40 protein-coding genes and 1 pseudogene are annotated in these 42,843 nt (G+C 40.2%); 14 read left to right on the top strand and 27 right to left on the bottom strand.

All coding sequences use genetic code 11. The features are described 5' to 3' along the window. From ATS71_RS18645 to galU, 5 genes are all read right to left on the bottom strand, one after another. The coding region (locus ATS71_RS18645) for a hypothetical protein (RefSeq protein WP_201020883.1) at positions 1–244 on the bottom strand (244 nt) is incomplete at its 3' end. Continuing rightward, positions 241–1,326 (bottom strand): hypothetical protein, encoded by a 1,086-nt coding sequence (locus ATS71_RS18260; protein ID WP_058406064.1) that lies wholly within the window; start codon positions 1,324–1,326, stop codon positions 241–243. The genes ATS71_RS18260 and ATS71_RS18645, both read right to left, overlap by 4 nt. A 65-nt stretch (positions 1,327–1,391) precedes the next feature. Beyond that, positions 1,392–2,804 (bottom strand): sulfate adenylyltransferase subunit CysN, encoded by a 1,413-nt coding sequence (gene cysN, locus ATS71_RS18255; protein ID WP_058406063.1) that lies wholly within the window; start codon positions 2,802–2,804, stop codon positions 1,392–1,394. Between the two features lie 50 nt (positions 2,805–2,854). Continuing rightward, positions 2,855–3,769 carry a sulfate adenylyltransferase subunit CysD gene (gene cysD, locus ATS71_RS18250; protein WP_010557325.1) on the bottom strand — a complete coding sequence of 305 codons (915 nt, stop codon included), beginning with the start codon at positions 3,767–3,769 and terminating at the stop codon, positions 2,855–2,857. A gap of 113 nt (positions 3,770–3,882) precedes the next feature. Further along, on the bottom strand, positions 3,883–4,770 hold the full coding sequence (gene galU, locus ATS71_RS18245; protein WP_058406062.1) for a UTP--glucose-1-phosphate uridylyltransferase GalU: 888 nt from the start codon (positions 4,768–4,770) through the stop codon (positions 3,883–3,885). Between the two features lie 299 nt (positions 4,771–5,069). On the opposite strand from galU, the gene ATS71_RS18240 reads away from it, so the two are divergent. The 4 genes from ATS71_RS18240 (at position 5,070) to ATS71_RS18225 (ending at position 9,847) form a co-directional block, all read left to right on the top strand. Then, on the top strand, positions 5,070–5,768 hold the full coding sequence (locus tag ATS71_RS18240; RefSeq protein ID WP_058406061.1) for a transglutaminase-like cysteine peptidase: 699 nt from the start codon (positions 5,070–5,072) through the stop codon (positions 5,766–5,768). After that, positions 5,752–7,758 (top strand): bifunctional diguanylate cyclase/phosphodiesterase, encoded by a 2,007-nt coding sequence (locus tag ATS71_RS18235; RefSeq protein WP_058406060.1) that lies wholly within the window; start codon positions 5,752–5,754, stop codon positions 7,756–7,758. Before ATS71_RS18240 ends, ATS71_RS18235 begins: the two co-directional genes overlap by 17 nt. Positions 7,759–7,780: 22 nt before the next feature. After that, on the top strand, positions 7,781–8,308 hold the full coding sequence (locus ATS71_RS18230) for a hypothetical protein (RefSeq protein WP_058406059.1): 528 nt from the start codon (positions 7,781–7,783) through the stop codon (positions 8,306–8,308). A gap of 228 nt (positions 8,309–8,536) precedes the next feature. Then, complete coding sequence (locus tag ATS71_RS18225; protein WP_058406058.1) at positions 8,537–9,847, top strand: O-antigen ligase family protein; 1,311 nt, start codon at positions 8,537–8,539, stop codon at positions 9,845–9,847. Between the two features lie 772 nt (positions 9,848–10,619). Here the strand turns inward: ATS71_RS18225 and ATS71_RS18220 are convergent. The 14 genes from ATS71_RS18220 to yceD all read right to left on the bottom strand — a co-directional run bounded on the left by ATS71_RS18220 (position 10,620) and on the right by yceD (position 22,529). Beyond that, positions 10,620–12,479: an alkaline phosphatase D family protein gene (locus ATS71_RS18220; protein ID WP_058406057.1), complete on the bottom strand. Its 1,860-nt coding sequence runs from the start codon at positions 12,477–12,479 to the stop codon at positions 10,620–10,622. A gap of 4 nt (positions 12,480–12,483) precedes the next feature. Beyond that, positions 12,484–13,263 carry a TatD family hydrolase gene (locus ATS71_RS18215; RefSeq protein WP_058406056.1) on the bottom strand — a complete coding sequence of 260 codons (780 nt, stop codon included), beginning with the start codon at positions 13,261–13,263 and terminating at the stop codon, positions 12,484–12,486. A gap of 18 nt (positions 13,264–13,281) precedes the next feature. Beyond that, positions 13,282–13,608 (bottom strand): PilZ domain-containing protein, encoded by a 327-nt coding sequence (locus ATS71_RS18210; protein WP_006792298.1) that lies wholly within the window; start codon positions 13,606–13,608, stop codon positions 13,282–13,284. Between the two features lie 11 nt (positions 13,609–13,619). Continuing rightward, the gene (locus tag ATS71_RS18205) at positions 13,620–14,534 is read right to left on the bottom strand and encodes a DNA polymerase III subunit (protein ID WP_058406055.1); all 915 of its coding nucleotides are present in this window, start codon (positions 14,532–14,534) and stop codon (positions 13,620–13,622) included. Between the two features lies 1 nt (position 14,535). Further along, positions 14,536–15,162, bottom strand: coding sequence for a dTMP kinase (gene tmk, locus ATS71_RS18200; RefSeq protein ID WP_058406054.1), 627 nt, complete (start codon positions 15,160–15,162; stop codon positions 14,536–14,538). 7 nt (positions 15,163–15,169) lie between these two features. Then, a complete protein-coding gene (gene mltG, locus ATS71_RS18195; protein ID WP_058406053.1) occupies positions 15,170–16,156 on the bottom strand; it encodes an endolytic transglycosylase MltG in 987 nt (328 codons plus the stop codon). Next, positions 16,150–16,974, bottom strand: a complete 825-nt coding sequence (pabC, locus tag ATS71_RS18190) for an aminodeoxychorismate lyase (RefSeq protein ID WP_058406052.1) — start codon at positions 16,972–16,974, stop codon at positions 16,150–16,152. Before pabC ends, mltG begins: the two co-directional genes overlap by 7 nt. A 59-nt stretch (positions 16,975–17,033) precedes the next feature. After that, positions 17,034–18,272, bottom strand: a complete 1,239-nt coding sequence (gene fabF / locus ATS71_RS18185) for a beta-ketoacyl-ACP synthase II (protein WP_006792303.1) — start codon at positions 18,270–18,272, stop codon at positions 17,034–17,036. A 272-nt stretch (positions 18,273–18,544) separates the two neighbouring features. After that, the gene (gene acpP, locus ATS71_RS18180) at positions 18,545–18,781 is read right to left on the bottom strand and encodes an acyl carrier protein (RefSeq protein ID WP_006792304.1); all 237 of its coding nucleotides are present in this window, start codon (positions 18,779–18,781) and stop codon (positions 18,545–18,547) included. A gap of 250 nt (positions 18,782–19,031) precedes the next feature. Continuing rightward, positions 19,032–19,778, bottom strand: coding sequence for a 3-oxoacyl-ACP reductase FabG (gene fabG, locus ATS71_RS18175; protein ID WP_058406051.1), 747 nt, complete (start codon positions 19,776–19,778; stop codon positions 19,032–19,034). A gap of 12 nt (positions 19,779–19,790) precedes the next feature. Next, a complete protein-coding gene (gene fabD / locus ATS71_RS18170) occupies positions 19,791–20,717 on the bottom strand; it encodes an ACP S-malonyltransferase (RefSeq protein ID WP_058406050.1) in 927 nt (308 codons plus the stop codon). Positions 20,718–20,770: 53 nt separating this feature from the next. Next, on the bottom strand, positions 20,771–21,811 hold the full coding sequence (gene plsX, locus ATS71_RS18165; protein WP_006792307.1) for a phosphate acyltransferase PlsX: 1,041 nt from the start codon (positions 21,809–21,811) through the stop codon (positions 20,771–20,773). Positions 21,812–21,823: 12 nt separating this feature from the next. Beyond that, positions 21,824–21,994 carry a 50S ribosomal protein L32 gene (gene rpmF / locus ATS71_RS18160; RefSeq protein ID WP_004587686.1) on the bottom strand — a complete coding sequence of 57 codons (171 nt, stop codon included), beginning with the start codon at positions 21,992–21,994 and terminating at the stop codon, positions 21,824–21,826. A 10-nt stretch (positions 21,995–22,004) separates the two neighbouring features. After that, complete coding sequence (gene yceD / locus ATS71_RS18155; protein WP_006792308.1) at positions 22,005–22,529, bottom strand: 23S rRNA accumulation protein YceD; 525 nt, start codon at positions 22,527–22,529, stop codon at positions 22,005–22,007. Positions 22,530–22,660: 131 nt separating this feature from the next. Here yceD and ATS71_RS18150 point away from each other — a divergent pair, with 131 nt between their 5' ends. After that, on the top strand, positions 22,661–23,257 hold the full coding sequence (locus ATS71_RS18150; RefSeq protein WP_058406049.1) for a Maf family protein: 597 nt from the start codon (positions 22,661–22,663) through the stop codon (positions 23,255–23,257). Between the two features lie 15 nt (positions 23,258–23,272). On the opposite strand, the gene ATS71_RS18145 is transcribed toward ATS71_RS18150, so the two are convergent. Together ATS71_RS18145 and rluC are read right to left on the bottom strand one after the other, a co-directional pair. After that, on the bottom strand, positions 23,273–23,923 hold the full coding sequence (locus ATS71_RS18145; protein ID WP_058406048.1) for an HAD-IA family hydrolase: 651 nt from the start codon (positions 23,921–23,923) through the stop codon (positions 23,273–23,275). Positions 23,924–23,926: 3 nt separating this feature from the next. Next, complete coding sequence (gene rluC, locus ATS71_RS18140; RefSeq protein WP_058406047.1) at positions 23,927–24,889, bottom strand: 23S rRNA pseudouridine(955/2504/2580) synthase RluC; 963 nt, start codon at positions 24,887–24,889, stop codon at positions 23,927–23,929. Between the two features lie 778 nt (positions 24,890–25,667). On the opposite strand from rluC, the gene rne reads away from it, so the two are divergent. Beyond that, entirely contained in the window at positions 25,668–28,754 is a 3,087-nt protein-coding gene (rne, locus tag ATS71_RS18135) for a ribonuclease E (protein ID WP_058406046.1), read from the top strand. Positions 28,755–29,466: 712 nt separating this feature from the next. Here the strand turns inward: rne and yejK are convergent. After that, on the bottom strand, positions 29,467–30,483 hold the full coding sequence (gene yejK / locus ATS71_RS18130; protein ID WP_006794655.1) for a nucleoid-associated protein YejK: 1,017 nt from the start codon (positions 30,481–30,483) through the stop codon (positions 29,467–29,469). A 62-nt stretch (positions 30,484–30,545) separates the two neighbouring features. Here yejK and ATS71_RS18125 point away from each other — a divergent pair, with 62 nt between their 5' ends. The 7 genes from ATS71_RS18125 (at position 30,546) to ATS71_RS18095 (ending at position 36,922) form a co-directional block, all read left to right on the top strand. Continuing rightward, positions 30,546–30,758, top strand: a complete 213-nt coding sequence (locus ATS71_RS18125; protein WP_006794656.1) for a DUF1414 domain-containing protein — start codon at positions 30,546–30,548, stop codon at positions 30,756–30,758. A gap of 4 nt (positions 30,759–30,762) precedes the next feature. Next, a complete protein-coding gene (locus tag ATS71_RS18120; RefSeq protein ID WP_058406045.1) occupies positions 30,763–32,256 on the top strand; it encodes a DUF3413 domain-containing protein in 1,494 nt (497 codons plus the stop codon). 97 nt (positions 32,257–32,353) lie between these two features. After that, a complete protein-coding gene (locus ATS71_RS18115) occupies positions 32,354–32,839 on the top strand; it encodes a DUF4124 domain-containing protein (RefSeq protein WP_058406084.1) in 486 nt (161 codons plus the stop codon). 142 nt (positions 32,840–32,981) lie between these two features. Continuing rightward, complete coding sequence (gene aceK, locus ATS71_RS18110) at positions 32,982–34,700, top strand: bifunctional isocitrate dehydrogenase kinase/phosphatase (RefSeq protein WP_058406044.1); 1,719 nt, start codon at positions 32,982–32,984, stop codon at positions 34,698–34,700. Positions 34,701–34,716: 16 nt separating this feature from the next. Beyond that, positions 34,717–35,655 (top strand): LysR family transcriptional regulator, encoded by a 939-nt coding sequence (locus ATS71_RS18105; RefSeq protein ID WP_006794660.1) that lies wholly within the window; start codon positions 34,717–34,719, stop codon positions 35,653–35,655. A 175-nt stretch (positions 35,656–35,830) separates the two neighbouring features. After that, positions 35,831–36,274, top strand: coding sequence for a ferritin-like domain-containing protein (locus ATS71_RS18100; RefSeq protein ID WP_006794661.1), 444 nt, complete (start codon positions 35,831–35,833; stop codon positions 36,272–36,274). 252 nt (positions 36,275–36,526) lie between these two features. Continuing rightward, positions 36,527–36,922 carry an ExbD/TolR family protein gene (locus tag ATS71_RS18095; RefSeq protein ID WP_058406043.1) on the top strand — a complete coding sequence of 132 codons (396 nt, stop codon included), beginning with the start codon at positions 36,527–36,529 and terminating at the stop codon, positions 36,920–36,922. Positions 36,923–37,010: 88 nt separating this feature from the next. Here ATS71_RS18095 and ATS71_RS18090 read toward each other — a convergent pair whose 3' ends face one another. The 4 genes and pseudogenes from ATS71_RS18090 to ATS71_RS18080 all read right to left on the bottom strand — a co-directional run bounded on the left by ATS71_RS18090 (position 37,011) and on the right by ATS71_RS18080 (position 41,701). Continuing rightward, the gene (locus ATS71_RS18090) at positions 37,011–40,046 is read right to left on the bottom strand and encodes a TonB-dependent receptor plug domain-containing protein (protein ID WP_058406042.1); all 3,036 of its coding nucleotides are present in this window, start codon (positions 40,044–40,046) and stop codon (positions 37,011–37,013) included. Positions 40,047–40,055: 9 nt separating this feature from the next. Continuing rightward, positions 40,056–40,476 (bottom strand): annotated as a pseudogene (locus ATS71_RS19315) (FecR family protein); the annotation flags it as partial. A gap of 1 nt (position 40,477) precedes the next feature. Then, positions 40,478–41,132 (bottom strand): FecR family protein (locus ATS71_RS19310; RefSeq protein WP_235591533.1); only part of this gene is annotated, 655 nt, incomplete at its 3' end. Continuing rightward, positions 41,129–41,701 (bottom strand): RNA polymerase sigma factor, encoded by a 573-nt coding sequence (locus ATS71_RS18080; RefSeq protein ID WP_058406040.1) that lies wholly within the window; start codon positions 41,699–41,701, stop codon positions 41,129–41,131. The genes ATS71_RS18080 and ATS71_RS19310, both read right to left, overlap by 4 nt. A gap of 120 nt (positions 41,702–41,821) precedes the next feature. On the opposite strand from ATS71_RS18080, the gene ATS71_RS18075 reads away from it, so the two are divergent. Continuing rightward, entirely contained in the window at positions 41,822–42,337 is a 516-nt protein-coding gene (locus tag ATS71_RS18075) for a DUF2937 family protein (protein ID WP_058406039.1), read from the top strand. Here the strand turns inward: ATS71_RS18075 and ATS71_RS19305 are convergent. After that, the coding region (locus ATS71_RS19305) for a substrate binding domain-containing protein (protein ID WP_235591532.1) at positions 42,317–42,843 on the bottom strand (527 nt) is incomplete at its 5' end. The two genes, ATS71_RS18075 and ATS71_RS19305, sit on opposite strands and share 21 nt — an antisense overlap.

Genomic DNA, 42,843 nt, shown 5'->3' with positions numbered 1-42,843 from the left:
GTAATATATCACCATCAAAGTTTGTAAATAAGTCAGCTGTGATTGACTGTTTTTTAAATAAAGATTGTTCCATAGTTGAAGCGTTATACAAAACGCTTTCTAATGCTTTATTGTCAAATTTAAATTTTTCACTTTCATTTTTACCGATGTAATTTAAACCTTGAAGCTCAGGAAAAACATGTTTTTGCAATGCACTAGTTGCTGTCTTGGGATAACCAACGTGTAGGTATATCTTCTTATTCATTTTCTTCTCTTTGTAACTAGGGATAAAACTAAAAAATAAGTAAATGGTAAACCATAGATTGAAACTGCACCTATTTTTATCGTTTCCATAAATGCTAAAACTGAAATTGAAAAAAATGGGATAATATATCTTGATTTGGTATAAAAAACAGTGAACATCATAAATAGTAATAAACACAAGCCAACTATACCCGATTCATAAAAGTACAATACATACATTGACTGTGTTCCGTATGCTGTGCCAACTCCTCGCCCAATCATTGATTGATAATGTGCAGCAGCACCCTCGGCAATATATGTCAGTATGGGCCCACCACCAATCCAAAGGTTTTCAAAACCTTCGTAGATATAATAATTCCATATAGTTGGTCTATAACTTAATATTTCATCAGCGATTACACTTGGTTTTAATAGTAATAAAACTTGGCCTGTGAGAATAAGAACTATACCTAACACCATAACTGGTGGCGGTATTTTAATAAGACGGTTACAGTAATATACCATTAAAAATAAAATAACACCCATGTAAGCACCTCTGGCTTCAAGCGCAATACCCAAAAATAATGTTAGTAATAATATAAAACTAAAATATTTATATTTTTTTTCCGTTAATAAGTACATTGCAGGTAATAAGAGCATAGAAGCATAAAAGTTGGTGCTATCTAAATAGAAGCCAAGGTAATAAAAGAATAAAGATAAAACACTTAGTAAACTAATGATTATAACTAATCTATCTGTGTACCACTTTACACCCCAAATGTTTATGGATATTACCAAACCAACAATGACTAATATGACATAAATAACTCGAAAAATATCAAACCATTCCATATAGTCATTTATTTGATAGCTACTGTAAATATTAATAGCACAAAGGAAAGAAACTACCGACAACAACAATTTAATATCGTAATTAAAATCAACAAGCCTAAAGTTCTTTTTAAAGGATAAAACACCTAAAAATGATGCAAGTACAAATAAGAATAAAAATAAATATGCGTAAACTCTATACTCACTCTCAAAAGCCATAAAAAAAAAGGCTATCGATAAGCTAAAAACAGAGATAAAACCAATATACTTCATGTTAACCAGCCTATAACATGGGGTTGAAATTGAAGATCTTTAGCTTAGTATTATATGGGTTTCAATCATATTAGTTTACAACCCCAATCTGGATAGTTTTTACATATATAGTGATTTAACTCAACCTCTGCTTTTGTGTATTTTCTATCATTTAGGTTAATATTTGGTATCAAATCTGATTTTGTATTAGTAATCATCCCCGCACCAACCGTTACATTAGTGAGCCTATCGATTACAATAAATGACCCTGTGCCATTCACTGTGTTGTATTCGTCGATAACCACAGGGCTTGATGTGCTTATGTTACATGAACCAATTTCGTTAAGTTGTAGCTCGTTTACGTCTACATTTTGTAAGGTGTTTACATCGATTTTATGGTTGATGTTTTCTATTCGGCCGAAGGTGTTTTTTGTACCTACTTTAAATTCGTACTCTTTTCCTGGCTGTAATGCTGTTTCGTCCATCCACACAAGTGTTGCTTCAAACTGTTCTGACGTGGTAGCTAGGTTATTTGATTTAACGATTAGATCTCCACGAGAAATATCAATTTCGTCAGTGGTTGTTAATGTAACCGCTTGGCCTGCAAATGCGCTTGGTAAGTCGCCGTCGGCTGTTACTATACTTTTTACTGTTGAAGACTTACCAGAGGGCATAACGGTAATTAAGTCGCCTACGTTAATTACACCACTAGCAACGGTGCCACAAAAGCCTCTAAAGTTTAAGTTTGGGCGCGTTACAAATTGCACAGGAAAACGAAAATCTTGCAGGTTTTTGTCTTCATTAACGGTTACTGAGTTAAGTAATTCCATTAAGGTTGCGCCTGGGTACCAATTCATCGACTCAGATTTATTAACCACATTGTCGCCACGCAATGCCGATATTGGTACAAAGCGAATATCGGGTATGTTTAGGTCGGCAGCGAAGGCTTTATAATCGGCTTTTATTTTACGATATTGTTCTTGGCTAAAGTCGATTAAATCCATTTTGTTAACAGCAACAATAATGTGTTTTAACCCGAGCAATGAGGCAATGTATGAATGGCGCTTAGTTTGCGTTTGCACACCGTAACGCGCGTCAACCATTACAATAGCTAGGTCGCAATTTGAAGCGCCTGTTGCCATGTTTCGGGTGTATTGTTCGTGACCTGGGCAGTCGGCAATAATAAATTTTCGGCTTTCGGTTGCAAAATAACGATACGCTACATCGATAGTAATACCTTGTTCGCGCTCTGACTGAAGGCCGTCGACCAGTAGCGCTAGGTCAAACTCACCATCGGTTGTGTTAAACTTTTTAGAGTCGTTTTTTATAGCTGACATGTGATCTTCAAAAATTAATTTTGAATCGTGCAGTAGTCGGCCTATTAATGTTGATTTGCCATCGTCTACATTGCCACACGTTAAAAAGCGCAGCATGTCTTTGTCTTCGTGTTTTTGAAGGTAGGTTTCTATGTCTGTTTCTAGTAGTGTTTGTTCGTTCACGGGTATTCCTTTAACTATATTCTTTAAAATTAATGATGCTTGAAATTGGCTTAAAAGTAACCTTCCATTTTTTTCTTTTCCATTGAGCCTGATGAGTCGTGATCGATTACTCGTCCTTGGCGTTCAGATGTTTTAGTTAGCAACATTTCTTGAATAATTTCTGGTAAGGTGGTGGCTTCAGACTCTACCGCTCCCGTTAGCGGGTAACACCCTAATGTACGAAAACGTACTTTTTTCATCATAGGGACTTCACCTTCTTTTAATGGTAAGCGTTCGTCGTCTACCATTATTAAAGACCCATCACGTTCTACTACTGGGCGTGTATCTGCCAGGTACAGTGGAACAATTTCAATGTTTTCTAGGTAAATATATTGCCAAATATCAAGTTCGGTCCAGTTTGATAATGGGAAAACACGAATGCTCTCTCCTTTATTAACTTTGCCGTTGTAGGTATTCCATAGTTCTGGACGTTGACTTTTTGGATCCCAACGATGGTTTTTATCGCGAAATGAATAAACTCGCTCTTTGGCTCTTGATTTTTCTTCATCGCGGCGTGCACCACCAAATGCGGCGTCGAACTTATGCTTATTTAAGGCTTGCTTTAGGCCTTGTGTTTTCATTATGTCAGTGTATTTAGCACTGCCATGATCAAATGGGTTTATATTTGCGGCAATGGCTTCTTCGTTTTTGTGGACGATTAAATCCATATCGTATTTTTTTGCCATACGGTCACGAAACGCAATCATTTCTTTAAATTTAAAGGTGGTATCTACATGCATTAATGGGAATGGTGGCTTTGCAGGGTAAAAAGCCTTCATGCATAAGTGCAGCATTACCGCTGAGTCTTTACCCACAGAATACATCATTACTGGGTTATCAAACTCTGCTGCTACTTCTCTCATTATATGAATAGACTCAGCCTCTAGCTGCTTTAAATGAGTCATTCTTGCTTGTGATATTTCCATTTTATCTCTCGCGATGCGTTAACGTATTTAAGTAGGTATTACAGTTTATTGTGACCTACTATAAATTTTATATTTATATGATTTACCAACGTTTGAAGTTTAAACGCTAGTTATTAAAACAACTGTTTTATTTGCTTAGTAAACTCTTCACCCATATGGCTTGATTGCATTGCGTATTCTACATTTGCCAGCATATAACCGAGCTTTGAACCACAGTCGTGCGATTTACCTGTTAGGTGGTAGGCTTCAAGCGTTTCGAGGTGGCGTAATTGTAGTAAGGCATCGGTAAGTTGTATTTCGCCGCCGGCACCCGGTGGTGTGTATTCAAGCAAATCCCAAATGGTGGGCGATACAACATAGCGGCCTGTTATGGCTAGGTTGCTTGGGGCTTCGTCGTTATTTGGTTTTTCGACCATATTTTTAATAGTTGCGTTTTGGCCCGCGCTTATGTTTTTACCGGCTAGGTCTACCACGCCGTATTGGTGTACTTGCGCTTGCGGTACGGGCTCTACCATTACTTGGTTGTGGCCTGTTTGGTCAAACCGGTCGATCATTTGGCTTAGGTTGTCGGTTTTTGGGTTTGACTTGTACTTGTCGATTATTACGTCGGGTAGCATTACGGCAAAGGGGTTGTTGCCTACTATAGGTTTAGCAGCCAGTACTGCGTGGCCAAGGCCTAATGGGGCCGATTGGCGAACCGAAATTACCGTTACGTCTTTTGGTACTATTGAGCGAACCTCGTCTAGTAGGCTGCGTTTTACGCGTGCCTCTAGTGTGGCTTCTAGCTCAAAGCTGGTGTCAAAATGGTTTTCGATCGAATTTTTAGACGCGTGCGTAACCAGTACTATTTCTTTTATGCCTGCGGCTACGGCTTCGTTAACTACGTATTGAATTAAAGGTTTGTCGACCAGGGGGAGCATTTCTTTTGGTATTGCTTTGGTGGCTGGCAACATGCGCGTGCCTAAACCTGCAACTGGGAGTACGGCTTTTAATACTTTCACTTTAATTCCTTTTTTTATTTTGTTTTTAAAATCACAAAAAGGCCAAGCAAAAGCTTAAATCCTTTTAACGTACATCACATACCGTGTGAGCTTATTATTATACACAACACAATAATGTACTCAACTATAAAAACATCCTTTAATACTGTTTTTTTGTTAATTTTTTGTTGCACCAAAATAACAAGCAAGCGCCCTATTTTAGTGCTTTGTAGCACTTTTTACTTATCTACCTTTTTTGTTGTAATAATACTATACTTAGCCGTGCTGTTTATTAGGGATTTTTAACTAAAGGAACGTATGTGCGCTTAGGTGTTTGCATTTTAATTGTTATGTCGTTTTTTGTGTATGCGCAAGATGCACTTATGCATTTGCGTAACAGCGATATACTTGCCCGTGCACAACAGCAATACGGCGCTGCTGGCTACACACGCATAAAAAACTGGCTTAGCTTTATTGATAGCAGCCAAAGTAAAAGCGAGTGGCAAAAAATACACCTTGTTAACGACTTTTTTAATAAACACATACAATACAAAAACGACGATGAGTTGTGGCAACAAACAGATTACTGGGCAACCCCGCTTGAAAGCTTAGGCGTAGGTATGGGCGACTGCGAAGACTACGTAATAGCCAAATACTTTACACTAATTGCACTGGGCATACCCGAGCATAAAATACGCTTTATGTACGTGCGCCAAAAAACAGTAAACCAGCCACACATGGTATTAATTTATATTGAAGAGCCCAACCAAATACCCCTTGTGTTAGGTAATTTTAATACTAAACTTTTACCGGCTAATAAGCGCCCCGATTTAAAACCTATTTATAGCTTTAACGGCCAAGGTTTATGGCTTGCTAAAGCAAAAGGGTTAGGTAATAAAGTAAAAAATAGCCGTGGTGTGTCGGCCTGGAACACCATGCTACAACGAATAGAACACGGTGAGCTTGCGCCCATCGCACGTAACAATAAAGGAACTACTAGTTATGTCGCCAATTTTTAAACACGGTTTAAGCTTAAAAACACAAGTTTATGGCCTTATTATTTTAATATCGGTTATTTCGTTTTTTGTACGCGTAGCAACCGACGTGCAAACAACCCGCCAATACTTACAAACCCAAATGGGTAGCCACGCGCAAGACACCGCAACAAGCTTGGGGCTTTCTATTTCGCCCTACCTTGACGACGAAAGCTTAATGATTGCCCAAACTATGGCTACCGCTATTTTTGATAGTGGCTACTACAAGCAAATAAAATATACCGATACACAACAAAATGTGGTGTTTGAGCTTACTAACCCTAAACGGGTTGAGTCGGTGCCTAATTGGTTTATAAACGCAGTACAGCTTAGTGCCCCTACCATGAGCAGCGAACTTAATAATGGCTGGGTAATGGCCGGCACGCTTGAAGTAACCAGCCATGCGGGGCAGTCGTACTTAACGCTTTGGGAGCATACTAAACGCAGCTTTTACGGATCGTTTTTATTATTAGCAGGCTCGCTTGCGGTGGCGTTTTTAATTTTAGGCACGGTGTTTAAGCCACTAAAAGCGGTAGAACACCAAGCACAATTAGTTACCCGTAAACGCTTTACGTTAAACCAACAAATACCGGTAGCCCGCGAGCTGCGTACGGTAACTAAAGCGATAAATAATATGGTTGTTAACTTACAAAGCACGTTTGACTCGTTAACTAAACAAACACAATCCCTTACCGAAGAAGTATACATAGATCCCCTTACTGGGCTTGGGAACCGTCGTTCGTTTGAAAACCATTTTAGCTCGGTGGTAGACACAATAACCCCCGATGCGCCAATAACCGCAATGATGATCACCCTGCCTTCGCTTGCTAACATTAACCAAACTGTAAGCTACCAAGATGGCGACCAACACGTTTACGATGTAAGCACTACGCTGCAGCACATTTTAAGTGAGCTAACTAATACCAAGTTATTTAAATTAAATGGCAGTACTTTTATAGCGCTTGCCCCGTTTGACGTGCCTTTTTTAAATAAAACGCGGTTAGATATTAACGATGCCTTTAGCCAAAAGAAAAACAGCCTGCATGTAAACGGCTTTGCTAACTTGTCGTTAGTTAATGTAGAAAAAGGCTCTAGCTTAGGGAGTGTGCTTTCGGCGCTCGATACCGGTTGCACCATTGGCGAAACCGCCGCAAACAATAAAGTAGACAAAGACACCCTGTTTAGTGTTAAGCAGTGGCGTACGCTTATTAAGTCGATTATTGATGCTGGCGAGGTGAGCTTTTCGGTGCAGGCAGTTAAGCAGGCTCGCTCTGAAAATACACAGTGTTACTTTGAGGTGTTTGCGCACTTTATTCACGAAGGTGAAAAAGTAAATAACGGCCATTTATTTGCAATGGCCGAAAAACTAAACCTAACCGAAGAGCTCGACAAAAAAATAATACGCAACTTTGTAAATGTTAAAGAGCAATACCCAAAAGATGTGTTTGCGCTAAATTTAAGTAAAGCGTCGTTATATTCTACCGATTTTATAGAGTGGCTTACGCTTTACGCCACTACCAAACCTATTTTAAAAAATAACTTACTTTTTGAACTGCACGAAATAAGCTTGCTTTATAATGTGCATGTTGCCAGTTTGCATATAGATGCCATTAAAGATATTGGTATTAATGTATGTGTAGAACACTTTGGTACGAGTTTAACATCGTTTAGGTACTTACAAGGGTTGGACATTGAATTTGTAAAAATTGATGGTAGCTACATACAAGACCTGCTAGATAACACCCAAAGCCAATTTTTTATTCAAACCGTTAATAATATTTGCCACGGTTTTGGTATTAAAGTATTAGCCTGTTTAATAGAAAAACCTGAGACTTTAAAGGTACTTGAAAAACTAGGGTGCGATGGTGTGCAAGGTAATTTAATAATGGCACCCTCGCAAATAGTAAAAACTAATAATAATGGCGTAAATAAAGAGTTTACTTTTTGCCCTAATACGCTAAAATTTTGTAATTAGACACTCAACCATGGGACGAGATATGAAAAAACTACTTTTAGCTGGCTTAATTGCGAGTGCAAGTGCGGTGGTAACATTACCTGCAAATGCTCAAGCAGATAGCTCAGGACTTGTAAGCGTATTAAATAACGCGTCGGCAGATGCTTCGCCGGAGCAACTTCAAGCTGATTTACTTGCTGCTATTCAAGCTGCATGTAGCGATTGTTCTGCTGAAGACGTAGACGCACTAATTAACGATGCTATTGCTGCAGTAGGTGCAGACAGCCCGTTAGTTGCTGATGTACTAAGTGCAATGAGTGCTGCTGGTATTGATAGCGATACGCTAACACTTGCTGCTGTTACTGCTGGTGTAGATGCAACTACAGCGTCTGAAGCAACGGCTGCTGGTAATCCAAATGCACCAGGCCAAAACCCAGGTAATAACGCTGCTCCAAACAGCAATGCTAACCCTAATGCACGTTCACGCGTACCAGCATTTGTTAGCTTACCAACACCTCCGGGTGCTGGCGGTAATGGCGGCGACGACGGCATTTCTGAAGTTGGTAACTAATACCATCTATTTAGTTTAAAAACGCAGCCAATTGGCTGCGTTTTTTTATGTGTAAGTGTTTGGGCATTGTGTAATAATGTTTAAGTAAAAGTGATTAGATATTAGTTTTCAGAAGTCAGTTTAAAGAAATAGATTTTAGAAGTCAGAAGTCAGTTTAAAAACAGATTTAAGAAAACAGACGTTAAAAATCAGTTTAAAATTTAGTATTAACTATTTATAGGGATATAAGTGAATCGTTTTATTTTTGCTTTGTTGTGCGGCATTTTATTTTTGCTCCCTTTGCCGTTAGGCAGTTACCGCCCTTGGGCTATATTAGCAATGGGGGTGTTAATTAGCGCTACGTTTTTAACGCATTTAGTTTATAGCGCTGTAAATACTAAACACCCGTTGTACCCTCCTTTATATTCTTGGCCTGTGTTTGCTACTTTAGGCGTTGTTGCGGCTGTATGTGCTGTGCAAATGTTTACGGTAAGCGTTGACCCTTTTCAAACAAAACACATGCTGTTAAAAACCATTTTTATAATTATATTTTGCTGGCTTATTTTTATTTACTGTAATACTGCACAGCGTATTAAACAGCTTATTTATGCCATTATTTGTGCTGGGGTTTTTCAGGCGTTGTATGCAAGTTACTTAAATTTATCGCCCGATGTAATAAGCCCTATTTTTGGTTATAAACACACCGACCGCGCTATTGGTACATTTACGTATTCTAACTTTTTGGCTAACTTTTTAGCGCTGTGTTTATGTTTAGGTATTGGTGTGTTGGTAAGCGAGCTAAAGCGCACTAGCGGTAGGCATAAACAAACGCTTAAGCAAACTTTGCGTGCTTGGGCCGAAATACTTTTAAGCTCTAAAATTGTGTTACGTATTTCGCTTATTATAATTATTGTGGCGCTTATTTTAACGCGCAGCCGTATGGGTAACTCGGCCTTTTTTATTGCATTAATGGTGGTGAGCTTTTTGGCGCTGTTTGTTTATAACAATAAGCCTAAGGCGTTTAAGCTATTAATAGTGAGCTTTTTTATTATTGATTTAATCATTATTGGCGCTATTTTTGATGTTGAAAAAGTTAAGCAGCGTATTAGCGAAACCAGTATTGCGTCTGAAACGCGCGATGAGGTGGTACGCGATTCTATTCCGCTTATTTTAGATAAGCCTTTATTGGGCTCGGGCGGCGGTACGTTTTATACGGCGTTTCCTGCGTATCAGTCGGAGCCGTATTCGGGTTATTACGATAATGCCCATAACGATTATATTCAATTTGCTGTAGAGCTGGGTATACCTGCTACAGCTACTTTGGGTGCGCTTATTTTGTATTGTTTGTGGTTGTGTGTGGCTACTATGCGTAAGCGCAAAACGGCGTTGTTTCAGGGTGTGGCTTTTGGTTGTGCTATTGCGATTATTGATATGTTGTTGCATTCTTCGGTCGATTATTCGCTCCAAGCTGGTGCAAACTCTTTGCTGTTTATGGTTATTTTATGTTTGGCGATTTTGAGTAATAAAATAGTTGTTAAACGTGTACGTAGTTTTAAATAGGTAGTTTTTAGTTTTTAGTTTTTAGTTTTTAGTTTTTAAAAATATTTTGTTCTGGTAAGTAGCCATATCTACGCAATTAAATAAACACCCTGCATTGCTAAGTGATTATGTCACCACCGAGCAGTGAAGAAGAAGACCAGGAGAAGCAACAAAACCAATCTTTTTAACTCTGTGTAGCGCGAAGCGCCTCGGTGTGCTCTGTGGTGATATTTATAAATAACAAGAAGCTACGCTTCTAACGTGAGCAAGCTCAACGTCTACAAAACCAACTCAAACTTTACACCGTACATTGCTAAGTGATTTAATGCTGGTAAATATTTTTTGGGTTTAACTTTGTTTATCTCTGTGTAGCGCCAGCGACTCTGTGTTCTCGGTGGTCATATTTTTTATAAGTAACAAGAAGCTGCGCTTCTAACGTGAGCAAGCTCTACGTCTACAAAATAAAGTCAAACTTTACACCGTAGACGTGCAGCTTGCTGGCGTATAAAAGCAACGCTTTTACATATTCATAATTAAAGCGCCAGCAAGCAAGGCGCCTACAGTAAATTTATACCGTACATTGCTAAGTAATTTTTTCACCACCGAGAAGTGAAGGAGAAGACAAGGAAAAATGATTTAAGGGCTGATAAATAATTTGGATTTAACTTTGTTTATCTCTGTGTAGCGCGAAGCGCTTCGGTGTGCTCTGTGGTGATATTTATTACTAAAAATCAAGAAGCTGCGCTTCTAACGTGAGCAAGCTCTACGTCTACAATTAGGGCAATGACGGGCTTTATTTATGTTCAAGGTCGAATTCGGTGGTGTGGCCGTCGCCGTGGATGAGTTGGTATTGTGATAAATCGCCTTGCTGTAAGGTGATTAAACTTATTGCGGAGTCGCTTACTAAATACTTTTGGCCTTCGCCTACGGTTTGGTGTTTATCTACTTCCATGTGCCAGCGTTTGGTGAAAAAGTTAAGCGGGCTTTTAGGGCCGTATAAAATAGAGTCGAGTTTATCTAATACATTTATTAACTTACGAGGGAATTCGTTTTTAATCCCGCTTGCGGTGAGTTGCCATATACGGTTTGGGTGATCGCCAAAACGCTTTTGCACCGAAAAACAAAACGAGTAATGTACATCGCCCGATAAAATAAGGGTTTCGTTTGGTGTGTCGGTGCGCCTAAATGTGTCGAGTAGTTTTTTAGCCGAGCCTTCGTGGGCCATCCAGTTTTCTACGTCAACCATAAGTGGTTGGCCGCATATATTAAAAGCCGCTTGAATGGCTTCTATTGATTTAACTCCAAATACCGGCGCTGGCGACACAATAATTACTTTATCGTGGCTTAGTAGGCTTTCTTCCAGCTCGGTAAGGCGCTCCCAATCAAGCAGGCCTGATGGCTCGTTAAAATTGCTTTCGTTACGCCAGCGATGTGTGCGGGTGTCGAGCACCACAACTTTTGGTATTGTGGTTAGCTCGTAATGCCAATGGTTAAATTCGTTTAAGGGTTTATCAAACGCTTTAAATTGCCATACGTTATTAGCGCTTAAGCTTTGTTTAAATGGCGGTATTAGCGCCCCTGTTTTAGCCAGCGCGTCGTTACCCATGCCTTGAAACAGCCAATAACTTATAAGGCCGTTATTAACAATGCGTTTACTGCTTGGGTTTTGGTTTATGGCTTGCTCCCACCCTGCGGTGAGATTCCAATCGTCGGTGACGTCGTGATCGTCAAAAATCATTAACGTCGACACATTAGCAAATAATTTTTCTACTTCATTCAGCCCTTTTGAATAACCAAGCAGTGCTGACTTTTCGGTATTAAAAATACGTTGGTGCTCTTGGTTTTGCCCTGTGTATTGTGCGTTTTGTAAGTCAACACACTGCCACGCAGCGGCACTTAAATTAAGCAGGTATAAAGCAACGTATTCTTCAAAATGAATAAGGTGATTAAAGGCTTTAACGCTTGAAAAATGCGGCTCATCTTTTTTAAGCCAATAACCCACACCGAGCTTTGAACGTTTTTGCCACGGCGTTTTAGGTAAAAAATGATGCCGATTATAAAGTTGTTCGTTTAATTGTTCTGGTAGCGGCAGCGCCATGGGTTGTTCTTTATAAATACCTAACTTTTCAATAAGCTGATGAATCACCAATAACATGGGCCCTGCTACATCGTCGGCGTAAACTTGGTCGCCGCTTAAAAGCAGTAATTGGGCACCGGGCGTATTTTGGCGGCGCTGAGTGTTTTGCCATTGGCTTGCGGTGACTAGGCTGTCTTTTGCGGGGTGATGCGCGTTACGGCACGAGCCATGTAGTATGCTGTTTAGCGTATTAGGTATTACAAATGCAGGGGTTGATTGATTGTTGTAAGCCCATGCTGATAAATCAATCTCATTGCCATCAATTAGTAATTGATACGCTAGTAAGGTGTCGAGCACAAAAGGCGCGTTGGTAGGCTTAATTACCACATACTGCAAAAACAAGCGCTCACCCAATGCAATAGTTTGTTGTTCGCTAACACTTTGGGTGTTAAGTATGTTTATTTGGCACTGTGCGGGTTTTGACGTTGCAAACACTATGCACACGCCTGTTTGATCAGCACGGCGCACCATTGGCCCCATAAGTAAAATAGGAAGTTGCGCTGCGTGAGTGCTCATAAGGTTAGCCTTTAGCTGCTAATTTAAATAGCGAGTAAAAGTTATCGGTGGTGGCTTTTGCCAGCTCGTTAAAACTAATGCCTTTGAGTTCGCTAATGTAATAGGCTACGTCTTGCACGTAAGCGGGTTGGTTAGTTTGCCCACGGTGTGGCACCGGTGCTAAATACGGCGAATCGGTTTCTATTAGTAGTCGGTCGAGTGGAATTTGTTTTACCACGTCTTTAAGCTCTACCGCATTTTTAAACGTTACAATGCCTGAAATAGAAATATAAAAGCCCATATCGATGGCTTTTTTAGCCATGTCCCAGTCTTCTGTAAAACAGTGCAGTACGCCGCCGCAGTTTTCGGCTTTGTGCTCGCGCATTAGGTTTATGGTGTCGGCGCGGGCATCGCGAGTATGAATAATTAGCGGCTTTTGTAGCTCGTTAGCCACGTCAATATGGCCTACAAAACTGGCTTGCTGCACGGCATGGGTGTCTTTTGCGTAGTAGTAATCAAGCCCCGTTTCGCCTATGGCGACTACTTTTTTGTGCGATGCTAAATCAATTAATTGCTGTTTGTTAAGCGCGTCTTTTTGATCGAGCGGATGTACGCCACACGAGGCCGATACATCGTCGTAATGCTTAATTTTATCAAGCATACTTGGAAACTGGTCAAGCGTTACGCTTACACACAAAAAATGTTCAACCTGTTTGGCGCGTGCTTGGTCTAGCACTTGGTCTAGGTTTAAATCGAGTTTATCAAAATCAAGACGGTCTAAATGGCAATGCGAATCTACAATCAAAATTGGGCCTGTTTTTTACTACATGGTGTAAGTTGGATTACCGGAGTTTAACATAGTCCCCAGTAGTTTTTCGATCTTGGCGTTTAGGTTTGTTTTGTCGTCTAAAAAGCTAATACCTATACCTGGTGGATTTGAGCTTTGCGCACCTTGTGGAGTGATCCACGCCACTTTGCCGGTTACTATGTCGTCTTCGAGTGCGTCGGGAAGGGTTACACGTAACGCCAGCGAGTGCCCTACTTCGTAACGCATGTTAGTGCGTACAAATAAGCCGCCTTTTTTTAAGTAAGGCATGTAACAGCGATATAATTCGTCTAGGTCGTCTATATCTACTAATAGCTCTTGCATGGTTAATCCTTTTATTTATTACGTAAAATGTACGCTAATCGCGATACGGCGAGCGGTAAATTAAGGCCAAGAATTTTTGTGTTATTTTGCAAAAATTCGCTGAGTGCTTGCTGCGCTTCTTGATACGCTTCAAAGCTCATACCTTGTAATAATTGCTGTTTTAATTGCTCGCTTAAAAATAAGGTAAATATACGAACCAGCTCCGGTTGTTTATTTATTATATCTACTAACGCTTTGAAATTATGGCTTTGTTTAAACTCAGTTGCAAACTTATAGAGGGTATCTATATTTTGTAGCTGGTTTTGCTCTTGCCATTGTTTTACTTGCAATGGCTGGCTGTAAAAAAGCGGTAGCCACGTGTAATTTTGTATTTGTAACGACTCAAGCCATTGCTGCGCTAATTGCGTACTGGTTACTTTTACGTCGGTTTTAGCACATCGGCTCAAAATTGTGGCTGGCAATTGTGCAGGTTGGCTTGTGGTTAATATTAAAAACCGGCTATTGCTTGGTTCTTCTAGTGTTTTTAATAAGGCGTTAGCTGCTGCCATGGTCATTTTTTCGCAGTTTTCTATTACCACTACTTTGTTGCCATTTTGCGCCGCAGAGTGGTTCATAAAGTCGCTTATGGCGCGTATGTCGTCTACGCCAATACTTTGGCCTTCTACCTGAGTTATGCGCTTGTCGGGGTGTGTGCCAGCAAGGTTAAGTGAGCAACTTTTACATTGCCCACATGGCGCTAAAATACTGTTTGGTGCGGCTGTTTGCTGTGTAATATTTTGGCATAACAAGGCATTGGCTAGCTCGTCACTTAAGGCAAACTTACCTACCCCCACAGGCCCACAAAACAATTGGGCATGATGAAAACGCTGACCACGAAAGCTTTGTGCTAAGTGTTGCTGTGTTTCATATAGCCATGGCAAAGACATGTTATTTTAGCTCTTCAAAAAAAGTGCGTAATACGTTTGTGATATCGCGATGTACTTTATCAATTTCTTGATTGGCATCTACGGTTTTAATTGAGTTGTCGTCGCTTGCAAGCTCTAGGTAACGCATGCGTGTGCGCTGAAAAAACTCAATGGCTTCTTGCTCAATTCGGTCAAGCTCGCCACGCCCTTTAGCGCGCTCTAGGCCTATTACTGGGTCTATGTCGAGGTAAATGGTTAAATCGGGCTTTAAGCCTTTTAATACCATAGACGATAACGACGCCAGTGTATTTGAGCTAATGCCGCGCCCGCCTCCTTGGTATGCCTGAGACGATAAATCGTGGCGATCGGCTAAAATCCATTTACCTTGCTCAAGCGCTGGGTTTATTACGTTATGCATTAACTGCGAGCGTGCGGCGTACATAATTAGCAGTTCAGTTTCGAACGCTATTTCTTCTTTGTGCTCGGCTTTTACCAAGATGCGTAACGACTCGGCCAATGGCGTGCCGCCAGGTTCGCGTACGTTAATGTACTCAATTTGCTTTTTGTTTAAAAAGTCTTGGCAAAGCGAAATAGCGGTTGATTTACCTGCGCCTTCTAGGCCTTCTACTACTATAAATTTTGGTTTCATAAACAAGTTAATTCTTTTTATTTAAAATATAGGTTTTAACTGCCGCGTTATGTTGTTTTAACGTGGTTGAAAATTGGTGGCTGCCATCGCCTTTTGCTACAAAGTAAACATAGTCACTTTGTGGCGGGTTTACCGCTGCTAAAATAGCGTCTTTAGATGGCATGGCTATGGGTGTTGGCGGTAATCCATCAATACGGTAGGTATTGTATGGCGTGTGATTTCGTAAATCTTTGTATTTAATATCGCCGTCAAAGCTTTCTCCTAGGCCGTATATTACGGTTGGATCGGTTTGTAGGCGCATTTTTGTGTTTAATCTATTCACAAAAGCAGACGCTATTAACGGGCGCTCGCTGGCTAAGGCGGTTTCTTTTTCAATAATTGAAGCCATTATGAGTGCCTCGTACGCGGTATTGTACGGTAAATCGTCAGCGCGTTGCTGCCATGCTTCGTTTAATGTTTGTTGCATAGTGTGTGCTGCACGTTTTAATACACTGCTTGCGGTATCGTTATGCTGGTAGTGGTAGGTATCTGGAAACAACCACCCTTCTAAAAATGTGTTGTTGCCCAAAATTTGTTGGCTTAACTCATCTAATTTTAAATCGTTTTTTAAGTTAGGTGCATTTTTAATATTAGCAATAACATCGCGTAGCGCTTGGCCTTCAATAATGGTAAAGCTAAAGCTGATTTGTTGGCCTTGGTTTATTTTTTTTATGTTGTTAATAACACTGGTATTTGAAAGCGCGTAAAGCCCTGCTTTTAAATCGGTTAGCGTGGGATCAAGCTTTGCAATAACTTGGTAACGCCAGCAGCTTTCAAGCCAGTTATTTGCTTGCCACTGTTGGCATAGTTTATTAAAGCCCGTGCCTTTTTTAACCTCAAATTGGGTGTTTTCGCTTACTTTTAGTGGGCTTTGCAAAGTTGCCTGCAATTGCTGATAGCCAATAGCGGTGCTAATAATCGCTAAAAGTACAACTGATAAAATAACTTTTAACACTCAGCCTCCTTGGCTATTAATTGGGTTAATAATGTATTGCTATGCGCTACATTAAAACTTTGCTGTTGTATACGTTTAACAGGTACGGCATGCATTAAACTATTACATATAAATACCGCATTGGCTTCTGTTAAATCGTTTACGGTAATGTGTTTAAACTCAACCGTTAATTTATCACATAACGCTTGCAGATAAACGCCCTTTATACCGCATTCATTCAGCTTTGGCGTAAATAATTTACCGTTTTTAATGGCAACTATATTGGCTGCTGACGCTTCAATAACATGGTTGTTGTAGTCGAGCACCAGTACGTCGTCGCAATTTTGCGTTTGCATGGCGTTTTTAATGAGTACTTGTTCTAGCCTGTTTAGGGTTTTTAGCCCTGCGAGCAATGGCTGCGCTGCTAATTTTATTGGGCTTATTTCAAGGCTAATGCCGTGCTCTGCAAGCGAGTGATAATGTGCAGGGTATTCAAGTACGCTTACTATAATGGTTAAATTACACTCACTTGGTAGGCCATACCCTCGCCCGCCTTCACCGCGTGTTACGAGTATTTTTAATACACCTGTTTGTTTTTGGTTTACTTGGTTATGTAGGTGTTGTTCTAGTGAAATAAAGTCGAGCTCAGGAAAGGCTAAGCGCTTTGCGCATTCAGCTAAGCGTGCTTTATGGTGGTGCCAATATTCAACTTGGCCATTAGCTATTTTTGCCGTTGTAAAAAAGCCATCACCATAGTTTAAGCCTCTGTCGCTTGTGCTAACGGCGTTTGATTTACTGGCGTTGATGATTGTTTGCGTATTATTTATTATTTTTTGCATATAAAAAAAGCCCAGTTAAACAACTGAGCTCTTATAAAGTGGTTCGTTGTTAAAGAAGATTATACCTTTTTAAATAGCAACGAGCCATTAGTACCACCAAAGCCAAATGAGTTACACAGTGAGTAATCTAGTTTTGCATCGCGTGCTGTATGTGCAATGTAATCTAGGTCACAGCCTTCATCTGGGTTATCAAGGTTAATAGTAGGCGACACTTTTTGATCTTTTAACGACAATATCGACACAATTGATTCAACCGAGCCGGCTGCACCTAGTAAATGACCCATCATCGATTTAGACGAGCCCACCATTACGTCTTTTGCTGCATTACCAAAAATAGACTTAACGGCGGCTGTTTCGGCTTTGTCGCCTGCGTTGGTCGATGTACCGTGGGCGTTTATGTAACCTACTTGCTCTGCATTTACTTGCGCATCTTTTAATGCGTTTTCCATTGCAAGGGCTGCACCGGCACCGTCTTCTGGAGGGGATGTCATGTGAAATGCATCGCCACTCATACCAAAACCAACTAGCTCGGCATAAATGTTTGCGCCACGTGCTTTTGCGTGTTCGTATTCTTCAACCACAACAACACCTGCACCGTCAGAAAGTACAAAACCGTCACGGTCTTTATCCCACGGGCGTGATGCGGCTTGTGGGTCGTCGTTACGAGTTGATAATGCTCTGGCTGCGTTAAAGCCACCCATGCCAATAGGTGTACAGGCTTTTTCTGCTCCACCGGCTACCATTGCGTCGGCATCGCCGTAGGCAATCATACGCGCTGCATGGCCAATGTTATGTAAACCTGTAGTACACGCAGTTACAATTGAAATGTTAGGGCCACGCAGTCCGTACATTATTGATAAATGACCCGAGATCATATTAATAATGGTAGAAGGCACATAAAATGGAGATAACTTACGTGGGCCACTGTTAAGTAACTTAACGTGGTTTTCTTCAATTAGCGTTAGGCCGCCAATACCAGAACCAACAGCAACACCAATGCGCGTTGCGTTTTCTTCTGTGATTTCTAGGCCCGAATCTTTAAAGGCTTGAACACCTGCTGCTAAACCGTATTGGATAAATAAATCCATTTTTTTTGCATCTTTGGGTGGCATATAAGCCGATGCGTCAAAGTCGTTGATTAAACCAGCGAACTTTGTTCCAAATTTTGATGTGTCAAAGTGTGTTATTGTTTGTATTCCACTTTTAGCATCTAATAAGCCTTGCCAGGTTGATTGAACATCATTGCCTAGCGGCGTCAACATTCCTAAGCCAGTTACGACGACACGACGTTTAGCCACGGTTTGCCTCCAATAAGGGATATTTATAATTTTATTAAAATTTATACCATTTTAGTTTTTAAATGGTTTTTTAATCCAATTAGATTCACAAGGGGGTAATACCCAAGCAACCTCAAAGTGCGAGTCTCAAACTTGTTTGACAACACATAACATAAACAAAATTAATGTTAGTTAAATTTGGGGAGTTAAGGTTTGCTATTTGAATCATGAACTTTGAGGTGGTTTGAATACATAGATTAAAGGCAGCGAATGCTGCCTTTAATATACAATGATTACTCAGCGTGAGCTGTTACGTAATCGATTGCGCTTTGAACTGTAGTGATCTTTTCAGCTTCTTCATCTGGGATCTCAGTGTCAAACTCTTCTTCTAGAGCCATTACTAGTTCTACAGTATCAAGAGAATCTGCACCTAGGTCATCTACGAAAGAAGATTCGTTTTTAACTTCTTCTTCTTTAACACCTAGTTGTTCAATGATAATTTTTTTTACGCGTTCTTGGATATCGCTCATTCTTCTTTCCTTTATTAAAAACGCCAATGCGTTATTTTCAGATTGCGGGGTAGTTTACGCCGCATAATTCTCTGATTCAATGATTTGACCGTAAATAATTGTCTGGTCAAACCTCTGAGTGTGTGTTTTCCCTGTTATCGCTTATTTTAATAGCAATTTCAAGTATGTTTAAAGCAAGTTCACAAATAATTCAATGTTTTTTAGTGAATTAAGCCAACTTAATTTTAATCTTATAAAGGCTATATGGTTATTAAACCATATACATCGCGCCATTTACATGCAAAGTTTCGCCTGATACATACGCAGCCGCGTCAGATGCTAAATAACACACTGCCGCTGCAATTTCGTCAGGTTGACCTAAACGACCCGCCGGTACATTTGCTAATGTGGCTGCTTTTTGGTCATCGGTTAGCTCGTTGGTCATATCTGTTTGAATAAAACCCGGTGCAATTACGTTTACTGTAATACCACGCGAGGCCACTTCACGTGCAAGCGACTTAGAAAAACCAATTACACCCGCTTTAGCCGCAGCGTAGTTGGCTTGACCTGCGTTACCCATAGTGCCCACAACCGAGCCAATATTAATAATACGGCCGTTCTTTTTCTTCATCATTGGGCGTAAAACAGCCTTTGATAAACGGAAAATAGAGCTTAGGTTGGTATCGATAATATCGTCCCACTCGGCTTCTTTCATACGCATAAGTAAGTTGTCGCGCGTGATACCTGCGTTATTTACAAGTACGTCAATATCGCCTAAGTCAGCTTTTATTGCCGCCAAAGTTGCCTCAATTGAAGCAGGATCGGTGACGTTTAATGCATAACCTTTACCGTTATCACCTAAATACTCACTAATGTTAGCCGCACCCGACTCGCTTGTTGCTGTACCGGCTACTTTTGCGCCTTGTGCAACCAGCATAGTTGCAATTGCTTTACCAATACCACGGCTTGCGCCTGTAATTAGGACAACTTTGCCCTCTAAAGAAAATAAGTTAGACATTGTTATATACTCTTATTTAGCTGTATCAATTGAAGCGGCGTCGTTTACTGAGCCACATACCATTGCTTTATCAATTCGTTTTGCCAGGCCTGTTAAAACTTTACCTGGGCCAAATTCGTAGCTTTGCGTTATACCTTGGGCGACTAGCGCTTGCACTGTTTCTGTCCAGCGTACTGGGCTGTATAATTGGCGAACGAGTGCATCTTTAATTGCGTCTGCTGCACTTTCTGCTTTTACATCTACATTATTAATTACATCACACTTAGGTTCATTAAATGTTAATGCGGCTAAATCTGCTGCCAATTTATCTGCCGCAGGCTTCATTAGTTCACAATGCGAAGGCACACTTACCGATAGCGGTAATGCGCGTTTTGCGCCGGCTTCTTTACAGGCTACTGATGCTCGATCTACAGCCGCTTTATGCCCCGCTATTACAACTTGACCGGGTGAATTGTAGTTAACTGGCGATACAACCTCGCCTTGCGCAGATGCTGCACACGCTGCTTTAATTTCGTCGTCGCCCAAGCCAATAATAGCGGCCATAGAACCTACACCTGCTGGTACGGCTTCTTGCATGTACAAGCCACGGTTTTCAACCAATTTAACGGCTTCGCTTAAGCTAATTACGTTACTACATACCAGTGCTGAATATTCACCTAAGCTGTGCCCTGCCATTACGACATCGGCGTCTGGGTTTTTAGCTAACCAGTCGCGATAAATCGCAACGCTTGCGGTTAATAATGCAGGTTGAGTTCGGTGGGTTTCGTTTAGTTTTTCTTCTGGACCGTTAAGAACTAACGCTGCTAAGTCGTATCCCAATGCGGTTGACGCTTCTGCAAACGTTGATTTTACAATGTCGGAGGTTTCTAGGAGCGCTTGTAACATACCTACGCTTTGCGAACCTTGACCTGGGAATAGAAGTGCAATTTTTTGTGCCATACTTTGCTCTTTTTAATTAAACAAATAAATAATGAAATACACGGCACATCAATTTACTGATTGGCCACCGTGTCTTTAGAATGTGTTTTTTCGAAAATAGCGGCTATTTTAGTAGGAAGTTGGCGTTCAACTTCTTTTACCGCTTCATCGATTGCTGCTTGAAATGCTTTAGCTGAGGCATTTCCATGGCTTTTAACGACAATACCGCGCAATCCTACCAGAGAAGCACCGTTATACTGGTCGGGGTTCACCCTTTTATAGAGTTTTTTTATGATTGGGCTAAGCATAAACGCCATACATTTATATAAAAGGTGTTTTTCGAGGGCTTTTGAGAACTTATTCATGATAAGTTTGGCAATGCCTTCACAGGTTTTAAGGGCAACGTTGCCAACAAACCCTTCACATACAATAACGTCGGCCTTGCCTGTAAAAATATCGCTGCCTTCACTATAGCCAATATAATTTATATGCGGACTTTGCTGCATTAATTGTGCAGCGTGTTTTATGTCGTCGTGGCCTTTTATGTCTTCGGCACCAATGTTTAACAAACTTACCCGAGGGTTATCACAGCCAAGCGCTTGGCCAGCAACCACTGAGCCCATTAAACCAAATTGGTAGAGTATTTCGCTATCGCAATGTACGTTGGCGCCTAGGTCGAGCAAATAAACTGGATTTTTACGCTCTGTAGGTACAGATGAAATAAGTGCGGGACGTTTTACACCGGGCAACATTTTTAATACGTAATGCGCCATAAAAAATAATGCGCCAGTATTACCTGAACTTACACATGCTTGAGCCTCGCCTGATTTAACTAAATCAAGGGCAACACGCATTGAAGAATCTTTTTTTGAACGCACGGCAACAGCAGGTTCGCAGGCATTAGTGACTATTTCACTACAATGACGAATTATGAGTCTTGGGTGAGATAAAGAATCGAGGGATTCGAGTTCTTTAGATATAACTTGCTCGTTACCACACAGAATAAGTGTAAGGTTGGCGTGAGCGTTTACTGCACTAACAGCAGCAGGAATAGATGAACGGGGGCCGTAATCGCCCCCCATCATATCTAACGCTATGGTTAGATTATTCAGCATCAAAGCAATCTCTTAGTTAGAAATTACTTGAACGCCTTTGTAGTAACCGTCAGCAGTTACATGGTGACGACGATGAGTCTCACCTGAAGTTTGGTCAACTGTTAAAGTTGGACCGTTGATCGCATCGTGTGAACGGCGCATGCCGCGTCTTGCACGAGACTTTTTGCTTTTTTGTACAGCCATTAGTCTTCTCCTAAGAATCTTTCTTAAGTTGTTTCAAAATATCAAATGGATTTGGTTTATCATCTTCCGCTTTTAATACACCAAAGCTGGCAGGCTTTGACGAGTAATTGCACGAAGCTTCGTTGTGTGTAGGCACTAATGGCACCGCTAAAATTAATTCGTCTTCGATTAACTCAAACACGTTAATTTCACCGTTTTCATCAAGCGCTACTTCATCGTAGTCTTCTGGAAGATCATCCGACTCAGCATCCAAACCAACAGGCGAATACATAAAGTCTTGATCCAAATCCAACCCTAAATCATCATTACAACGTTGACAAGTTACAGTAACGTGTGTGGACAAATTGCCGCTAATCACAACTAAACCTTGCTCATCGTTTTTGCACTGAATTTTTACCGCTATTTCACCTACTTCTTCCTGTACAACACCTCGTAAACGAGTCAGTTTTTCAAGCGGTACAATACCATCGTATGATAAACGGTGTTGCGCTGCTTTCCCAGGATGAAGAGTGAAGGGAATTTTTACCTTTTGCATAGGGGCTGCATCATATAGATAGTTAGTTTGTTAGTCAAAGTAAAAAACCATTTTTACTAGGTTTTTCACGTGTTTTACTCACGGATCTGATTTATCCTAACTCAATCTGATTTATCTTAGGAAAACCATTCATGAAGCACTCGCTTATTTTAGCCTCAAGCTCGCCTTTTAGGCAGTCTTTATTACAAAAATTTAATTTACCGTTTAAAGCCTTTTCACCCGATGTTGACGAATCAGCACTTGAAAACGAAACACCCAATGAGTTAGTTGAGCGTTTAAGTGAACTTAAAGCTGCTGAATCTATTAAACATTTTAACGAAGGTTTAGTTATTGGCTCTGATCAAGTAGCTGTGTTTAATGACCAAATTTTAGGTAAACCGCACACTAAAGAAAACGCCGTAAAACAATTGAGCCTGTTTAGTGGGCAAACAGTTACTTTTTTAACCGGATTATGTGTTTTTGATATTCAAAGTGGGCAAAGTAAAAGCCTTGTTGAACCATTTAATGTGACTTTTAAAACACTCACTACAGCACAAATTAGCGCTTACTGCGATGCAGAACAGCCTTATAATTGTGCTGGTAGCTTTAAAAGTGAAGGACTCGGCATTTGTTTATTTGAAAAACTAAGCGGTGACGATCCCAATAGTTTAATTGGATTGCCACTCATTAAACTCAGCCAATTATTAGCTGAGTTTAATGTTGATGTGTTGAGCCTTCAAACCAAATAACGCTTGCTTTAAGTGTTAGCCTATTAAAACCTGTTGCAACTGTTGGTAGCTATCGACTGTTGCAATTGGGTCATACTCACTTAATTGCTGTGCATTGTGTACACCCATAGTAACGCCTATTCGGTCCATATTTGCTGCCCTACCCATTGCCATATCAATTTGTGTATCACCTATCATTACAGCTTCGTTGGCAGTTACGCCAAGCTCCGCTAATAATTGATAAAGCATATCGGGTGAGGGTTTAGACTGTGCGTCGTCACTTGTGCGGGTTGCACTAAAAAAATGCCTCAGCTGGCTTTGATCTAATAAGCGTTCTAAGCCGTCTCTTCCTTTACCTGTTGCAATAGCAAGTACTGCCCCGTTTTGTTTAAGGGCATTGAGTACGTTTGCTACATCATCAAATACAGGTGTAGGTGTTGGGTCAACTTTATAATGTGCCTTGTATGCATTAATTAGTGCGGTTTGCTTTGTTGGGTGACTGGGGAATAACACCGCCATTGCCTTTTCAAGCGACAGCCCAATAATATTTTTTATTGCGGTGTCGCTTGGCGGTGCAATATTTAAAGATTGTGCACTGCATTTAATACAGTTAACTATTTTGCCAATTGAGTCTATGATAGTGCCGTCCCAATCAAAAATAACTAATTTGTATTGATTATTAGCCATACATTAAGACTCTTTAGCTGCGCGTAACTTTAATAGGCAATTGCTTAGGGCTTTATCAAGGGGTGCTTCTACACGCATAGTGGTTTCGTTTTTAGGGTGATAAAAACTTAAATCGTGCGCGTGTAAAAATAAGCGATTTAAACCTACTTTGCGCATTCCTGCGTCAAACGCTTGGTCACCGTATTTGTCGTCGCATGCAATTGGATGCCCTTTGCATTGGGTGTGTACACGAATTTGGTGTGTTCGCCCTGTCACTGGCGACGCTTGTACAAGTGAACATTCGTTAAAACGCTCTAGTACTTTAAAACGAGTATGCGACGGTTTGCCTTCAACATTATCTACACGTACAACGCGCTCGCCCGATTTAAGCGTGTTTTTGCGCAGGCCTTCGGTTACGTTTTTAGTTTTACCATCCCACTGGCCGTCAACTAACGCCCAATAGTTTTTTTCCATGGTTTTTTCACGAAGTTGCTCGTGTAACGATGTTAAAACTGAGCGGCGTTTTGAAATTAGTAGACACCCCGATGTATCGCGGTCAAGCCTGTGTACTAGCTCAAGGTTACGCTCTTCTGGGCGAAGTACGCGCAGCGCTTCTATTAAGCCATAACTTAAACCACTGCCGCCATGAACAGCCATGCCTGATGGTTTATTTATAACAATGAGGTATTTGTCTTCAAATAAAATATCGTCTTCAAGGCGCGTTACTTTATCTAGTTTTGAAGGCACAAACTCTTCGCGCTCTGCCACTTTTATAGGTGGGATACGAATAACGTCGTCTAACTGTAATTTATATACTGGCTTAATACGTTTTTTATTTACACGCACCTCGCCTTTACGAAGAATTTTGTAGATTGCGCTTTTAGGCACCCCTTTTAAATGGGTAATAAGAAAGTTATCAATTCGCTGACCTAAATGGTCTTCGTTGATTGTGACAAAAGATACTTGTAAGCCGGTTTTTTCTGACATTGCCTAATCACTGATTTAAGTAAAATAATTTAGTTGCTAACACAGTTATAATAGTGGGATAATCAGCAGCGCAAATATTTAGTATTTGCAAATAACAACGGTGCTTTTTAACTTAACACATTAAAACATTCGTGATGCACATTCTGGGTAGCCGATCATACAGATCCGAGTTAAGTTTTCCAAAGCTTTTATACATACCTAGTAAACACGTGCGGTCAACTAACAGCAATGCGCGTAATATATTGCAGGTTAAGTTTGAACATGAAGTGGTTTTTAATGCGATTGAAAAAGCAATGAACAGATAATTTGTCTGATAGTGACGGCGTAAAAAGCGCCGTTCAGCAACTGCTCAATTATTGTAGTACCGTAAAGCAGCTTATTTAGAACTAAAAAAATCTAATAAATAAGTATTCATTAACATCGGCAGCGAATTTTGCTCTTAAACCAGGGTTTAGCGATACATCACACTGTATTGCTCACCCACTTAATGAGCCCTACGCGCCTAATATGAATGACATTTAATAAGATTGATATGACAGGCCGACTTCTGGGTAAAACTTGTAGACGTAGCTGAAAAGCCGACAGTTTTAACACCATTAAGAATTTAATAGCGTTTAGTACGCTATTGTTTGCCAGCATTTAAAAAATACTGCTTACGAAAATACAGAGCCGTTCCGTTAAAGACCCAGTCGTGAGGCTGCACATTCTAAAAATAGGAACAACTGAACAGGCGAGAAAACATCGTCATGTCAGCGACATAATTTAATAGAGTAACAATATGAAACGTATGCTAATCAATGCAACGCAGCAAGAAGAAATGCGCGTAGCACTGGTTGATGGCCAGCGCCTATATGATTTAGATATAGAAAGCCCAGGTCACGAACAGAAAAAAGCCAATATTTATAAAGGCAAAATCACACGCATTGAACCATCTTTAGAAGCAGCATTTGTTGATTACGGTGCTGATCGTCATGGTTTCCTTCCTTTAAAAGAAATTGCCCGCACTTACTTCCCTGCTGGTTACACCTTTAATGGTCGTCCGAATATTCGTGACGTGATCAAAGAAGGCCAAGAAGTAATAATTCAGGTTGATAAAGAAGAACGTGGCCAAAAAGGCGCAGCGTTAACAACTTTTATTAGTGTTGCTGGTAGTTACTTGGTACTTATGCCTAACAACCCTCGTGCTGGCGGTATTTCTCGCCGTATTGAAGGTGATGAGCGTACCGAACTTAAAGAAGCACTCAGCCGTTTAGAACTACCTAAAGGTATGGGCTTAATTGTGCGTACTGCGGGTGTTGGTAAATCGTTTGAAGAATTAAATTACGATTTAAAAGCGTTATTAGTTCACTGGGAAGCTATTAGACAAGCTGCCGACAGTGCTAAAGCGCCGTTTTTAATTCACCAAGAAAGCAACGTAATTTTCCGTGCGATTCGTGATTACTTACGTCGTGATATTGGCGAAATTTTAATTGATAAGCCACGTGTTTTTGAAGAAGCTAAAGCGCACATTGAGCGTTTTCGTCCTGACTTTATGAGCCGCGTTAAACTTTACCAAGGCGACACACCGTTATTTACGCATTACCAAATTGAAAGCCAAATTGAGTCTGCGTTCCAACGTGAAGTGCGTTTACCATCAGGCGGCTCAATTGTTATTGATCCTACTGAAGCACTTACGTCTATCGATATCAACTCGTCTAAAGCTACAAAAGGCGGCGATATTGAAGAAACAGCACTTAATACTAACCTTGAAGCAGCTGACGAAATTGCACGCCAATTACGTTTACGCGACTTAGGTGGTTTGATTGTTATAGATTTCATCGATATGACACCGCCACGTCACCAGCGTGAAGTAGAAAACCGCTTAAAAGACGCTGCGCGCCCAGATCGTGCTCGTGTACAAATTGGTAAAATTTCTCGCTTTGGTTTACTTGAAATGTCGCGTCAGCGCCTACGCCCTTCATTAGGTGAAGCAAGCCAAGGTGTGTGTCCTCGTTGTAGTGGCCAAGGTACGGTTCGTTCTAACGAGTCTATTGCTCTGTCTATCCTTCGTTTAATTGAAGAAGAAGCGATTAAAGACAACACTTCTCAAGTAAATGCACAAGTACCTGTTGCTGTTGCCGCCTACTTGTTAAACGAACAACGTCGTAGTGTTCACCGTATTGAAAAGCATCACAAGTGTGACGTAGTGATTATTCCTAATCAACACATGGAAACACCACACTACGAAGTAATGCGCTTACGTAAAGACGAAACACTTGAAACAGTAAGTTACGAGCAAGTTGTTGCGCCTGAACCAGAAGCGTTTGAAATGTCAAAATCGCCTGCAGCACCTGTTCGTGAAGAGCCTATGCTAAAAGGTGTTGTTATGCCTTCAAGCCCCGCTCCACAAGCAGCGCCGGCTCCAGCGGCTAAGCCTGCAGCGGTAGCCGCTAAAGAAGAAGCGGGTTTATTTACTGCACTTGCTAACTGGTTTAAATCTATTTTTGCTAGCGAAACACCTGAGCAGAAAAAAGAAGCCGTTGAAAAGCAGCAAGAAGAAGCACGTAATAATAAACGTCGTGGAAACGATAACCGCCGTCGTAATAACAATCAACGTCGTCGTAATAACCCTCGCTCTAAACAGCGCACAGAACGCAATACTGATGAAGTAGAAACAAAAACTAATTCACCGGTAGCAAACGAGAACCAAGAGAAAAACGAAAACCGCAACAAGCGTCGTCGTAATTCTAACTCTCGTAAGCGCCCTGAGCACAAAGCAGATAAAGATCAAACTAAAGCGGCAGATGCGCCTGCAAAAGCAAATACTGACACGAATGCTGCAGAAGCACCTAAAGAGCACAAGCCTAAGGTTCGTCGTCAACGTCGTAACGTTCGTAAGAAAGTACGTATTCAGGACGAAAATGCTGAGCAACTACAAGCAACTGAACAAACTTCTGTTGAAACAGCTGCAGTAGAAGAAAAGCCGCAAGTTCAAGCAAAGCCTGAAGCTCAAGAAAAGCCAGTAGCCGCTGAAAAGCCAGCACCTGTAAAAGAAGAAAAAGTAGAGACTGTTGAGTCGAAAGATGAAACTGTAGCAACTGAAGAAGAGCAAACGCGTACACGTTCGCGTCGTTCTCCTCGCCATCTTCGTGCATCAGGTCAGCGTCGTCGCCGCCCTGAAGGTGAAAGTGCTGAAGCTAAATCTGATGAAGCCCCTGCTTTTGTACCGGTTGCTGACCAAGCTGCTGCAGAGTACGAAGCAGAACTTAAGGCAAAATCTGAAGAAACGGCTGTTGACGCTTCTGAACAGGTTGAACAAGCAGTTGCTGTTGAAGATTTAGCTAAAGTTGAAGTTGCTCAAGAGCAAGTAAAAGCTGAAGAACCAGTTAAAACTGAAGAACCAGTTAAAGCTGAAGAGCCAGTGCAAACTGAAGAACCAGTTAAAGCTGAAGAGCCAGTGCAAGCTGAAGAACCAGTTAAAGCTGAAGAACCAGTGCAAGCTGAAGAACCAGTGCAAGCTGAAGAGCCAGTGCAAACTGAAGAACCAGTTAAAGCTGAAGAGCCAGTTAAAGTTGAAAAGCCGTCTTTAGAAGCTGAGGCTGTGCCTGTTACAGCTGCTGAAACACCTGTAGAAGCCAAAGAAGCACCAGTGGTTGAAAAAGCGACTGAAGCAACTTTAAATTCTAAAACAGTGATCACTAAAGGACACGCAAGTGCACCAATGGCACAACCTGCTCCAGCAGCAGACAGTGAAGTAAAACATGTACCAGCGGCTATGGCTCACGATAAACGTGAACTTATCCCTGATAGTGGTTTACGCGCAGGCTCAATTAAACCTGCTGGTCGTGCAAGTTCTGCAATGACAAAAACATTAAGCGCTGATTAGTAAACAGCACTTAATTTAAAAGCCCCGCTATTTAAAATAGCGGGGCTTTTTTGTTTTTAGTGAAGCTTTCCCTAAGTCTACAGAATACAATAACGAGAAGCTGCGCTTCTATCGTGAGCAAGCTCAACGTCTACAACACTAATGCGAATTACCTACAGGCGTTAAACTTGCTCACGCAAAATTGTTTAAAAAAAGTGATATTGTCACCACCGAGAAGTGAAGGGGAAAACAAGAAGAAGTGATTTAAGGGCTATTGTCTTATCTGTGTAGCGCGAAGCGCCTCGGTGTTCTCGGTGGTCATATTTATAAATAATAAGAAGCTTCGCTTCTAACGTGAGCAAGCTCTACGTCTACAAAGCCAACTCAAACTTTACTCCGTACATTGCTAAGTGATTTTGTCACCACGGAGAAGTAAAGGACTAGTGATTTAAGGGCTATTGTCTTCTCTGTGAAGCGCGCAGCGCCTCGGTGTTCTCGGTGGTAATATTATATTTATAAGAAACTGCGCTTAAGAAAAATGAAAAAAGGCTGAATTTTACTTGTCTGCTCATTTGCTCCTCTTTCTCTTCTCTTTGTGCAATTTGAATCTTTAATTTAATAAAAGATGCGAAAAATTAGCAGCTAGCGTTAAATTAACTATTGGCGTAACAGGCAAAAAAAAGCGCGATATAAATATCACGCTTTAAATCTCTTTATTGTGGGAATGCTTGGCTTATTCGCCTTCACTTTCCATAAAGCGTTGCAGTTGATCTTTAAGGTTTGGTGGAATACCTTTAATCACTAACGTATCTGTTGCTTCGTTGTAGGTTACACGCTCACCTAAATGCTTGCGCTCAAAGCTTACACTCACACCGCCGCCTAAACCTGAAAATTTAACCATACTGGTTACGGTTTTTTTATCGACTGGGAACGTTTCTTCTAAATCGTAACTTTGGTCCTTGCAAAAGCTGTCAAACGGGCTGTCATCACCTTTTGAAATAGCCGCTGATAGTTCGGTTACGCTTGCTTCTTCACCGGTCGTTACACAATCGTTACAGTAATCAAAAACCTGCTTACGCAAATCGTCTTTTTCTGATTTATCAAACTGCTGCTCAGATAGGTAATCTTCTACTGCATTTAGCATAACTTGGCTTTGTTGTTTAGGATCAACACCTTCTTCACAGCCTAAAAAGTCTAAGAAAAAATCAGCAACTTTTCGCCCAGCTCTGCCTTTAATAAACGAAATATAACGATTATCCTCAGGTTGTGTATCCCAAGCCGTTAAATCTATACGTGCTGCTAATTGCATACGAGAAATATCAAGATGACGCGATGCTGCTAAATCAAGCTCAGAGGTCATTGAGTAATGCTCTTTAATATTAATCATAGCAATTAACATGTAGTCCGTAGCCACGTACTGATAATGACAAAATACCAAGTAGCCTGTTTCGTTAAATGCGTATTTATCTAGCTCTTCTTTTAATACGGTAGATGCTTGCTCAGTTAAATGCCAAAAGCCCAGCTCGTTATTGCGGTAACTTTGCATTGATGACGCAACAATACTGTTTTTCTCGCCACTAAAGGCACAGTAACCTTTACCTGGCTTGCCCGTGAATGCATGGTGTAATTGTTCGATAAAAACAGCGACTTTATCATTAATGATCATTTCGTCGTTGCGAAGGTGAATTTGCGTATCGTCATCTTTTTTGTCTACATAATGAACGACTAATTTTTTAACGTCTGTTGTCATCTTTGTTTTTCACGCCTCAAGTGTTAAAATACGGGAATATAACTATTTTATTGAACCAACTGATGCCAATCTTATCAAAATACTCTAATGAAGAAGTAGAACAAATCGTCGACCAGCTTATTGATGTGCTAACTCAACACAAAGCACCGGTTGATTTAAGTCTTATGTGTTTAGGAAATTCTATCACGCATATCCTAAAAGAGCATGTACCAACAGGGAAAAGACAAGCTGTAACTGAGAACTTTGCAAAAGCACTTTCACAGTCGGTTAAATAAACGCATGAATTTATCGCAGCACAATCAGTTTTCATCAAAAGCAAGTCAGTTGCTAAGTTGGGGGCATTGGTTTACCTTTGCCAACATAGGTTTAGCGCTACTAATTAGCTTAAGCTATTTATTTGCTGACTCGCCACCAACAAGCTTCATGGGCATTACATACATGCTAGTAACATGGCTTAGCCATACTAGCTTTATTGCCTTTTTGGCGTTTGTGCTGACGGTATTTCCTTTAAGTTTAGTGTTTCCTTACCCACGCCATATTCGTGGCATGGCCGCTGTTATTGCAACCTGTGGCGCGTCTTTATTAACGTTAGACGCCTATGTATATGTTAACTTGGGTTATCATTTAAACCCTTCAGCCCTGCCTGAAATTATTTCCTTACTTTGGAACCGCTTAACCACTTCTCCAGCGCTTACTACGTTTCTTGCGGGCGGTATTGTACTATTGATTTTAGGTTTTCAATTAGTGGTAAGCAATTATACTTGGCACCATTTGGCACGCTTAAAACAGTTTAAATTTGCACGCTATGCAATTTCGTTTTTAGTGGTCTGTTTTGCTTTTAGCCACAGCATTCATATTTGGGCAGACGCTAACTTAAAATTTGATATTACCAAGCAAGACAATGTGTTGCCGCTTTCATACCCAACAACTGCTAAAAGCTTATTGGCTAAAAACGATTTACTAGATATAGAAACTTATAACCAAGCTCATAGCGTAAAAATTAATAACCAAAATATTAATTATCAGCCACCGGCTCCACTGGTAAAGTGTGATGACTTTACTCAGGCTAATGTAGACATATTTGTATTTGAAACTGATGCACAACTAGTTGAGTTTGCAAATAACCACAAAGAGCTTCGTAAAACAGAACTGTTTTTACAGCCTACTAACCATGACGATACGCTGTTTGGTTTAGTGTATGGTTTACCTTCATTTTACAAAGCCGCTATTTTACAAGAACAAATACTGCCTGCATGGCAAAGCCAGCGCCGTAGTATTGAAGTTATGGGTATTGATAGCCTTAGCTTTATTAATGATCAAGCTCATACAAATAATGCCATTAGAGTTATTAATGGTGCTGCTGAGCAAGCGCCACGAAACAACTCGCATGTTTTTGCCTTTAGTTTAGCAAGCGAGAACGCTGAAGTAATCACTACATCTACCTTATATACTTCTGATAAAAACATTGCTGAAGTAAATGGGCTTATCCAACCTAGCGATTTAATTACAACAAGCGTTGGCAAATACTTAAATTGTAGCGCCATTGCTAAGCAAACAATGCTCGGTGTAAACTTATACACGAAAAAAGATGACATGGGTGTTAACTACAGCCAAGGTGTTGTAATTGCATATAAAAAAGATCGAATCACTTTAATAGACTCAGATGGTAACTTTAAAAATATTTCTGCCGCTGAGGGGTTTTCTATTGAACAACGCTTAGATATCCCATTTTTAGTACAAAGTATTAAAAAGCTAAAAACCTTCTCTGAATAGTCATGATGTTAACCTAGCTTGCGATAATGCCAAGCTAGGTTATAGTTTTATAACACGTTAATTGCTTAGCAAAAAAATACGTTCATGGATGGCTATTATGATTAAACCTACTTACCTTTTTATTGTGCTTGGTACTCTTTTATTGAGTACACACAGCAACGCAACTACCTACTACAAATGCGTGACCGAAAAAGGCACAACCTTTTCTCAGTTCCCTTGCGATAACCAAGCGACAGCTTATAAAGTGACTACCGCTAATGTCACAGAGTCAGGGCCTGATGTTGATTATTCAAAACAATTAAATGCACTTGAACGAGAACAGCTTTTAAAAGGCTTAGAGGCAGAGCTACGCAGTAACAACCATAAGCTTGCTATTCTCGACAGAAACAAACAACGTAATGAATACAAGCAAAAGGAACGCCTAAATCATATTCTGGCTGACGACGATAAAAAGCGAATTGCAAAAGACATTACCAAAAAACTGAAGCTAATAAATAAAGAATATAAAAAAGAAGTATCTACAGTCACCAAACGAATTAAAAAACTTGAGAAAAAAATCGCACGTTACAAAAAAAGTAATTAGCAAACATATTACTTAACTTACAATTTACACTTTTAGTTTATCGATTAATTTAGCCCTAATTAATTTAGCTTGGTTTTAAACTTAAAATAACATACCCTTAACAAAATAGAGTATAAACTCTAGTGTCAATTAAGGAGTGCTAATGCAGCCACATAGTATTGCTGAATTAATTTTAACTGGCTTTAAAAAGCACTATCAGCTTTTTCAAAAAATAACCGCTCAAGCGCCCCTTGCCTTTGCCAAACAAGACTGGCAAGCAATTAATGATATTAGCCGTTTACGTATTAGTTATTACGATGAGCGTGTTAACGAAACAATACATACCTTAAAGCAAGACCACCCCTCGTACGAACTTGACGAAACCCTTTGGCTTGAAGTTAAAAAGCTATACCAAGAATTCTTATGCTTTCACCCTCAGGCTGAACTTGCTGAAACATTTTATAATTCGGTGTTTTGCAGGCTTTACCACAGACGCTATTTTCATAACGATTTTATATTTGTACAAGCAACCCTAAAAGATGCGCCATCGGTTCCTGTTGAGTCAGAATACCGAAGTTACTTTCCGGTTGTTGATGGTCTTAAACCCACAATTAAACGCATTATTAACCACTTTGACTTTAAAGCACCTTTTGTTGATTTAGAACGCGATATTCGTCTGCTAGTAAAAGCATTTTATAAGCAAGCCCCCGACACTCATCATCAACCCTGGAAAATGCGCTTTGATATTTTACATACCGCGTTTTATCGCAATAAAGCAGCTTACATAGTGGGACGGGTTGTATCTGAAAGTGGTGTTCAGCCGTTTATAATTGCTGTTCTTCATCACGAAGGTAAAGGCTTATATTTAGATGCCCTACTCACTAAGTCATCACAGATGCGTGTTATTTTTGGTTTTGCCCGCGCTTACTTTATGGTTGAAACCCATGCACCTTCTGCGCTGGTACGCTTTTTAAATGAACTTATGCCCAATAAAACTATGGCAGAACTCTATAACGCCATAGGCTTTCATAAGCAGGGAAAAACCGAGTTTTATCGTGAATTTTTAAATCATTTAGCACATTCGAATGACGAATTTACCATTGCACCAGGTACTCCAGGTATGGTGATGATGGTGTTTACCCTGCCTTCTTTTGGTTATGTATTTAAAGTCATTAAAGACAAATTTGGTGAGAGTAAACCATTTGGCCGCGATACAGTTTTGAAAAGGTATCAACTCGTAAAAAGCCATGACCGGGTTGGCAGAATGGCCGATACAATAGAATATTCAAACGTCGTATTTCCTTTGGCGCGCTTTGATAGTAATTTACTTGAGCAACTGCACAAAACAATTGGCTCGTCGATGGTCATTGAAGGTGACTGGCTGATCATAAAACATTTGTATATTGAGCGCCGTATGACGCCACTGAACTTATTTTTAGAAAATGCTGACGACGAAAGCGCTGCAGATGCAATAGAGGAATACGGCCAAGCCTTAAAAGAAATGATAGCGGTTAATATTTTTCCTGGTGATATGCTATTGAAAAACTTTGGCGTAAGTAAACATAAGCGCATTATTTTTTATGATTACGACGAAGTACAATATTTAACAGACATGAACTTTAGAGCTTTACCTAAAGCGAAAAGTTACGATGATTACTTAATGGATGAACAAACTTACTCTGTTGCCCCGCAAGACGTTTTTCCGGAGCAACTTTGCACATTTGTAACACCCAATCCAACATACAAACAGTTTTTAATAAGCACACACCCTGAACTGATTGATGTTAACTTTTGGAAGCAGGCCCAACAAAATATAAAAAATGGCCTAATAAATCATATTTACCCGTACCCGACAGCACAGCGTTTTATCCATCACTGGTAAACGCAAGGACACACACATGAATATAAGCAAAATAGATTTAAATTTACTTGTATACCTCGATACGCTACTTCGAGAGTGCAACGTTACACGCGCAGCAAATCAACTTAGCATTACTCAACCTGCCATGAGTAACGGCCTAAAGCGCCTTCGAAACCTTTTTAATGACCCTATTTTAGTTCGTACTAGCGATGGTATGGTACCAACAGAGCGTGCCATAGAGTTACAGCCAGTTATTCGTGGCATACTTATGACACTTGAAGAAACACTCGCACCAAATAGAGAGTTTGAAGCCAGCCAAAGTAAACGTGTATTTAGGATAATGGCCAGTGACTATGCAGCAAGCACACTTGCACCAAAACTACTGAGCAAACTGCACGAAGAAGCCCCAGATACAACTTTAGATATACTTACGCCAAGTGACGTGACCTTTCATGATGTTGAAAATGGCAAAGTAGATATGGCAATCAACCGCTTTGAAAATCTGCCACAATCGTTTCACCACAAACGCATATGGAAAGACAGCTTTTGCTGCCTTGTAAAAGCAGACAACCCAATTATTGAAAATTTCAGCCTTGATAGCTATCTTAAAGCGCGCCATATATGGGTGAGTAAAACGGGGTTTGGTGTGGGCGTTGGAATGGACCCTAAAGATGTGCAAAAGCTAGGTTGGGTTGATGAAGCACTTGCTCACTTTGGGAAACACCGAAATATCGCCACATTTACACGTAATTACCATGTAGCCATTCACTTGGCAAAAGAGCAAAATTTAGTGGCCACTTTGCCATCAAAAGCCGCAAATATTTATTTAGACGATGCCGGCCTTAAAATTTTAGAGCCACCATTTCCTATTCCTCCTTTTGAGTTAGATATGATCTGGAGCCCACTGCTACACAGGGATGCAAGCCATATTTGGCTTCGTCAAAAAGTCGCTGAAGTGGCTGATGAGCTAAAATAAACTTATTACACGGTTATTTGTAAGATTTGCTAGGCGTAATATTGTATTTTCGCCTAGCCATTTTTAATAAGAAAAATATACATATAAATATCAGCAACTTAAATTACCTTTTTAAAATGGAATGGCCCTTGCTTTAGTTATGATAAGTTTCATTCATAACATTAAAGAGGTCATTATGAACACCCTTCAAGGAACAGACGCTAATCATATTTCAGACATCATTCAAGTAATGAACAGCGGTATCGATTTTTACCAAAAAGCACAAGAAAATATTAAAGACCCTGCCATTGGAGCATTATTCCAGCGCATGATTGACGCACGCAGAGTCAGCGTTGAACGCCTGCAACCCTATGCTATTAACGAGCAAGGTGAGCGAGAGGAAGGCTCTTCATTTGCTGTAGAAGCGCGCAGAGCATACACCGCACTTCTTACTACATTTGGCTCAAACAACGACAGCACCTATGTAAACGAGCTTGAAGAAGTTGAAGACAAAACACTAGCAGAAATTAAAGAAGCGATGGATAAGCCACAACCTGCAGATTGTGAAGCCGCGCTTGCTGCAACACTTCTTACAATGCAAAGCTGTCATGCTGAAATGAGCCGTATGCAAAAAAGCTAAATAACCTGAATTGTATTTTAGCTATTCAGTAAATTATTCCCCATACAAACCCAGCGATAGGCTGGGTTTTTTATTGCTTTAAAATCATTTAACCTGTTTGAGTAACATGTCAGAACATAGTTTATACAAATATTTAATGTTATTAGAATATTTATTTAACTGTATTATTTTTCAGCTGTGCTAGTTTTGTTAATAGGATCCTAAAAACCTCGCTGTGGCGCCGCAGCTTTAATTAAAATAGTAAGGTCCAATATGAAAAATAAAACAGCTAAACTGCAAAATAACGCCGACGTAGACATGACCCCAATGCTTGATATTGTGTTCATACTGCTCATATTTTTTATTGTTACTACCTCATTTGTTAAACCCGTCGCCATTGAATTAAATCGCCCATCAGACAAACCAAGTATAGAAAAACAAAGTAAAAATGCGGTTTTCAGTATTGATGCAAATAACGGCGTTTACTTTTCAGGGAGGTTAATTGACTTGGAGCAAGTGTCGAACAACTTAGCCATGTTTGCAGCTAAATATAAAATAAGCTCTGTGCTTATAAAAGCAGATGAAAACAGCAAGCACAACACACTGATGACTGTGATGAACAGCATTAAAGAGTACGACAACTACGCTATTAGCTTGGTTTCTGACTAAAACCTGTTAGCTAATTAGCCTTAAATATAAACCCAAAAAAAGGGCCTTGCGGCCCTTTGAGTTAAATAACGAAAGGGAGAGTTATTTATTAAAAACGGTACTCTGCGCCTACATAGTAGTACGCGCCGTTAAAGCCAAAAGGTGCTGAACGACGAGAGTATTCAAACACACCGTTACTACTTACAACGGTATTGCCGTTAGCATCTACAATTGTGCCTGTACGAGAGTTGCCAATTTCATTTTTGTCTGGGTATACATCAAACAAATTATTAGCGCCTACATTCACAGATAGGTTTTCGTTAATGAAGTAATTAACTTTTACGTCTGTTAATATTTCGGCACCGTAAGTTTGACGACCACCGTCTTCAACTGTGTATTCACCAAAGCGATTAAGCGACAGATTAACGGTCCAATCTTCGTTTTGGTAAAGCGCACTTAGGTTAATACGATCTTCTGGTTGCCATTCTTCAATAATCGAAATTTCTTGATCTGAAAACACGCTTTCAACTGGCACAGTTTCAAGACCAGAACCTGATGGTGTAAATAACGAAACAACTTCAGTTTCTGTAAAGTTAGCAGCAAGGGTAAAATCAAGTGAGCCGCCAAACCCTTCGGTATTGTAGGTTGCAACAAAATCTATACCGCTTGTTTCTGTGTCTGCACCGTTTAAGAAAAACTGGCCTGCACCGGCACCAGAGCTAACAAGCGCTGCGTCTAAACTAGTAGAAAGTCCTTTACCTAAACGGTTACTGATAACAATTCGGTCGTCAATATCGATTGAGTAGTAGTCTACCGTTACGTTAATGCTGTCTGTTACGTTATATACAATACCTAAGCTACGGTTTTGAGATTTTTCTTCTTTAAGTTTTGGAATACCTAAACTTTGTGCCAGTGTAGAGTCGTTTCTGAACGTTCCCACTTCTTCGGCTACTAATGTGCCATTTGGCCCTACAACAAACTGTGTACTGATGTTGTTAAAGTAAAGTTGTTGCATAGACGGCGCTCTAAAGCCTGAGCTTAACGCACCACGTAATGAAATATCGTCTGTAATTGCCCAGTTACCCGCTAACTTAAAGTTAACCGTGTCACCAAATCCTTTGTAGTTATCGTAACGAAGTGCGCCCGATAAAATTACGTCTTCAATAACATATGCTTCAGCGTCTAAATAAAACGAAATCACATCTCGAGATTCATCTACTGATGATGCAGGTGACGAACCACCAAAACCTTGCGTGCCGCCAGACGCGTTTTCGCTGCCAACACCGCCACTTAATCCACTGTAAATGCTTACGCCGTTATTTGTATCGTAATCACGATAAGCATACTCATTACCAGCTAAAATACGGTACTCGTCGGTACGCATTTCTGCGCCCATTGCTAGCGAGTAATCGTCAAAGTTTTGAGTAAAATCTAAATTAATTGTTTGCAGAGACAATTCCATGCCATAAGCATACGCTTCACGCGGGATGGTCGAACGAATGTCAGCCGCACTTAGACCCTGTTCGTAACGTAAAAAGTTAGCGTATGAAGCGTTAATTGTATCGCTTGTTGTGTAGTCGATACTGTTTTCACCGTACGTGTACGATAAATCAAGGCTTGAATCGTTATCAAACTCTGTTTTGTAACCAAAGTTATAAGAAATATCATCAATGGTGGTATTTATTTTTGGTAAAAAGCCAAGTGGGATTGTTGCGTCGCCATCTTGTAATACCGGGTTGCCACCCGCATTAGCATTGTGACGGAAAAACGCGGCAGATTCGTTATCGCGTGTTGAGTACGTGATAAATCCATATAATTCGCCATCGCCTAGTTCATAGCCCGTATTTACCGTTAAGCCAAACTGTTGTGAATCAGCGTCACCAATTCTAAATGTGTTACGATCAGCTGTTAATTCACGTGGGTCACCTGCCAGCAATGTGCCATCGCTGAGTTCTTCACAGCCGTAAAACTGACACGAACCATGCAAACCTGCACGATTAGTTGGCGCACGGTCACGATAATTAATAGTTGTATTTAAGTAGCCATTGTCACCCAGTGCAAACCCTTTGTTGAAGTCAACGTTAACTGTTTCGCCGTCACCTTCAGAGTATTCACCGTAGTTAATTGCAGCTTTACCACCTTCACTGCCATCTTTTAATACAATGTTGATAACACCTGCAATTGCATCAGACCCATATTGAGCAGCTGCACCGTCACGAAGAACTTCAATACGCTTGATTGCAGAAGCCGGAATAGCATTCATATCGGTACCCGCAGTACCACGACCAACCGATGTATTAATATGGATAATACTAGCTTGATGACGACGTTTACCGTTGATCAATACCAATGTTTGATCGGGACCTAAACCACGTAATGTTGCAGGTCTTAATGCATCGGTACCGTCGCTGATAGATGAACTTGAAAAGTTAAATGAAGGCGCAATTGCTTGTAGCATACGGCCCACTTCAGTCTGGCCTGTATTTTCAAGTGCTTCAGCACTTAAAATATCGACTGGAACGGGTAAATCTTCAACCGAACGCCCTGCTACACGGCTACCAACAATTGCAATTTTTTCGATTTTTTCTTGGGCAACGTCTTCTGCCGCATTTACACCTTGAGAATTTACCGCCATTAATGCCGGTAATACCGCTGCACTGACTGCTGAAAGCTTCATCATGTTGTTATCATTCCTGTTGATTTGTTTGAGTTTTATACTCAGTAATCCATTTTGATCAACAACCGCATCGAGCTCAGTCCCTACCAATAATGCCTCCAGCGCATCTAGTTGGGTATAAAATCCATAGACTGAATTTGCTTCATATTCTTTAGCTAACTCGTATGAAAACACCACGGTTTGCTTGGTTTGTTTAGCAAATTCAATTAAGGCTTTGTCTGCTCGCTGCGCTTTTATATCAAATTGCACCATTTGCCCGGTAGTTTGACTTGCGGCTTGCACACTTAGGCTAAACATAGCGGGTGCAAGCACACATAAACCACTCAATAAATGCAATTGGTTACTGCGCACTGTATATAAACAGCTGGCAAACAAAAATCCTCTATGGTTTTGTTTCTTTTTTTTAATCTTTTTTTTACGTGCAGGATTTAAAGATGCAACTTTATCTAACATATGTCTGATTTGCATAGCTGCTTCTTATGATTTTGTATTTTGCGTAAGCGTTACTGTGTGTTTACCTTGGCGTTCATGGCTAATAGAAAAGTTAGTGTGTAAACTTTCTAACAGACCAGGCACGTCGCCTGCTTTAAACACACCGGCTACTTTTATCGACGCAAGTTCTTCTGACGATAATTTAAAGCGTGTAGAGGTATAACGGCTCACTTCATTTAAAGCGTCGCTGAGCGGTTCACCATTAAAAACAAGCATGCCATTTTGCCATGCTAAATCACGTTCAACATCATCAATAGAAAGCTGAGTGATTGGCTTAGTGATGCTTTGTTCTATAACAGCCTTTTCGCCAGAGGTAACTATATTGGCATTTATTTGGCGTATTTTTTCTGCATTTTTATCAGCTAACTGATAGGCTTTAAAGTCGCTGGCATCCACTGCTACACTCNGATCGGTGATCATTACTTTGCCTTCGGTTACCACCAGCTCTAAGTCGGAAGATGTATTGCGCTGAACATTAAATACAGTACCCAATGCTGTAAAACTTTTATTGCCAGCCATTACACTAAATGGGCGAGATGCATCTTTAGCAACGTTAAATCGACCTTCCCCTCTATTGAGCAATAGTTGTCTGCGGCCTTTACTATAAGCGACTTCTAATAAACTATTTGTATTTAATTGCACAATGGTGCCGTCGGGTAATGCGTAAGTTGCTTGCTCGCCAACTTTAGTTTTATAAATTTTAGTGTAGTTAACTTTTGCTAACTGTTGGCTGTAACCATTTTCTAAGTTGATTAATAGATAACTACACACCATAAGTGCTGCAAATAAACTGGCTGCAATAGACGTTGAAACCAGCCATCTTTTTTTGGGTTGCTTACTATTACGATGAGGGAATAAATTACTGAGCTCGTTTAAAACAGATATTTCATCCCATAGGTGAGCTAGTTCGTAAAGTGCATCTTGGTGAGCGTTGCTTTGCATCATCCACAGTGTAAACTGCTCTTTTTCATCTTTTGATAAGCCGCGGTCAATGGCGCTGATCCAGTTACAAGCTGTTTCTAATATTAAATCTTTTGATGTAAATTGATGAACATTGCTCATTTTGCAACCCTCTTTACTGTTAACGGATGAAGAGAATTGTCGTGATTAGTTTTTGCCACTTGGCTTTGATCGTGTTCGCGCATGTAAAGCATGGTTTTTAATAACCCTTTAGCAATGTGTTTTTCAACAGTACTCTGACTAAGCTGCATCTCGCTTGCGATCTCTTTTTGGCTCATGCCATATACTTTTTTTAGTATAAAACATTTACGGGTTGATGGACTTAATTGCTCTGTTGCTCTACAAAAAAGTAAAAAACGCTCTTTGGACGTGTATTCGTCTTCAAGCTGCATTGACTTTAGCAGCACAGGTAATTCGCTGTCATCATCAAGCGAATCATTAAATTTGTTGTCCCACTTAGCAACATGGTTTAATGCTAAATGTTTAGCGGTTTTTAACATGTAACTACGGGTATATTGAATATCTTGTTTTAAATCAGCCTCGTAGCTTTTTATAAATGTTTCTTGCACAATGTCGTCTACGTCATCGGGCTGTACAATTCGAGAAACAAAGCGTTTAAGTTGGCTTGAAATATCAACAAATGTTGACGCAAATTTATTCTTTTTGGTCATGTTTAGTAAACACCTGTTGTTATTATTGTTACCGTAAGATTACGAGTTTTGAATATAAAAAACTAGTTAAATGTAAATTTTTAGTTGTATAAATGTCATATTTTTTTATTAGGGGTATTAATGGGTAAAATTTTAGACTACATCCGACTGAGTTTTTTTGCTTGCGGGCTGCTTTTAGGCGTGCAAATACCTGCTTTTGTTAGTGATTTTGGCCAAGCATTAAACGCTCAATTAGTTGAGGCAAATAATGCGATTGCACCTTTTCAAAAAGACGCCAAAAAATACTTTAACAACGACCTAACCAAATTAATAAAACACTATGAAAATTTAGGCGATGAAATTGTCGGTAAAGGTGCCAATCATATTCAAACTCTCAGCCAGCGTCAGCAAACGTTGGCAAAGGCTGTTGATGCGTTTTCAAGCTCGCCTTATCTGTTTACACTTACCAGCGAGCTACACACTATAAAACAGCAAGTATGGCAACGTTTTGAAGGGCAAATAATTTTAAAAACAGACTCTATTACAGCAGCAATTATCTTTGCAATAATCATTGCATTTATTGCAGAACTTACAGGCTTTTTGTTGATGACTGTAATTAAGCGCACATACCACCGATTAGACGGTGCATGCGAATAACGATTTCATAAAATCAAAAAACACCTCTGTTTTTCGGGTTGTTAAACTATTTTGTGGCCGTAAAAACCATACAGGGGCATCGCTTTGTGACAATGCGTTTGGCATCACTTCTACTAATGCGCCATTTTTAAGTTCGTCATTTATGGCAAGTCTTGATTTTATAGCAATGCCATGACCCGCAATGGCAGCTTGTGTCATGTTGTCGGAATTTGAAATAGTAAAACGTGTTTGTGCATTAAATGTGTGAACTTTTTGTTGGTCATCATAAAGCTTTAACTGGCGTTGCCATGGCAGGCAGACCCAAAAATGTTTTTCTAACTCAGTAATGGTTGTTGGCATTGAATGCTTTTTTATATAGCTGGGTGCGGCGCATAATATACGACTGTTATTGACTATTTTACGCGAAAGTAATCCTGAATCATTTAATTGCCCTACACGAATAGCCACATCTTGCGCATCATCAACCACGTTTACAAACTGATCGGTTATTAAAAAGTCTAGCTTTA

Origin of the sequence: Pseudoalteromonas sp. H71 (assembly GCF_001468485.1) — a bacterium.
In the GTDB taxonomy this organism is placed as follows: Bacteria; Pseudomonadota; Gammaproteobacteria; order Enterobacterales; family Alteromonadaceae; genus Pseudoalteromonas.
The sequence above is the reverse complement of the archived record's forward strand: the minus strand, read 5'-3'. Positions and strand labels throughout refer to the sequence as shown.

Bases quoted from the DNA above. Each gene is read 5' to 3' on its own strand.
- cysD (WP_010557325.1), bottom strand. From the start codon at position 3,769: ATGGAAATATCACAAGCAAGAATGACTCATTTAAAGCAGCTAGAGGCT.
- rne (WP_058406046.1), top strand. From the start codon at position 25,668: ATGAAACGTATGCTAATCAATGCAACGCAGCAAGAAGAAATGCGCGTA.
- yceD (WP_006792308.1), bottom strand. From the start codon at position 22,529: ATGCAAAAGGTAAAAATTCCCTTCACTCTTCATCCTGGGAAAGCAGCG.
- fabD (WP_058406050.1), bottom strand. From the start codon at position 20,717: ATGGCACAAAAAATTGCACTTCTATTCCCAGGTCAAGGTTCGCAAAGC.
- ATS71_RS18145 (WP_058406048.1), bottom strand. From the start codon at position 23,923: ATGGCTAATAATCAATACAAATTAGTTATTTTTGATTGGGACGGCACT.
- ATS71_RS18105 (WP_006794660.1), top strand. From the start codon at position 34,717: ATGAATATAAGCAAAATAGATTTAAATTTACTTGTATACCTCGATACG.
- acpP (WP_006792304.1), bottom strand. From the start codon at position 18,781: ATGAGCGATATCCAAGAACGCGTAAAAAAAATTATCATTGAACAACTA.
- aceK (WP_058406044.1), top strand. From the start codon at position 32,982: ATGCAGCCACATAGTATTGCTGAATTAATTTTAACTGGCTTTAAAAAG.
- ATS71_RS18120 (WP_058406045.1), top strand. From the start codon at position 30,763: ATGAATTTATCGCAGCACAATCAGTTTTCATCAAAAGCAAGTCAGTTG.
- yejK (WP_006794655.1), bottom strand. From the start codon at position 30,483: ATGACAACAGACGTTAAAAAATTAGTCGTTCATTATGTAGACAAAAAA.
- ATS71_RS18075 (WP_058406039.1), top strand. From the start codon at position 41,822: ATGGGTAAAATTTTAGACTACATCCGACTGAGTTTTTTTGCTTGCGGG.
- ATS71_RS18230 (WP_058406059.1), top strand. From the start codon at position 7,781: ATGAAAAAACTACTTTTAGCTGGCTTAATTGCGAGTGCAAGTGCGGTG.
- ATS71_RS18235 (WP_058406060.1), top strand. From the start codon at position 5,752: ATGTCGCCAATTTTTAAACACGGTTTAAGCTTAAAAACACAAGTTTAT.
- ATS71_RS18080 (WP_058406040.1), bottom strand. From the start codon at position 41,701: ATGACCAAAAAGAATAAATTTGCGTCAACATTTGTTGATATTTCAAGC.
- ATS71_RS18090 (WP_058406042.1), bottom strand. From the start codon at position 40,046: ATGCAAATCAGACATATGTTAGATAAAGTTGCATCTTTAAATCCTGCA.
- ATS71_RS18210 (WP_006792298.1), bottom strand. From the start codon at position 13,608: ATGCAAGAGCTATTAGTAGATATAGACGACCTAGACGAATTATATCGC.
- ATS71_RS18260 (WP_058406064.1), bottom strand. From the start codon at position 1,326: ATGAAGTATATTGGTTTTATCTCTGTTTTTAGCTTATCGATAGCCTTT.
- rpmF (WP_004587686.1), bottom strand. From the start codon at position 21,994: ATGGCTGTACAAAAAAGCAAAAAGTCTCGTGCAAGACGCGGCATGCGC.
- tmk (WP_058406054.1), bottom strand. From the start codon at position 15,162: ATGAAACCAAAATTTATAGTAGTAGAAGGCCTAGAAGGCGCAGGTAAA.
- ATS71_RS18125 (WP_006794656.1), top strand. From the start codon at position 30,546: ATGCCAATCTTATCAAAATACTCTAATGAAGAAGTAGAACAAATCGTC.
- fabG (WP_058406051.1), bottom strand. From the start codon at position 19,778: ATGTCTAACTTATTTTCTTTAGAGGGCAAAGTTGTCCTAATTACAGGC.
- plsX (WP_006792307.1), bottom strand. From the start codon at position 21,811: ATGCTGAATAATCTAACCATAGCGTTAGATATGATGGGGGGCGATTAC.
- ATS71_RS18205 (WP_058406055.1), bottom strand. From the start codon at position 14,534: ATGTCTTTGCCATGGCTATATGAAACACAGCAACACTTAGCACAAAGC.
- ATS71_RS18220 (WP_058406057.1), bottom strand. From the start codon at position 12,479: ATGAGCACTCACGCAGCGCAACTTCCTATTTTACTTATGGGGCCAATG.
- rluC (WP_058406047.1), bottom strand. From the start codon at position 24,889: ATGTCAGAAAAAACCGGCTTACAAGTATCTTTTGTCACAATCAACGAA.
- ATS71_RS18095 (WP_058406043.1), top strand. From the start codon at position 36,527: ATGAAAAATAAAACAGCTAAACTGCAAAATAACGCCGACGTAGACATG.
- pabC (WP_058406052.1), bottom strand. From the start codon at position 16,974: ATGCAAAAAATAATAAATAATACGCAAACAATCATCAACGCCAGTAAA.
- ATS71_RS18115 (WP_058406084.1), top strand. From the start codon at position 32,354: ATGATTAAACCTACTTACCTTTTTATTGTGCTTGGTACTCTTTTATTG.
- ATS71_RS18150 (WP_058406049.1), top strand. From the start codon at position 22,661: ATGAAGCACTCGCTTATTTTAGCCTCAAGCTCGCCTTTTAGGCAGTCT.
- ATS71_RS18100 (WP_006794661.1), top strand. From the start codon at position 35,831: ATGAACACCCTTCAAGGAACAGACGCTAATCATATTTCAGACATCATT.